The organism is Klebsiella sp. 141240 (assembly GCF_050600805.1).
GTDB lineage: Bacteria > Pseudomonadota > Gammaproteobacteria > Enterobacterales > Enterobacteriaceae > Klebsiella > Klebsiella aerogenes.
Window position 1 is genome coordinate 343,431 of record NZ_JAQIRK010000005.1, and the last position, 57,671, is coordinate 401,101.

A 57,671-nucleotide genomic window follows, 5' to 3' on the forward strand; every position below is an offset into this window, starting at 1 on the left:
AAAGCCAGTCGATAGGCGACTATGTACTGGCGCATGCCTATTTACGTGACGACCACGTGCTGGATGCGGTGCTACCGCCGGATATTCCCATCCCGAGTATCGCCGAAGTGCAGCGTGCGCTGTATGACGCCACTAAACAGGTTAGCGGCATGCCGGGCGAAGAGGTCAAACAGCGTCTGCGTACCGGTACGGTGGTGACCACCGATGACCGCAACTGGGAATTGCGTTATTCCGCCTCGGCGTTGCGCTTTAACCTAAGCCGTGCGGTGGCCATCGATATGGAAAGCGCCACTATTGCCGCACAGGGCTATCGTTTCCGCGTACCTTACGGCACGCTGCTGTGCGTCTCCGATAAACCGCTGCACGGTGAAATCAAGCTGCCGGGACAAGCGAACCGCTTCTATGAAGGGGCGATTTCCGAGCATCTGCAGATAGGGATCCGCGCCATCGATCTGCTGCGCGCCGAGGGCGACCACATGCACTCCCGCAAGCTGCGTACCTTCAACGAACCACCGTTCCGTTAATCCCGGGCAAGCCCTGCGCGCTATTTGCGTAGGGCAAAATTGTACGGATACAGAAAAGCAAAAAGCCTGCTCGAAAGCAGGCTTTTTAAATTTGGCTCCTCTGACTGGACTCGAACCAGTGACATACGGATTAACAGTCCGCCGTTCTACCGACTGAACTACAGAGGAATCGTGTGAACGGGGCGAATACTAACGACCACGCTCAGCCATGTCAAAGATGTTTTTAATAATAACGACCGTTTGCCGATTTATTCTTCACTTCGACTAAAAAGTAACACTTTTTCAGGGTATTCATGACTTTTCTTCCAGCCGAGCCTTTAATCGCGGGTACTTCCACAGCCAACGCCCGGTGATCATTCGGCGATAGAACAACAGGCCGCGCACCGCCCAGTCAAGCACCATACCCAGCCAGACGCCGATGACGCCCATGCCCAGCATGATCCCCAGCGTATAGCCAGCAACCACCCGGCAGCCCCACATACCCAGCATCGAAACCCACATGGTGTAACGCACGTCGCGTGCGCCTTTAAAGGCACAGGGCAAGGTCCAGGAAAGCGACCAAATTGGCATAAACAGGGCATTGAGCCACAATAACTCTTTAACCACCACTTTTACGTCTTCTTCGCTGGTGTAGAACGAAGCGATCAAGCCGGCGAACGGTGCGGTGCCCCAGGCAATAAGCGTCAGGATAATAGTCGACAGCCAGAACACAAACCAGGCCTGACGTTCCGCCTGGCCGACCTGCCCTTTCCCCAGTCGTTTTCCGGTAATAATAGTTGAGGCCGAACCCAACGCGTTACCCGGCAGGTTAATTAACGAAGCCACCGAGAAGGCAATAAAGTTCCCGGCGATGACGTTGGTCCCCATCCCGGCAACAAACATCTGCGTCAGCAGCTTGCCGCCATTAAACAGTACCGATTCGATGCTCGCCGGGATGCCAATGCCCATCACCTCCCAGATAATGGCAAAGTTAAACGGCTTAAAGTAGCTCTTCAGCGAAATGCGCAGCGCCGGGTTAAAGCCTGTCATCAGGACCCAGATGGTTGCCAATGCGCCAATATAGCGGGCAATAGTCAGCCCCAGCCCGGCGCCGACAAAGCCAAGCCCCGGCCAGGAGAAGAGGCCGTAAATCAGGATACTGCTGATAATAATATTGAGAATATTCATCCCACCGTTAATTAACAGCGGGATTTTGGTGGTCCCCGCGCCGCGAAGCGCGCCGCTACCAATTAAGGCAATCGCCGCCGCCGGATAGCTCAGCACTGTCAGCTCAAGATAGGTTAGGGCCAGTGCCTTAACCTGAACCGTGGCGTCGCCGGCAACGATATCGATAATCTGCTCACCAAAGGCGTGAATAATTGCCGCCAGCACGATCGAGAACAAGGTCATGATCGCCAGCGATTGACGCGCGGCCGCCCTCGCCCGCTTTCTATCGCGTTTACCGAGGCTGAAGGCCACCACCACGGTGGTGCCCAGGTCAATCGCGGCAAAAAACGACATAATGACCATATTAAAGCTATCGGCTAAGCCCACCCCGGCCATCGCTTCTTTACCGAGCCAGCTAACAAGGAAAGTACTCAGAACCCCCATCAACAACACGCAGGCATTTTCCAACAGGATCGGTACGGCAAGGGGACTAATTTCACGCCAGTAGAGCACCCGATAGCTCTTGCGTTTTTTAAACCAGGACGTGCGCGCTACGGCCTGGCGTACTGCTGAAGTGACGTTCAAGGGAGACCTTAGTGAGAAGAGTTGAAACAACATTTCAAATGATGATTGAGAACTGCTAATCCTGCAAAGTATTTTTCCTGGTAATTTGTTGGCAATTACGACAAATTGTCGATAGATGCAGCAAGCGGCTCGCCACAACTGAATTGATATTTGACAAAAATTTTTTCGCCGCTAAGATACCACTCCACACGATTCCTCTGTAGTTCAGTCGGTAGAACGGCGGACTGTTAATCCGTATGTCACTGGTTCGAGTCCAGTCAGAGGAGCCAGATTTAGAAAAGCCTGCTTACGAGCAGGCTTTTTGCTTTTCTATTATGACAAACTGGGTACCGGCGTCGCTCTAAACGCATTGATCGCTTTATCAAGCACAACCTGATCGTCGCTTCCGGAATCAAGTATGGTATTACGTTGAGATGCTGCGTCGACCTGTACGGTCGTCACGTCGAGAACTTCCAACCCCTCTAATGCCAGCAGCGCTCTAACTTGTGCAGAGAAACAAGATTCTGCATGACCTTTTAACAATGATGTATCGGTGGTAGCAACAATATGATTGTCAGAAATATAGTTACTATCTCCTGATGCCAACCGTATTATGACAGGTGTCGCGCCAGCAGGAACGATATACTGTTTATCAATCGATTCAGAAATATGGTTAGCAATAATCGAATTATTCTCACCTTCTATATATAGCAACCCATACAAGTCATCTAAACCATTACTATACGACTGCATAGGTTCCCAAGGTTCATGTTCACGGAAAAAGTGGTTTGCCGTCACCAGGTTTTCTGAACAGCTATTCTCAAAAACCAGCATCCCTGGATAGAATGAATGAAATCTGTTACTGCTAACTGCAGAACGAAGGACACCAGAAAAGTGAATACTGCTTTTACCGCGGGGAAAAATGTTGTTTGCTGTAACCAGAAGGCCACCAAAGTTCTCTGCATAAATGGAATATCCTCTATAACCGGCACCTATCAAATTATCGGTTATTTTTGAAGCCTGTCCCGACCCACGGAGTTCTATACAATTACCGCACTCAGCAATAAAGTTATTATGTATCGCCAATGCATCGGCATTATATATAGTGATGCCGTGTTCAAGATATACGAATCCCATTCCACTAATGCGGAATGAGTCCTGCGCACTGGCAATATAAATACCCGTTTTACCATTGAGATAGGTGTTTTCAGGATCGTTACTTCCCGAACCGTCATCCACAAAATGTAACCCATCAATGCAAAAATCCGCGAACTCAACTGAGCTTATTCTTGGGTCACCGCTACGCTCAATATAAAAAGCCGCCCCTTCCGCTTCCGGAGTCGTAGATGATGGTGTTATATCAACAAGTATACGACTACCGCCTGGCCACAATTCATGCCAGCTTGCCCAATCACTTTCCGGAGTATTAAAACGGATACTTGAAGAGGTAAACCCATGTCCGTCTCCTTTAACTTTCAAGTAACTGATGTCTATTACTACCTGAGTGAGCAAATGATAGTCTCCAGGCGGGATATAGATAACAGCCCCCGGTTTTCCACCATCATTTACATCTGTGTCTGTTTGCCGATTTTTAATATCGGCAATAATACTATTAATCACTAAACCGATATCTTCAAAAGGATTACCTTCACTCCACTCTGTTACATCATAATAATTTTCACTCGACATGCGTTATTTTCCTCTACATTATTAGGATAGGTAGATATTACGGTTCTATTGACCTCTGAATATTATAATAATTAATAATACCCCTAATTTCTTTCAGGATAATTTTAACTAATGATTAACCACTGCGGTCCTATCTCGCTCGATGTCATGATGCGGTGAAGAACCGTTATTGAGTTCACGCTTAGCGAGTTCCACTTTAATTTGTTCAAGAAAGTGGTTATTCAATTTAAAGTATCTAACTACGAATGCGCTAATAAAATAGGTAATCATTGGCAGTAAAGAAAACATAATAATGATACCTTCGATAGTCTCTGTGTTTTGTTGAGGTTTATTAGCGATGTAACCCGTCAATGATAATATCCACGCAACAATCGCACCAGCAACTGCCAAACCCATTTTTAACATAAACAAATTACCAGCAAATGAAATACCGGTAAGGCGTTTACCGTATTTCCAGTCTCCGTAGTCATCAACGTCGGACATCATGGCCCATAATATTGGCCCTGATTGAATCAAATGCAGGATGTTAATGATGATAAAAAGTGTAAGTAGTGGTAGCAAAGACCTGGGATCGACAAACCATAGAGCTAAAGAAAGGAAGCCAAGAACGATATTAATCGAACGGAACAGCTTAATTTTATCAAAACGATCGGTGAGTGGTTTCGCTATAACACTACCTAGCATGTTACATGCAACGCCAAGAGCCAAAAAAAACGTAGTAAATCCGACGGAGGCTTGCATAACATAGGTAGCATAATAAATAGTCACTGCACCACGAATAAATGCCGGAAAAACATTAAGGAAAGTAATAAAAATCATCAATAACCATTGATCGTTTTTGATGATATCTTTTAGATCATTTATTAAAGAGTCATTAACTTTAATTGCAGTAACACGTTCTTTGATACTGGCAAAACAAAAGAAGAACATTAGTGTCGCAGCACCTCCCATGATTACCATAGTCAACTGAAAACCAGCCGCTCTGTTACCGTTACCTAACCAGTCTGTTAAGGGTAAAATTGAAGAGGAGACTATTAGCGTCGCCAATCCATTGAGGAAAAATCGCCATGACAAACAGCCTAAACGCTCTTTCTGATTTAGCGTGATCACACCGGCTACTGAGCAATATGGAATATTGATAGCAGTATAGATTAATGACATAACCAGATATGTCACCCAGGCATAAACAATTTTTCCATTCATGCTTAAATCGGGCGTTGTGAACATTAGTACTGCTCCCAAACCAAATGGCAATGCCATCCATAATAACCATGGTCGGAATTTACCCCATCGGCTACGAGTACGATCGCAAATCGCCCCCATAACCGGGTCACTAAAGGCATCAAAAATACGAATGACCAGAAACAAGGTACCGACAACACCGGGAGCTAAACCATAAACATCCGTGTAGAACCATGTTAGATATAACGCCAGTACACTCCAAATCATACAAGAACCAGCATCTCCCATTCCATAACCAATTTTTTCTTTTAAACGCAGTTTGCCGTAAACACCTTGCCTTTCGATTGAGTTTGCAGACATAGAAGACCTCTAGAGTATACAGTCATAAGTGTTCAACAGAGGTTAGTAAACCAATGTTAATTTATATTTATAAGTTGATAATGGCGTATGTAGATTAAAGCAAAGTAATATTAATACTCACGCTACTCTCCCGTATAATTAAACGAGAGACAATTTCGTGCATTTCAATACTTTCTTGTTTTGTTTCGTTGTTAATCATTTGAAATGCCAGATGGGCGATTTCACTTATCGGTTGCGCCACACTAGTAATTTTTTTAGTTTGTGCCAGTAAAGTATTATCAAAACTAGCGATGGCAATATCTTTAGGCACAGATATTCCTTTTTCTTTCAAGCCATCAATAATATAACTAGCAGCCACATCGTTATAGACCCAGAGAGATGAACAATGATTTATTCTCTCGGCTAGCCTGACAATAATATCATCGAGTATACTAATATGCCCTGATGTTTTCTCACCCTCGCCTTTCGCTATCCAAAACAGATTCTCTTTATCTATAGTCAATCCCTGAGCGGTAATTCGTTTTGCCCATGAAAAAACCTTTCGGTTATCCGCGCCTTCCTGCGCTACAAATCCAAACGTGGTATGACCGGTCTGAATAAAATGCTCGGCTATAACTTCCGCCCCTTTACTTTGATCGATAGAAACAGAATTGAAAAATCGCGATACCAGCGTAACCACTGCAACGGGGATATTAGTCGCGATGAGCCATTCTGCAAGTTCGCTTTCGGCTTCTGTTGGCACCCATAGCAAACTGTCAATACCCATACTAATAAGCGTATATATTATTTGCTTATCTAGCTGCGGTTGATTCTGATGAGTTTTGACGATAACCGTTTTACCGATGTATCTTGCCTCTTCTTCAAATGTCGCCAGCAGTTCACAAAAATGTGGGTTGACAAGGTTTGGCAGAACAACTGCAATCAGCCCAGAACATTTCCCACTCAATTGAAACGCACTCTTGCTAGGCACATAGCATAAGAAATCCATTGCCTCACGAACTGCTTTGCGAGTTTCTGGCGCCACGCTGGGATGATTATTCAGCACGCGTGAGACCGTAGCGGTAGATACTCCAGCTTTTATTGCTACGTCTTTAATGGATGCCATAGTAAATAACTGCGTCGACCAAGAATGACGTAACTATAAAGTGTGATGGAAGTCAAAAATGTAAGCCACTTCACATGTTGCCGCGTTACATAAATCCCCGCTTTTTCTCTCAATTCTGCTGTCACTAAAATAACTAAGCGTTCACGACTAATATTTAATGGATTCACTGACAAACAGAGGATAACGGGCACCACGCCAGAACCAAAGTCGTCGTGGTGTTACGCTTGCGTAGATGATAGGTAGGATTTGCTATGGTAAATAATGGGCCGATTTACGACATTTCCTGCTGCCTAATTTTCACCAGCACCGCTCCCAGCAATGCCAGATCTACCAAGACCGCCAGTGCGTAGACAAAACCTCCCTTTCCCGAATCCGCATAGTGATTGGTTAGCAGAGTCGCCAGGATAATAATAACGATACCTGCTGTCATCGGGATGTTCGCCATCATGCCCGACGAGTATCTTGCTGTAGCATTGTTTTTCCAGACAATACCCACACCTAATCCACCAAAGGCGATCCCCGGAATTTGAGATAGCCAACCGTGTCCGCTATTCCACAGCACCAGTAACATTAACCAGCCCATAGCGGACAGCACAAAGGCGTAGCACGATACCCTAACGCTATAATGCGCTGGCCACGGCTGCCAACGCGCGATTGCATAGCCAACAGCAAAAGCTCCCGTCAGCGTCAGCAGCGACGCCAGAGTACCGAGAGTGCCAATCATGGAGGAAACGCTCAATAGCAGCGCCCCCGCCGCGAATACGCCACTTAGCGCGATAGTTTGCGTGAGCGGGGCCTCGCAAGTGGTTGCCCCACCAGCTCGCTGATTACGGTAGATATTCATTATTCACTCCTGATAATCGCAAACACTGATGAATTTAATTCAGTGTCTATTTCACATATCAGTAGGCTATCCCCTGTATAATAAGTACGGCAAACGCATAAATTTCAGCAATAGATGAGAAAAACTCAGCCATGAGAAAAACCCGCCTCCCGCCGCTGGGCGCGCTACGCGCCTTTCATGCCGTTGCCCGCTGTCGCAGTTTTAAACGCGCCGCCGATATGCTTGGGGTGAGCGCTACCGCAGTGAGCCACCAGATAAAACTACTGGAATCTGTGCTGGAGTGCCGCGTCTGCGAACGCAATGCCTTGGGAGTCAGCCTTACCGACAGCGGTGAAATTCTCTATGCAGGGACTCAACGCGCCTTTAGCGCGCTGGAAGAAGCGACTATACAAATTGTTCGCTCACACCAGCCGCCGTCACTCACCGTCACCACCACCTCCAACTTTCTAACTCACTGGCTGGTACCACGGCTGGCAGCATTTAAAGCGGAATTCCCCGCTATTGACCTGCGGCTGCATACCAGCGTCGAGCGGGTGGATCTCAACCAGCGCAGCGTTGACGTCGCGATTCGCTATCGTGAAACGCCGGAGCGCGAACTGCACTGTACCTTGCTACATGAAGACCGCTTTATCGTCGTCGCTAGCCCAACGCTGGGTATTACACGGCTGGAGGATTTGCATCACGCAACCCTGTTCCACGTTGAACATCGTCACGTTCCGGCTGATTCTCCGGGCTGGGAAAACTGGCAGCGTCGCTACGGGCCACCGCAGCTGAATATCGATGCTGGGTTAACCTTCAGCGATGAGACGCATGCGCTACAGGCGGCGGTAGCAGGACAAGGCGTAGTGATTGCCAGCGAGCTGCTGGCGCGCGATCTGTTGCAACGCGGGGTATTAGCGGCACCATTTGAGATGTCCTTACCGGGAGCAAACTATTATCTGGTGGCGACACAAGAGTTAGCACAGCGCGACGATATCAGCGCGTTGCGGGACTGGCTACTGCAGCAGATAGCGATGAGTTGAAACCGGAGAAAGAGGCAGATATCGGACGATATCTGCCAGACGGTGTGTTACCAGCCGCAGACGTTAGTCTCTTCGTCAGATTCATAACCGCGCACAATATTGATGAGCTCTTTCACCGCGTCAGCGGCATGCAGTGGATCCTGAAGCGCCTCGATTGAGGCAAAATCTTTATCTACCGATACACCATTATTATTGTTAGTCACCATCAGGCTGAACCCTTTGCCCTGTGCGTTATCGGCAGAAAGATCCTGAAGCAATTCCGCTACTGCCTGAACCGCAATATCAGGGACATAAAGCGCCATCGGCTTCAGATAAATTTTCTCTTTTTTTTCATTATTGTTGTTATTGGTTATCGCTAATGAGTAACCTTTATTTTCACTGTTCATAGACTCAGCTTATCCCTCAATCAGAATTTTAGGGTCGACGTAAAAATCGACATTAAATACGGTATCGTCAGTTAATGCCTCAATGCAGTGCCATTTTTCCGCAGGGAAGACACCAAACTGCCCCGCTTCAATAGTCATCGTTTCAACAGGGTCTGGGCTCGTTTCATCGGCATAACCATAATAGCGTATTGCACCCTGCATCACCGATAAACGCGGATAGACGCCCTGTCGCGTACCGGCATCAAGATGGCGCTTCCAGATGGACGCGGGCGCGGTCTCCTTGGTCCACATGGGGGTGGAGCGGGTCTGAACATAATGGGTAGGTATAATGATTCGCTGCATGATTTGCCTCTCTTTCCGCGCCGTGAAATAGCGCCGCGAATGAAACGATATATTGCATATAATATACCCCTTTTAATTGCTAAGGGTATTATTTTTTTGATCCTATTTTATCTACCACTATTTATACCCATTACGGATTAGCTTTATTTAAAATATAAAAAAGCGCCTGTGATAGTTCACAGGCGACAGTTTAAAGACCGAAGATTATCTTTTTTCAGTTGTTATTTAAAAGCCCCGGCTTCCCGATTAAATATCCCTGAACGAGATCGCAACCTAATTGTTGCAGCGAAGTTAACTGTTCCTCAGTTTCAACACCTTCGGCGACAATGCGCATATGTAAACTTTTCCCCATACTGATGATCAGGCGCACGATATCGAGGTCATCTTTTTGCATAGGTATATTGACCACAAACGAGCGGTCAATTTTGATCTTATCAAAAGGGAAATAACTCAGCCGCGACAATGACGAATAGCCGGTACCAAAATCGTCAATTGAGATCTGAATCCCCTGCTCGCGCAACTGGCTGAGGATCTCCAGCGAGCGCGTATTCTCGTTAAATACATCAGATTCCGTAATCTCAAGATCAAGGCGCCGCGGGTCGAGACCGGTCTTCTTTAGCACCGCCGCCACCGTGTCTGTGAGTGAGGTATTGATAAGTTGAATCGGTGAGACGTTTACCGAAACCTTCAGCGGTTGCTCCCAGCGGGCCGCCTCCTCGCAGGCGGTCTTCAGCACCCACTCGCCAAGTGGGTTAATCAGGCCGGTTTTCTCCGCCACTGGGATAAATTCTGTAGGCGGCACCATGCCGCGCAGTGGATGAAACCAGCGCACCAACGCTTCGTAACCGTAGATTTCACGCGACACCGTGTCGGCGATCGGCTGGTAGTAAACCTTGAACTGGTCGTTTTCGAGTGCATGTAGCAGATCGTCCTCAAAGGATTTGTTTTCCTGTAAACGTTGTAACATTCCGGGACGAAAAATCTCCACGTTGCCCGCGCCCGACTTTTTCGCTTCATACAACGCTAAATCGGCACATTTGTATAAGTAATCAGTACGACTTTCACCATCGGAGATAACGATGCCGATGCAAGCGCCAATGTTAATTAACGAATCGTAGATATAGTACGGTTGGCTGATTTTTTCGCGGATCACATCCGCCCGCTCCAGCGCCATTTCTTCGCTCAGATCCTGCGATACCAGAGCAAACTCATCGCCACCAAGGCGGTACAGCGTCTCTGATGTTTTACGAAAGAACGACAGACGGCTGGCGAGCTCCTGAAGCAACTTATCGCCGGCATCATGTCCTAAGGTATCATTAACATCTTTAAAATTATCGAGGTCAAACAACATAACCACTGCGCAACCATTATAAGGCTTCACGTGATTAACCACTTCCTGTAGCCTCTGCCAGAAAGAGAGGCGATTAGGCATACCTGTTAACGAATCGTGATAAGCGTCATATTGCAAACGACGGTTCTGTACCTGAAGTTTCTCTTTCGACAGCTGTAAATCATTAGCTAACAGCTTCATGCGTACATGAGCGCGACGCAAGTTGTTATTTTGTCGAAGCATCAATAGGCCAAGAGTGATACACATCGTAATCAGCAAGATTGAAATCACCGAATAGATGTAATAGAGATGCTGAATCTTATCATGCGTAAGATTAACGACATCAAAGTCCTGCGCCAGGGTCATGGAGGCCAGTGAGGTCATTGGGCCATCCAACTTACTCATCGTGTATAGCAGAGTCATCATCTGCTCAGGCGTCATGGAATCCAGTTGCCTGTCGAGTTGATCGAGGATCTGAATCAGACTGGTGACCGTCGCCTGCCGCTGCTCGCTTTTTCTGATGAACTGACCAAGATCGCCCTGCTGCAGCAATTCAATCTGGCTCATCATTATTTCCAGGCGCAGGCGTACCTCATCGCGGTCGGTCCCCTTCACGTTCAGCGCCAGGGCGCTTAAACGAGCCTCCAGACGCATGTATTCAGAGACCATCTGGGACACAGACCACGAGTCGGTATAACGTGTTAATTTTTGCAGCTCACTCTGCCGCTCATGCACCAGATAGGTAATGTATCCGGTGACGATAAAAAGCGACAAAATAATGGCAGTGAGTATTCGATTCAAGATCAGAGCCTTACTCAATTATAATCTTTGAAACCTGCCATGCCGAGCGGGAATAATAGATTTGGTTCTGTAACTCCGCGCTACTATCGTAGGGATAAACAATAAAAAGGGGCCCTTTGTCACGAATGCGCATATATTCACCATTCATCTTCAGCGCGAGGATCACCGGGAATTTATGAAAATCATCCACCGGCACCTCGGTCGTATAATCGTTAAGGGCCATCACCTTCGCCGTCTTACCTTGCGCACCCACTAAGTCCATAAGTTTGCTAAGTGAAATACCATCAAAGCGCACTTTTCCTGAATACCAGGGAGTGGTTGTGATCACTGTCTCATTGCCCAACTTTTCTAACGCGGCGACGTCAAATACGGCAGTATCGCCTTCGTTTGTATTGGTAATCTTTCCTGAAATGGTTAAAACGGGTTTGCCCGTTGGCGCAGGCAGTTTTTCTGCGAAAGCATTAGGTAAAACTAAAACATAAAATAAAACTGCAAAAATTAGACGCATATCACCCACCATATCCAGCGTTGGAGATAGTAATTGTAAACCATTTACGTGAATTCTTAAAAGCCGTCCCAATGGGGCAACAAAAATAAAATAGCAGTAATGGTCAACAGTTAACCCACGCCAGTGGTGAAAATTAAATGTTCGATTTAGACATTTTTTACTTTATTGTCTTTCCGGCAGGTAAAAAACTTTTCAGTTGCGCTTATGCGCGGTAATCTCCCTAACGGCGCGTAGATAAGAAAGCGTCTCATTCAAATAATAACAAGTTAGCAACAAACAGGACAGGCATGGACTCAACGCTTATTTCTCCCGACTCCGGCAACGGGGTCGCCTCTCTTCATCGCGCTCGTCGTGCGGCATGGGGCAGCTTTGCCGGCGCCGTCGTCGACTGGTACGATTTTCTGCTGTACGGCATTACCGCCGCACTGGTGTTCAACCGCGAATTTTTCCCACAAATTGGCCCGGCAATGGGCACGCTGGCAGCCTTCGCGACCTTCGGCGTCGGCTTCCTCTTCCGCCCGCTCGGCGGCGTGATCTTCGGCCATTTCGGCGACCGCTTAGGTCGTAAGCGCATGCTGATGATGACCGTGTGGATGATGGGGATCGCCACCGCCTGTATCGGGCTCCTGCCTTCCTTTAACCAGATTGGCTGGTGGGCGCCGGTTTTGCTGGTGATTTTGCGCGCAGTACAGGGCTTCGCCGTCGGCGGCGAATGGGGCGGCGCGGCGTTGCTGTCGGTTGAAAGCGCGCCGAAAAACAAAAAAGCGTTCTATAGCAGCGGCGTGCAGGTGGGTTACGGCGTCGGGCTGCTACTCTCTACTGGGCTGGTATCGCTTATCAGCAGTTTCACCACCGATGAGCAGTTCCTTAGCTGGGGCTGGCGCCTGCCGTTCCTGTTTAGCGTAGTGCTGGTACTGGCGGCATTGTGGATCCGCAACGGCATGGCCGAGTCGGCAGAGTTTGAGCAGCAGGTGCAGAAAACACCCGCCGCGGTGAAAAAACGCCTGCCGGTACTGGAAGCGTTGGTACGCCATCCGGGTGCCTTCTTATTAATCATCGCCCTGCGCCTGTGTGAACTGTTAACGATGTATATCGTGACCGCATTCGCCCTCAACTACTCGACACAAAACCTCGGCCTGCCGCGTGAACTGTTCCTCAATATTGGGTTGCTGGTGGGCGGCATTAGCTGTTTTACCATTCCCTGCTTTGCGTGGCTGGCGGATAGGTTTGGCCGCCGACGTATCTATATTACCGGGGCGCTGATCGGAACATTAAGCGGCTTCCCCTTCTTTATGGCGCTGGAGCAGCACTCGCTGTTCTGGATCCTATTTTTTGCCCTGATGCTGGCCAACATCGCCCATGATATGGTGGTTTGCGTGCAGCAACCGATGTTTACCGAAATGTTTGGCGCCAGCTATCGCTACAGCGGCGCAGGCGTCGGATACCAGGTGGCCAGCGTGGTCGGCGGCGGTTTTACGCCATTTATCGCCGCCGCGCTGGTCACCTTCTCTGGCGGCTCGTGGCACAGCGTGGCGATTTATCTGACTGTCGGCTGCTTGATCTCTGCCGTCACGGCGATGTTGATGAAAAACCGCCATCCGACATAACAAGGGAGGCTTCGTGATAACACAACAGAACACAGACTGCTGGCCTGCCGGGTTCAACGCCGACGAATTACCGATTGTCCGCTGCGATGATCCCACGCTTGCCGAACTGCCTCTGTTCGAGCGCGCGCGCCGAGGTGAAGCCGTCGCTCAGCTCTGGCAGGCGCCGCAAGGGTTCGTGGTGCCCGGCAGTTACCGGAAATTCGCCAATCTGGCCGCCGTCAGTAAATCCTTTGCCGCCCGCGGCTGGCCGGTGTGGATGCGTCGCTCCGGCGGTGGGCTGGTGCCGCAGGGGCCGGGGATCCTCAACCTGAGTCTTGCCTGGCCGGTAACCCAGCCGTTAGGCGAAGCCGCCGAACCTATCTATCTGTTGTTGTGTGGAATATTGCAACGCACGCTGGCGACCCTTGGCGTCGAAAGCCATTTTCAGGCCGTCAGCGGTTCTTTCTGCGACGGGCGCTATAACCTCGCCTGCGGCGAGGGGGAAGACGCCCGCAAGATTGCCGGTACCGCTCAATACTGGCGGCCCATAGCCGACAGCCAGGGGCACATAGTCCTGGCTCACGCCGTGATATTACTGGATGCCGATCTGCAGGCCGCACATCAGGCGGCCAATGATATTGAGGCGCTGCTCGGCAGCGGTAAGGTCTACCGCGCGGACAAAACGATTACGCTCGCCGAATTATTGCCCGGTGAACCCGACCTCATCGAGCGATTCAGGCTGGCGCTAGCTAAGGCATTGCAACGGGTGCCTTAATAGCATCACTGGCGCGCTTTTTGACCGACGGCGAGACGCAGCCGGGCCTGCTGTTCAATATTCTCCAGTAGTTCCTGCACATCGTCCTCGCCGATATCAAGGAACTGCCCTTCCATCAGCGCGGCGTGAATATCTTCGCGAGTGACTGCAATCCCCATCGGCACTACATTCGGCTTCACCTCTTCCGCCGCCAGCGGATGCGGATAGCGGCGCCCGACCAGATTGTTGAAGACAATCGCCAGCAGCGCCAGCATCATGGAGTTCAATAATACCGGCGTCAGCACAAACTGGTAGCCTTCACTGTGTACGCCGGCGCCGCCAAGAATGGCCGTGAGCGCCACCGCGCCGCCAGGTGGATGCAGACAACGCAAAAAGTACATCCCGGCAATCGCCAGTGCCGCCGCCAGGCCGCAGGCGATTGCCGTATCCGGCACCAACAGTCCGACAGTGACGCCGATCAGCGCCGAAAGCACGTTGCCGCCAACGATAGACCAGGGTTGAGCAAGCGGGCTGCTGGGCACGCCGAATAGCAATACCGCCGAGGCCCCCATCGGCGCAATAAACCACAGATTCACCTCGCCCAGCAGCCAGTGGCTGAACATACTGGTCACCGCAAGTCCCGTTCCGGCGCCGATTGAGCCCAATAAAATATGCTTTTTAGCAACGGGTAAGGCATGAGGTTTTAAACGGCCGAGAAAAATACGCGCGCGGGAAAATAGCGGGCGCTGTAAAACGCGTAACATCGAACGAATCGCTCACATCATAGGAATAAATGATGTTTCATTGTCTTTATTTAACCATTCATTAACAACCATGTATTTATGATGCCTATTATTTGCAACTTTACCGGGCAGTGTGGGTTATGTGATTTTTACGCGCTGCGTTAGAATCATCTTCCCCACTGGGGTTAAACCCACTCTACGGATTAAAGGTCACAATACGGTGAATAATAAGACAAATTTAACGAAAGAAGTGGCATGGGCCAGCCAGAATATGCCGCGTACCCTGCGTCAGGTGGCGGCCCTTCCCGACCTCAGCGAAGTGCGCTTGGCCTGCTGTATGCATCTCGATATGAAAATGATCCCGCTGGTGCAGGGGCTCCTTGAGAAAGGGGCGAAAGTATTTTTGACCACCTGTAATCCAACCACCGTGCAGGATGAGGTTGTCTCCTGGCTGGTGGAGCGCGGCGCGGAAGCCTGCGCCTGGCGCAATATGAGTGACGCCGACTGGCAACAATCATGGGAAAAAGCCATCGCCTGGCAACCAACCCATCTGTGCGAGATGGGCGCGGATATTACCACCCTGCTCCACCAGCGCGGCGAGTTCGGCAATGTCGTCGCCGGCCTTGAAGCCACCGGCTCCGGCGTCAATCGCCTCGGTGATATTCGCCCCGGCTACCCTATCTTTAACTGGGATGATCTGCCGGTCAAAGAAGGGCTACATAACCGCCATATGGTCGGCCTGACGGCCTGGCACACTTTCTTCCAGACCACTCACCTTACCCTACATGAGAAAAAAGTACTGGTGATCGGCTACGGTCTGGTCGGGCAAGGCGTTGCCGCGGCGGCAAAAGCCTTCGGCGGCCAGGTTATGGTGGCGGAAATCGATCCGGCGCGCCGTTTACAGGCCGCTTATGACGGCTGGCATGTCGTAGATTTACAGGATGCAATCGCATCAGCCGATGTCGTCGCCACCGCCACCGGCGGCAAGAAAGTGGTCAACAGCCTGGCGCTGGATAGCGCTAAAGATCGCGTGTTTATTCTCAACGTCGGACACGTGGCGGAAGAGATTGATTGCGAACACCTGCGCCAGTTCCCGCATGAAGAGGTTATGCCCTATATCAACGCTTATCGGATGCCGGGGAAAACAATCTATCTGATGGCCGATGGCTCAATGCTCAACCTTACCGCCGGTTTTGGCGATAGCCTGAATGCGTTTGATGTCACCCTTGCGGTGATGGCCAGCGGCATTCGTCATATCGTTACCGACGGTATGCAGGCTAAAGCGGATGTTTATCTGCTGCCGCAAAGCGTGTGGCAGCAGGCGCTGTAAGCACTCTTTCGGGGGGCCGGTCGGCGCCCCGAAGCCGGTTAACGGTTTTCCGGCAGCACGATATTGCTCTCAGCCAGCGTCCCCATGTCGTTGAACATCGCTCCTGCCGCCTCCACCAGATGCATGGCTAATGCCGCGCCGCTGCCCTCGCCTAAGCGCATGCCCATCTCCAGATAAGGTTGCAACTGCAGGTGCTCCAGCGCAATACGTGCCCCCTTCTCCGCCGACAGATGCGACGGAATCAGGTACGGATGCAACTGTGGCGCGATCCGGCAGGCCGCCAGTGCCGACGCGTACGATAAAAAGCCATCGAGTATTACCGGCAATCCGCAGGAAGCGGCGCCCAGCATGACCCCGGCCATCCCGAGCAAGTCAAAACCGCCCACTTTTGCCAGCACGTCGAGGCCATCTTCGGGTGAAGGCTGGTTGACCGCTATCGCCCGGCGTACCACTTCCGCCTTGTGCGCCAGCTGCGATATTGGAAGGTTCGCGCCGATGCCCACAACATCACCGGCATCATGATCGGTCAGCACGCTGACTACTGCCGCAGCGGGGGTCGTGTTAGCCATTCCTAATTCGCCTACGCCGAACAGACGCACGCCCTGCTCCGCAAGCTGGCGGGTGTAGCGCATGCTCGCCAGCAGCAGCGTTTCAGCCTGCTCCCGGCTCATCGCCGCGGTACAGGCAATATTACCGCTACCGCGCGCCACTTTCATATTCACCAGACCAGGGATTGGTTCGGCGTCAATCCCGACGTCAATCACCTGAACATCAGCCCCCGCCTGCGCTGCCAGCACGCAAACGCCGGTATTCTTACGGGTCATATTGACCGCCTGAATCGCGGTCACCGCCTGTGGCGAGACGGTAACACCTTCATGCCAGACGCCGTGGTCGGCGCACATGACCACGATAGTTTTGCGTGGAAAACGTAATGCGCCCTGTAGCCCCGGCATACCGGCTAACTGAATCGCCAGCGATTCCAGACGCCCCAGGCTGCCGGGCGGTTTCAACAAGCCGTCAATATGCTGACGAGCCCGCGACATCGCGCTTTCGTCCGGCCGCGGGATGGCCGCTAACCATTCACTTATTGTATCCATATGCTTCCTGTCAGCGCGGTGTGTGCTCTATAGCAACGCCAGTAAAAAGATAACTTCGCCCAGTTCAATGGCCGCTCCCAGCGTATCGCCGGTTTGCCCGCCCAGCGTGCGCTTCAGCGCCTGACCAAGCGCCGATACCACCAGCAGCGTTATAACCGAAGCCAGCAGGCCCTGCACGCCCAGCAGCAGCGTTGCCAGCGCCAAGGATAGCGCCAGGGTAATGACGGTCTGCCGGAAAGTCACCTTGCCAATAAATACGTTACCAAGCCCCTGCTCCCGGGCATAACGCTGGCGGTACATTAGCAGCACCGACATCCCACGCGCCACAGCGCAGGCGGCAGCCAGCGCCGCCAGCATCGAGGTACCGCGCAGCGCCAGTTCGCTAATGACCAATACCTTTGCCACCAGCACAAAGATCAGCGCCAGCCCGCCGTGCGTCCCCAGCCGACTATCACGCATGATCTCCAGCATCCGCTCGCGGCGACGGGCTGAGAAGATCCCATCGCAGGTATCCGCCAGGCCATCAAGATGAAAACCCCCGGTCAGCAGCGCCAGCGCCAGTACGGCGAACAGCGCGGCCAACGGCAGGCCGCACCAGGCATGAAGCGCCAGCATCACCAGCCCGGCAATCGCGCCAAGTAGTAACCCCACCAGTGGGAAAGTCACGATCCCGCGCTCATATTGATCGATTTCCAGCCCCTGCGACCAGCGGGCCGGAACCGGTATGCGGCTCATAAAGGAAAGCGTGGCAAAGAACGATTTAATCATTTGATTTTGACTCCTATCCCTGAAACAACCAGCCACACCTCATCGGCAGCCGCGGCCAGCATCTGATTCACACGCCCGGCAATATCGCGAAAATGCCGCGCCAGCCGGTTGTCCGGCACGATTCCCAACCCCACCTCATTGGTGACCAGCAGCACCGGCGACGGGCAGGCACGGCAGGCAGCAATCAGCTGAGTGATTTCTTGCGTGACTATCCTTTCCAACGCAGCGTAATCCCATTCATCAGGATCCGTTTCCCCACCTTCAGCGAACAGAATATTGGTGACCAGTGTAGTGACGCACTCAAGCAAAATAGCTTCATCGGGTGCGTTATCGGGGGTAATGAGTGGCGTCAGGTCACGGCTGCGCTCCGCTGTACGCCAGTGCGGCGGTCGGCTATTGCGGTGATGTTGAATGCGTGCGGCCATTTCATCGTCAATAACGGCTGAAGTGGCGATATAGAGCACCGACGTGCAGGATTGGAGTAAAGATTCGGCGTGACGGCTTTTGCCGCTACGCGCGCCGCCGGTAATCAGTATCATCGCGGCGGTACCTGAATCTGGGACAGCATGTGATAAACCCTTCCGGTATCAATAAGTTCACGGCGGCAGTATAACAAACTGTCGGCTTAAAGGGCGATGCTTATACGGAGGTTTAAGGCAGGAAGACGGAAAAGCCCGGCGGCCAGCAATGCCGCCGGAACTAATGAGTGGTTTATTCGCCGACTTTGGCTTCACCCATCACTTTGAGTTTTTTAGAGATGTCGCGACGCTCTTTCGACAGCTCGGCGTTTTTGATGATGTAATCGTCAACGCGGTCTTCATAATCGGTTTTCATGCTGGCGATGATACCCTGAATGGCTTCAACGCTCATACCCGGCTTGATGTAGTCGCTGAGGTTGTCCAGCAGCAGGACACGCTTCTGGTTATCACGGATCTTTTTCTCAACGTCCTGAATTTCACGCTGCAGCTTGTTCTTACGACGGAACAGACGAACAAACTCCAGAACGTCCTGGAAAGAAGGCTTAGTTGTTTCCATTTTTACACCCCTAATATTTGAGATTCGGATTCGCTAAAGCGACTGCCCTATAGGGCTAACATAACTGCTAGCAGTCGCTGATGACAATGTTTTTTCCTTTGCGTTTATCATAACCCTAAATGCTGCTGAATCGAAGCAACCTGTTCACTTCGCGCACGTATCTGTCTTTTATTTGCGCAGCGCGCGGCAAATAAGGTGCGACAGCAGCTCAAGCTGGCGCGCCAGCTCAATGGTCAGCCAAACATAGCCGTGAATCGGCGTTTCCGACAGATTATCGCCCTGATGCTCTTTGATAAGCTGTCGCAACTCGACCACAATCTCGTTGAGCTTCTCGGTGTTGGCGCGTACCGGCTGCGGGTTTCCCTCATACAGGGCATGGGCGATAGTCAGCAACGTTTGCTGGGTCATCCGTTGGGTTTCGCGCAAAGTCTGGGCGTTGAGCATCACAAAATGGCCCTGACGAGAGGCCCAATAAGCGTTGATTTGCAGTTCCAGCATGCATACCAGATTACGGCTGACGGTCTGAATGGCTTCGAAGATTGCTTTCTGAATATGCGTTTCTTTGCTGGCCGGGGTTATCAACCCACGCATTTTCACCACGTCATTGAGCGCTTTCTGAAGATGTTTTTCCAGCCGCGGGCGCTCAACCAGATTCGGCGAAAAACCGGCCTGATACAGCCGATTAAACGTTGTGACGTAATTCGCCATCTGGATGCGCCAGTGCAAAAACGCCCGCTGCGGCCAGATACCGGTAAACAGCATCGCCAACAGTGAGCCGAAGATGACATCGCCGCTTCGCCACAGCGCGGTGTTCATATCACCCGGCGGCGCGCCCACCACCACCGCCAGCGTAATACCGATCAGCAGCGCCTGGTAGGGCCGCTTGCCGAGCGCCAACCAGCCGCAAAGGAACATAGCCACCGCGCACCACAGCACCATGATTGGCAGTGAGATAAGTTCGAGTTTGAGCGCCACCAGCCCCAGTACCGAACCGAGGATAGTGCCGCCAATACGTTCGAAGGCCCGCGGCACCACATTGCCCCAGAAAGAGATAGGCCCCATCACCACCACCAGGGTGATCAGAGGCCAGGTGCCCTCCGGCACGTTCAACAGACGCACCAGCAGGAAGGTCAGGACAAAAGCCAGCGCGATGCGGATACCGTGCACAATTCGGTAATGACGATACAGACGGATCTCAAATGGCTTAAGTGATTTATCAGCGCGCACGGCCTGCTCCGGCAAACAGAAAAGGCCAATTGTAGCCGCTTTTTTCACGAGCGCACTGCGCTAATGTAAAAAACCTTGTCAAGATAAGGGATAACGACTTACGAGCCGATACGGTTCACCGCCACATACATCTCAATATCCCAGTGACCATCCTGGTTGCCATCGTTAAGATAAATTTCAAAACAGGGCTTATCCGCGATTTCGAACTCGCTGCTCTGCAGCAGGCTGTCAAAAAACTGCAGCCAGGGCGTGGAGAAGTCATGGTTAATGACCCGCGCGCTGGCGCAGGCGTAGTCGCCGCCGGCAATTGCGGTGAGGATCACCCCTTCGCTATTAGGTGGGATGACGTAATCATCCGCCACGGTAACAACGGTGTCACAACGCAGTTTTTCCGCCGGTACCTGCTGCGGGTTATCGTAATAAACCGCGACCCACTCCTGCGCCGGCACCTGGTGGTGACTGACCCACGCCGCCAGTTGTTCAAACCCCTGTTTTACGGTCTGCTCCCAGGGGCCAACCATATGAAACCCGGCAATCTTGCGGGGAGAGAGAGATTGAATGCTGTAGTTCATAGCGCCTCCAGTGTTGATAAAATACTGTATAAATATACACTAAATTTAGCAGCCGGCTGAACAACAGTATGTGCGCGGATTCACAGAGTCGCCACAAGCGCGAAATGAATGAAGCCCGCCGCGGAGTGCGGCGGGCCAGAGGGTAACGAGATTAAATGCCGTGATGCAGATAATCGCTCAGGCGGGAAAACATCCCGCCCTTGCCGACGCTTTCCAGGGTCACCAGCGGCCAATGCCCGACCACTTTGTCGCCATCGTAAAGCGAGATTTCGCCCACGCGTTGGTTAGCGGCGAGCGGCGCTTCCAGATCCTTAGTATCCAGTACATATTTTGCTTTGATACGCGGAACTTCTGATTTCGGGATCGCGAGCCAGAAGTCCCGATCGGTGCCGAGCTTGATCTGCTCTTTGTCGCCATACCAGATATGTTCGACGCCGACCTGCTTACCTTTTTGCAGCACCTGCACGGTGTCAAAGTTCTGTTGACCCCAGTGCAGCAGCTTAGCCGCCTGCTCTTCTCGCCCTTTTGGACTATCGGCCCCCATCACCACGGCAATCAAACGACGCTGGCCATCGACCGCCGAGGCAATAAGATTGAAGCCCGCTCCTGAGGTATGGCCGGTTTTCAGGCCATCGACATTCATGGTTTTGTCCCACAGCAAACCGTTACGGTTCTGTTGGGTGATACCGTTCCACGTCAGGCTTTTTTCGCTATACATGTGATAGACATCCGGCTCGCCGTGAATAATCGCCCGCGACAACACCGCTAAATCATAGGCGGAGCTATGCTGGCCAGGCGCGTCGAGTCCGTGGACGGTTTCAAAATGGGTGTCTTTCAAATGCAATTTTTCAACGTAGCTATTCATCAACGCGACAAATTGCGGTTGGCCGCCGGCGACATAGTCAGCGAGCGCGACGCAGGCGTCATTACCGGAATCGACGATCAGCCCGCGGCTAAGATCGCGAACGCTAACCCGATCGCCCGCTTTAAGGAACATCAGCGAAGAACCGTTAAACACCGGATTGCCCTTGGCCCAGGCATCCTTACCGACGGTGACCATATCATCAAAGGTAATGCGATGGCTGTCTATGGCCCGGTCGACGACGTAACCGGTCATCAGTTTGGTTAGGCTGGCGGGGTTACGCTGTTGGTGTTCGTTACCGGCGGTCAGGATTTGACCGGTAGTGTAGTCCATCAGCACCCAGGAACCGGCCTGGATCGAAGGCGGCGTCACGGTGACGGGCAAATCAGCGGCAGCAAATGCGCAGGAAACGCTCGAAGCGAGCAAAGTTACAGCAAATAAAAAACGGCCTTTCAACGGCATATCCTCAAGATTTACAGATTCGCCGTCCTTTTTACGGAAGTTCGCCTGAGAGATCAGGGTTAAATTGCAAGAAAATATGACATGAGAGTAGATGCATCTGACCGTTACCCTTCTGATGGTTCTACAAATCGTTTACCATACGGAATGCCTTACACCACGGATAACGAATCGATTATGCAAGACAGCGCCAATCAGCCTGGATTTTTATTCCACGACTACGAAACCTTCGGTACCAGTCCTTCGCTCGACCGGCCGGCGCAGTTCGCCGCCATCCGCACCGATAGCGATCTGAATGTCATTGGCGAACCGGAAGTCTTCTACTGCAAGCCTGCCGACGACTATCTGCCGCAACCGCAGGCAGTGATGATTACCGGAATTACGCCACAGGAAGCGCTGGCCAAAGGTGACAACGAGGCCGCTTTCGCCCGCCGCATCAACGATCTGTTCACGGTGCCGAAAACCTGTATCGTCGGCTACAACAATGTCCGCTTTGATGATGAAGTCAGCCGTAATATTTTTTACCGCAACTTTTACGATCCTTACGCCTGGAGCTGGCAGCATGATAATTCGCGCTGGGACCTGCTGGATGTGATGCGCGCCTGCTATGCCCTGCGCCCGGAAGGTATCAACTGGCCGGAAAATGAAGAGGGTCTGCCAAGCTTCCGCCTTGAGCATCTGACCGTCGCGAATGGCATTGAGCATAGCAATGCCCACGATGCAATGGCCGATGTGTACGCCACTATCGCGATGGCGAAACTGGTGAAGGCCCGTCAGCCGCGCCTGTTTGAATATCTGTACAGTCATCGTAATAAACGCAAGCTGGCGACGTTGATTGACGTGCCGCAGTTGAAACCACTGGTCCACGTTTCCGGGATGTTCGGCGCCGCCCGCGGCAACACCAGTCTGGTCGCGCCGCTGGCCTGGCATCCGGATAACCGCAATGCGATGATAATGGTTGATCTGGCGGGGGATATGTCACCGCTACTGGAGCTTGAGGCTGATACTCTGCGCGAGCGTTTGTACACCCCGAAAGACGAACTCGGCGATTTACCGGCAGTGCCGATTAAGCTCGTTCATTTAAATAAATGCCCGGTGCTGGCGCAAGCCAATACGTTACGCCCGCAGGATGCCGACCGTTTAGGTATCAATATTCAGCGCTGCCTGGAGAACGCCCAACTGCTGCGCGCAAATCCGCAGGTTCGTGAGAAAGTGGTGGCCCTGTATGCCGAAGCCGAGCCGTTCGTGCCATCGGATAATGTTGACGCCCAACTGTACAACGGATTCTTTAGCGATGCCGATCGTGCGGCGATGAAGATTGTGCTGGAAACCGAACCCCGTAATCTGCCGGCGCTGGATATTACCTTTGCTGATAAACGCATTGAACGCCTGCTATTTAACTACCGCGCGCGTAACTTCCCCGGTACGCTTGATGAAAACGAACAGCAGCGCTGGTTAGAGCACCGCCGTAACGTCTTTACGCCGGAATTTTTGCAGGCCTACGCCGATGAACTGCAGGTGATGTATCAACAGTATGCAGACGATAGTGAAAAACAGGCCCTGTTGAAGGCGCTGTGGCAATATGCGCAGGAAATCGTTTAACCCGGGCCAGGCCTTCACCGTAGCCCGGGAGTACTGACTTAACTTTTCGCGCGGCTGGCGATGATGTCGTCGGCCACGTTACGCGGCGCTTCCGCGTAATGATGGAACTCCATGCTATAGGTCGCGCGGCCCTGCGACATCGAGCGCAGCGTGGTGGAATAACCGAACATTTCGGCCAGCGGCACATCGGCACGAATAATCTGGCTACCGAAACGCTCCTCCATCCCCTGCACCATTCCGCGACGGGAAGAGAGATCGCCCATAATATTGCCGGCGTAATCTTCCGGCGTCTCCACTTCGACGTGCATCACCGGCTCCAGGATCACCGGGTCCGCTTTTCGCGCCCCTTCCTTAAAGCCAAAAATCGCCGCCATACGGAAGGCCATCTCGGATGAATCGACGTCATGATACGAACCAAACGTCAGAGTCGCTTTGACGTCGACAACCGGATAGCCCGCCAGCACGCCGGCGCCCATCGCTTCACGCAGCCCTTTTTCCACAGAAGGGATGTATTCACGCGGTACCACCCCGCCTTTGGTGGCATCTTCAAACACAAAGCCGCTACCCGCAGCCAGTGGCTCCAGGGTCAGCACGACGTGCCCATACTGCCCCTTACCGCCGGACTGCCGCACAAATTTCCCTTCCACATCCTTCACCGTTTTACGGATGGTTTCCCGATAGGTAACCTGCGGACGGCCAATATTTGCCTCAACGCCAAACTCGCGTTTCATACGGTCGACGATAATCTCCAGATGCAACTCCCCCATCCCGGAGATAATCGTCTGCCCGGACTCTTCATCGGTATGCAGGCGGAAGGACGGATCCTCGGAAGCCAACCGCTGTAGCGCAATGCCCATTTTCTCCTGATCGGCCTTGGTCTTCGGTTCAATCGCCAGCGAAATAACCGGTTCTGGGAACTCCATACGCTCGAGAGTGATGACCGCATCCGGATCGCACAGCGTATCACCCGTCGTGACATCTTTTAAACCCACGCAGGCGGCAATATCACCGGCATGCAGCTCGTCGACTTCGTGGCGATCGTTGGCATGCATCAGCACGATGCGCCCGATACGCTCTTTCTTGCCCTTCACCGGGTTAAAGACCGCATCGCCTTTTTTCAACGTTCCGGAATAGACGCGAATAAAGGTCAACTGGCCGACGTAGGGATCGGTCATGAGTTTAAATGCCAGCGCCGACAGCGGCTCATCGTCGCTCGGGTGACGTTCCGCCGGTTGCCCCTTCTCATCAATGCCCTGAATCGCCGGAATATCCAGCGGCGACGGCATTAACTCAACGACCGCATCGAGCATCCGCTGCACGCCTTTATTTTTAAAGGCGCTGCCGCAGAGCACCGGCTGGATTTCGCCGTCGACCGTGCGTTTACGTAGCCCGGCCACAATTTCCGCTTCGCTCAGTTCGCCGCTTTCGAGATACTTATCCATCAGCTCATCACTGGCTTCCGCCGCGGCCGAAACCATTTTTTCCCGCCACTGCCGGGCCTGTGCCACCAGGTCATCCGGCACAGGCGCATAGCTGAACGTCATCCCCTGCGTGGCATCATCCCACAGAATGGCCCGCATCTTTATCAGGTCAACGACGCCGGTGAAATGCTCTTCGGCGCCAATAGGGATCACAATGGGGACCGGGTTGGCCTTCAGGCGATCGATCATCATTTGCACCACGCGGAAGAAATCGGCGCCCGGGCGGTCCATTTTGTTAACGAACGCCAGTCGCGGAACGTGATACTTGTTGGCCTGCCGCCAGACGGTCTCTGACTGCGGCTGTACGCCGCCGACCGAGTCATAGACCATCACCGCGCCGTCCAGCACGCGCATCGAGCGTTCTACTTCGATGGTAAAGTCCACGTGCCCCGGGGTATCAATGATATTGATACGATGGGGTTCAAAGCTGCGGTCCATCCCGGGCCAGAAGCAGCTTACCGCTGCGGAAGTAATGGTAATCCCACGCTCCTGCTCCTGCGCCATCCAGTCGGTAGTTGCCGCGCCATCGTGTACTTCACCCAGCTTATGGCTCATCCCGGTGTAAAACAGAATGCGCTCGGTGGTGGTGGTTTTGCCGGCATCGATATGCGCGGAGATACCGATGTTGCGATAACGTTCGAGGGGGATGGGTCGGGGCATGATGCGTCCTTAGTCATTTTGACTGTCAATGAGCGGCTAAATCTGCCGCGGTTAGGTTTACGGCATCTATAATAGTACAATTGTACGAGTATATTCGAACTATTTTCACTATCACTGCTATCGGTCAGCTTGCGACGGCGCGCGTGGCGCAAGAAAAGGAGTTTGGGTATAGTAGCCGCCAGCCGCCGATACGGGTTGCTGTTCGCGTGAACAGCACAACCGCCGACACAGGAATATTATGATCGCCAATCACCCCGAACGTGAACAAATTCGCCTCGAAAATGTCCTTTTTGCCCTCGGCAACCCCTTGCGGCTGGAAATCATTCGCACGCTCTCCGACGGCAGCGAGCAGAGTTGTAACGCATTGCGCAAAGAAGATATCGCTAAATCCACCATGACTCACCACTGGCGGGTGCTGCGCGACAGCGGCGTGATCTGGCAGCGGCCACAGGGGCGGGAAAATCTCATTTCGCTCCGCCGCGACGATTTGGATGCCCGCTTTCCTGGGCTGCTGGATACGCTGCTTAATGTGATGCGACAGGAGAAGTAAGCCATCCCTGTGCCCCCGGTAAAGCGACAGCCACCAGCGGGGAAAACCAGCGGACGCCAGAAACAAAAAAGCCGGAGGTTTCCCTCCGGCTTTTCATATCATAAAGCGTAATTACGCAACGTCTTCGTACTGCGGTACCGGGTTGCGGAAGCTTTTGGTTACGCACGCCAGGTAAATCAGACCGATACCGGCCCAGATCAGACCCAGGATCATCGAGCTTTCTTCCAGGTTAACCCACAGCGCGCCAACGGTCAGGGCGCCGCACATCGGCAGGAACAGATACTGGAAGTGGTCTTTCAGCGTCTTGTTGCGTTTCTCGCGGATCCAGAACTGCGAGATAACCGACAGGTTAACGAAGGTGAACGCTACCAGCGCACCAAAGTTAATCAGCGCAGTCGCCATCACCAGATCAAAGTTAATCGCCAGCAGCGCGATCGCGCCAACCAGGATGATGTTCATCGCCGGGGTGCGCCAGGTCGGGTGAACGTAGCCGAAGAAGCTTTTCGGGAATACGCCATCACGGCCCATCACGTACATCAGACGCGCAACGCCAGCATGCGCCGCCATACCGGAAGCCAGCACGGTGATGGTGGAGAAGATCAGCGCGCCTACCTGGAAGGCTTTACCTGCCACATACAGCATAATTTCAGGCTGTGAGGCATCCGGATCCTTAAAGCGCGAGATATCCGGGAAGTACAGCTGCAGGAAGTAGGTGGCAAAAATGAAGATCAGGCCGCCAATCAGCGCAGTCAGGAAGATAGCGCGCGGAATAACGCGTTCAGCATCCTTGGTCTCTTCAGACAGATTGCTGATGCCGTCAAAGCCGGTAAATGAGAAGCAGAGTATCGTCGCCCCGGTAATCATCGGGATAACGTGCGCATCGCCGGACCAGAACGGACGGCTGCTGGCCAGCGTACCGGCGCCCTCGCCTTCAAATACACCATACACCACCATGCCGAGGATCACGGCAATCAGCACCACCTGCAACACCACGATAACGGTATTGAAGTTGGCGACGGACTTGATGCTACGCAGGTTAAAGGCGGTCATGAACGCGACCAGCGCGATAACAAACACCCACGATGGAATCGAAGGCACCAGCGCTTCAAAGTAGATTTTCGCCAGCAGGATGTTGATCATCGGCGCGAACAGGTAGTCGAGCAGAGAGGACCAACCCACCATGAAGCCTACGGTCGGGCTAATGGATTTCTGGGCGTAGGTATACGCGGAACCCGCGGAAGGATAACGGCGTACCAGCTTCCCGTAGCTCAGCGCAGTAAAAAGAATAGCGATTAACGCAAAGGCGTAGGCCGTCGGCACGTGACCGTCGGTCATACCAGAGACGATACCAAACGTATCGAACAGCGTCATCGGCTGCATATAGGCCAGGCCCATCATTACAACCGGAACTAACGTAAGCGTTTTACGTAATTCCACGCGAGAGGTATTTGGAGTAGCGTTATGCGACATAGTTATCCCCTTTTACGGTGAAGGCCAGCGCGTAAGCAAAAAATTGCCCCATTTCTTTCTATTCCTCAGCGACAACGACTGTCGGTTTTTAGTAAATATCTATCCGGTACGAAGCCCGGCCTCTTGGTATTGAATGATGTGTCTTTCGACCAAAAAAATAACCGACACTTTAAAAAAAGCGTCGGCTAGTCTCTGGTTTTCAGGCTGCGTATTTTGCAACAACTTCTGGCTTAATGACAAGATGTTGTAGGGTTTATTAATAGGCTAAGAATTCTAACCGACTAATATTCATACTATTTTAGTATTGTAGATCTGACGAATAGCACTATTTGCTAATATCGCTTGTAACCACCATTGCGCGGCAAGGCCAAAAACGTCTTCATTCCAGCCAATCCATGCCCGATGCAACCGCGCGGGTGTGGTAATGCGTTTCTCGACCAATTTTCCCTTCTCAAGCCAGGGCTCAGCCAGATAACGCGGCAGGTAGGCCCAGCCCATGCCGGCGCATACCAGCTCCAACAGGCCGTTCATATCAAAAACCGTCACCGTCTCCTGCTTTTCGCCCGGCGGTAAAGCGGCAGCGCAAATAATCGTCCGGTATCGCTGTAACACTCGCAAACTCAACGGTTCCTTAGCCTGCGCCAACGGATGATTAACCTCGACTACAAAACACAGATCCAGTTCGCCAAGCAGACGAAAACCATAACCCACCAGCGTTGGCGGCTCGTTAAGCGCGCCCAGCACCATGTCGACCTCGCCTGCCGCCAGAGCATCCCAACCGCCAGCAGCGGTGAACTGCAAACGGGTCACGTTGTGCTGTTGATAAAACTGTTCCATCAAGGAAGATAAAAGCGAGAAAGGGAAAGTCATATCGACACTGATGGTCAGAGTATTTTCCCAGCCCTGATGTAGCCTGATGGCCTGCAGCTCAAGTTCGCGCGCGGTATGGAGTAGTTCACGCCCCTTCTCCAGCAGCATCTGCCCGGTGCAAGTAAAGCGCGCCCGATGACCACTGCGATCCAGCAGTTGGATATTCAGATCGCTTTCTAATTTATGGATGGTATAGCTTAGCGCCGAGGGGGTTTTATAGAGCTTTGCCGAGGCCGCGGCAAAGCTCCCCTCTTTATCTAAGGCATCAAGAATAACGAGAACATCCAGCAGTGGTTTCATCGCCCCCCCTTACGGTACGCGATCGTCTGCTGGCGGTTACTCCATCGGCATCACCAGCGGATCGGGGTACTGGTATTCAAAGCCAAGCTCATAGCATATCCGGTTGCCATCAATGATTTTGCCTTTACCCCCCTCCGGGTTATCGGTAAATACCGGTAACGGCAGCCCAAGTTCACGGGCCATCTGCGGATAAAAGACGCCGCGCGCCGGATGCTGCGGCGCACATATATTATAGATGTGTCCGCCTTTCGGAGCCTGAAGCAATAACTCAATCGCGGCAATAACGTCCTGCAGATGCACCAGATTGACACCGTGCTGGCCATCCGGGGCCGATTTACCGGCAAAGAAACGGCCGGGATGGCGCGATGGTCCAACCAATCCGGCAAGACGCAGAATATCCACCGAGGTCCCCGGCAACGCATGCAGCCAGTCCTCCAGCTCTTTCAGAACCCTGCCGCTGGCGGTTTGTGGATTGCGTGGCGAATTTTCCTTCATCGTCCCTTCGGTATTGCCATAAACCGAAGTCGAACTGGTAAAAATAATGCGTGGAATATGCCGCGAAAGCGCGGTATCGACAATCTCCTGCACCGCCTGTAGATAAAAATCTTCCCCGGGCCCCGTGCGCCGCGCAGGTAACGTGATGACCAGCGCATCGACGTTCATCATCGCGTCCAGATCCTCTGCATCACAGATCAACTGGGGTTCAAGGCGCAGCGGATACCCTTCAATTCCGCACATCCGCGCCGCCTCTACGCCGTCCTGCGTCGTTTTACTGCCGGTGACATGCCAACCGCGCGCCCGCAATGACAACGCAAGCGGCATGCCCAGCCATCCTAACCCGACAATCGCGACCTTTTTCATACCCTGGCTCCTGACTCATTCGCTGTGCTGATACTAGGCTACGCTAGCCTGCGAGACCTGACAATTTGTTCGGCGAATATGAAATGAATTAATGATGGAAAAAAGGGCTTGCTTTATGCGCCGCAACTGGTTTAGGTTAAAAGACATTAAATGCATAGTCATTCAAAGAGAATTTTATGAACAGCGTTCAATTTAAAAACCACCACCATCACCATCATCCTGACTAGTCTTTCAGGCGATGTGTGCTGGAAGACGTTTGGATCTTCCAGTGGTGCATGAACGCAAAGAGAGCCCCCGGAAGATTCACTTCCGGGGGCTTTTTTTTGGACCGAATTCGGACAGATTCAGACAGGTATTCAGAGGAAAACAACAATGTTAGACAACACCCGTTTACGCATAGCTATTCAGAAATCCGGCCGTTTGAGTGAGGATTCACGCGAACTGCTCGGCCGCTGCGGCATTAAAGTCAACCTGCACACCCAGCGTCTGATCGCCCTTGCGGAAAACATGCCGATCGATATTCTGCGCGTTCGCGATGACGATATTCCGGGGCTGGTGATGGACGGCGTTGTCGACCTTGGCATTATCGGCGAGAACGTGCTGGAAGAAGAGCTGCTGAGCCGCCGCGCGCAGGGCGAAGACCCGCGCTATTTCACCCTGCGCCGTCTCGATTTTGGCGGATGCCGCCTGTCACTGGCGACACCGGTGGATGAAAACTGGAATGGCCCGGCGGCGCTGGACGGCAAACGCATCGCCACCTCTTACCCGCACCTGTTAAAACGCTATCTCGATCAGAAAGGTATCTCCTTTAAATCCTGTCTGCTGAACGGTTCTGTCGAAGTCGCGCCGCGCGCTGGCCTTGCCGATGCCATCTGCGATCTCGTTTCTACCGGCGCAACCCTTGAAGCCAACGGTCTGCGCGAAGTTGAAGTTATTTATCGTTCCAAAGCCTGCCTGATCCAGCGCGACGGTGAGATGGACGATGCGAAACAGCAGCTGATCGACCGTCTGCTGACCCGTATTCAGGGGGTTATCCAGGCCCGCGAATCGAAATACATCATGATGCACGCGCCGACCGAACGGCTGGAAGAAGTGGTGGCACTGCTGCCGGGCGCCGAGCGGCCAACTATTCTGCCGCTGGCGGGCGACAAACAGCGGGTAGCGATGCACATGGTCAGCAGCGAAACCCTGTTTTGGGAAACCATGGAAAAACTGAAAGCGCTGGGCGCCAGCTCCATCCTGGTGCTGCCGATCGAGAAGATGATGGAGTAATCCAGCAATCCGCATACGGGACAAACAGGGGAAATGACCATGAGCTTCAATACCATTATCGACTGGAATAGCTGCAGCGCCGCACAACAGCAACAACTATTAATGCGCCCGGCGATTTCAGCTTCCGAGAGCATCAGCAAAACGGTAGCCGGGATCCTCGGCAACGTTAAAGAGAATGGCGATGCCGCTTTACGCGAATATAGCGCCAAATTCGATAAAACCACCGTCACGGCGCTGAAAGTGTCTGACGAAGAAATTGCCGCTGCCGGCGCGCGCCTCAGCGACGAACTCAAACAAGCGATGGCGGTAGCGGTCAACAATATCGAGACCTTTCATAACGCGCAGCAGTTGCAGGTTGTCGATGTTGAAACCCAGCCCGGCGTACGCTGCCAGCAGCTTACCCGCCCTATCGCCTCTGTCGGCTTATATATTCCGGGCGGCTCGGCGCCGCTGTTTTCAACGGTGCTGATGCTGGCAACGCCAGCGCGCATTGCCGGCTGTCAGGAAGTGGTACTGTGTTCGCCGCCGCCGATTGCCGATGAAATCCTTTATGCGGCGCAGCTGTGCGGCGTGCGTAATATCTTTAACGTCGGCGGCGCGCAGGCTATCGCGGCAATGGCCTTCGGTACCGAATCGGTGGCAAAAGTCGCTAAAATCTTTGGCCCCGGCAACGCCTTCGTCACCGAGGCCAAACGCCAGGTCAGCCAGCGCCTCGACGGCGCGGCTATCGATATGCCTGCCGGCCCGTCGGAAGTTCTGGTGATCGCCGACGGCGGCGCGACGCCGGATTTCGTCGCCTCCGATTTACTCTCCCAGGCGGAACATGGCCCGGATTCCCAGGTTATCTTGCTAACCCCTGACGCCGACATGGGCTCCCGGGTCGCCGCAGCGGTTGAACGTCAGCTAGCTGCCCTGCCGCGTGCCGAAACCGCACGTGAAGCGCTTTCCGCCAGCCGTATCATTGTCGCCCGCGATCTCGCGCAATGTGTAGAGATCTCAAATCAGTACGGGCCGGAGCACCTGATTATCCAGACCCGCAACGCCCGTGAACTGGTTGACGGTATCACCAGCGCCGGTTCGGTATTCCTCGGCGACTGGTCGCCAGAATCGGCAGGTGATTACGCCTCCGGCACCAACCACGTGCTGCCAACTTATGGGTACACCGCGACCTGTTCCAGCCTCGGTCTGGCGGATTTCCAGAAACGAATGACCGTACAGGAACTGACGCGTGAAGGCTTTGCCGCCCTCGCCCCGACTATCGAGATCCTGGCTGCAGCCGAACTGCTGACCGCCCACAAAAACGCCGTGACGCTACGCGTGGCCGCCCTTAAGGAGCAAGCATGAGCATTGAAGACTTAGCCCGCGCCAATATTCGCGCGCTGACGCCGTATCAATCCGCCCGCCGTCTTGGGGGAAAAGGCGACGTGTGGCTGAACGCCAACGAATTCCCCACCGCTGTGGAATTCCAGTTGACCGAACAGACGTTAAACCGCTACCCGGAACCACAGCCGAAAGCGGTTATCGAAAACTACGCACACTATGCTGGCGTAACACCAGAGCAGGTACTGGTGAGCCGCGGGGCTGACGAAGGTATCGAGTTATTGATCCGCGCTTTTTGCGAACCCGGCGAGGACGCGGTCCTTTATTGCCCGCCTACCTACGGTATGTATAGCGTCAGCGCCGAAACTATCGGCGTTGAGTGTCGCACGGTGCCGACGCTCGCCGACTGGCAGCTCGATTTGCCTGCTATCGAAGCGAATCTCACCGGCGTGAAAGTGGTGTTTGTCTGCAGCCCAAATAATCCAACCGGGCAGATAATCAATCCACAAGATTTCCGCGCCCTGTTGGAAATGACGCGCGGTAAAGCGATCGTGGTAGCGGATGAAGCCTATATTGAGTTCTGTCCGCAGGCGTCGCTCGCCGGTTGGCTAAATGAATACCCGAACCTGGTTATCCTGCGCACCTTATCGAAGGCTTTTGCGCTGGCCGGGCTGCGCTGCGGTTTTACGCTGGCGAATGCAGAGGTGATTAATGTCCTGCTGAAAGTCATCGCGCCTTATCCGCTTTCGACGCCGGTCGCCGATATCGCCGCCCAGGCGTTGAGCCCGGCAGGAATTGCCGCCATGCGCGCGCGCGTGGCGCAGATCCTTAATGAGCGCGCTTACCTGGTCAATGCGCTGCGTGGCATCGCCTGCATCGAGCAGGTGTTCGATTCCGAGACCAACTACCTGCTGGCGCGGATAACCGCCTCCAGCGCGGTGTTTAAATCTTTGTGGGATCAGGGCATTATCTTACGTGACCAAAATAAACAACCCTCATTAAGCGGCTGTTTGCGTATCACTATCGGTACCCGTGCAGAGAGCCAGCGCGTGATTGACGCTTTGACTGCGGAGAATGTATGACCCAGAAGTTTCTCTTTATTGACCGTGACGGTACGCTTATCTCCGAACCGCCGGTTGATTTTCAGGTAGACCGGTTTGAAAAACTGGCCTTCGAGCCGCAGGTGCTCCCGGCGCTGCTTAAGCTGCAGCAGGAAGGCTACAAGCTGGTGATGATCACCAACCAGGACGGGCTTGGTACCGATAGCCTGCCACAAAATGAGTTCGACGGCCCGCACAACCTGATGATGCAGGTCTTCTCCTCGCAGGGCGTTAATTTTGAATCCGTCCTGATCTGCCCGCACATGCCTGGCGATAACTGCGACTGCCGCAAGCCGAAGACCCAGCTGGTATTGCCTTGGCTGGAAGACGGCGTGATGGATAAAGCCCACAGTTACGTCATCGGCGACCGCGCCACCGATATCGAGTTGGCGGATAACATGGGCATCACCGGCCTGCGCTATAACAGTGAAACGCTAAACTGGCCGACCATCTGCGAACAGCTGACCCGTCGCGATCGCTACGCTCACGTTGAACGTATCACCAAAGAGACCCAGGTTGACGTTAAAGTCTGGCTGGACCGTGAAGGCGGCAGCAAGATCCACACCGGCGTTGGTTTCTTCGACCACATGCTCGATCAGATTGCCACCCACGGCGGCTTTCGCCTGGAGATTAACGTCGGCGGCGATCTTTACATCGACGATCACCACACCGTAGAAGATACCGGCCTGGCGTTAGGCGAAGCGCTGAAGCTGGCACTGGGTGATAAGCGCGGTATCAACCGCTTTGGCTTCGTGTTGCCGATGGATGAGTGTCTGGCGCGCTGCGCGCTGGATATCTCTGGCCGTCCGCACCTCGAATATAAAGCTGACTTCACCTATCAGCGCGTCGGCGACCTGAGCACCGAGATGGTCGAACACTTCTTCCGCTCGCTCTCCTATACCATGGCGGTGACGCTGCACCTGAAAACCAAAGGTAAAAACGACCATCACCGCGTTGAGAGCCTGTTCAAAGCCTTCGGTCGTACGCTGCGCCAGGCCATTCGGGTCCAGGGCGACACCTTGCCATCTTCAAAAGGGGTATTGTGATGAACGTGGTGATCCTCGATACCGGGTGCGCCAACCTCAACTCAGTGAAATCTGCGGTGAGCCGCCACGGCTATGAGCCAGTGGTCAGCCGCGAGCCGGATGTTGTTCTGCGCGCCGATAAACTTTTTCTGCCCGGCGTCGGCACCGCGCAGGCTGCGATGGATCAGCTGCGCGAACGCGAGCTCATTGACTTGATTAAAGCCTGTACCCAGCCGGTGCTGGGGATCTGTCTCGGCATGCAGTTACTCGGTGCGCGCAGCGAAGAGAATAACGGCGTTGAGTTACTGGGCATTATTGATGAAGACGTGCCGAAAATGACCGACCACGGATTGCCGCTGCCGCATATGGGATGGAACCGGGTGTATGCCAAAGCCGGCGATCGTCTGTTCCGCGGCATTGAAGAAGGCGCCTATTTCTATTTCGTCCATAGCTACGCCATGCCGGTCAATCCGTACACTATCGCCCAATGCAACTACGGCGAGGCCTTCACCGCGGCGGTACAGAAAGATAACTTCTTTGGCGTACAGTTCCACCCTGAGCGCTCAGGTAGCGCCGGTGCGCAGCTGCTGAAAAATTTCCTGGAGATGTAATGATCATTCCAGCTTTAGATTTAATTGACGGTACCGTGGTGCGCCTGCATCAGGGCGACTACGGCCAGCAGCGCGACTATGGCAACGATCCGTTACCACGCCTGCAATCCTATGCAGACCAGGGCGCGGAAGTATTGCACCTGGTTGATCTGACCGGGGCAAAAGACCCGGCAAAACGTCAGATTCCGCTGCTTAAGACCCTGGTCGCCGGCGTTACGGTACCGGTGCAGGTCGGCGGCGGCGTACGTACGGAAGAAGACGTTGCCGCACTGCTTGACGCCGGCGTGGCGCGCGTGGTGGTCGGTTCAACGGCGGTAAAATCGCCGGAAGTGGTCAAAACCTGGTTTAAACGCTTTGGCCCCGAACATCTGGTGCTGGCGCTGGACGTACGCATTGATGCCGATGGCAATAAACAGGTGGCGGTGAGCGGCTGGCAGGAAAACTCTGGCGTCACTCTGGAAGAGCTGGTGGAAAGCTATCTGCCGGTCGGCTTGCAACATGTGCTGTGTACCGATATCTCCCGCGATGGCACTCTCGCGGGTTCCAACGTCTCACTGTATGAAGAAGTCTGCGCGCGTTATCCGCAGGTGGCGTTCCAGTCTTCCGGCGGGATCGGCGGTCTCAACGATATTGCCGCGCTGCGCGGAACCGGCGTTCGCGGCGTGATCGTCGGCCGCGCGCTGCTGGAAGGTAAATTCAACGTAACGGAGGCTATCCAATGCTGGCAAAACGGATAATCCCCTGCCTCGACGTCCGCGACGGCCAGGTAGTGAAAGGCGTACAGTTCCGCAATCACGAAATTATCGGTGATATTGTGCCGCTGGCAAAACGCTATGCCGATGAAGGCGCGGATGAACTGGTGTTCTACGATATTACCGCCTCCAGCGATGGCCGGGTAGTCGATAAAAGTTGGGTTTCGCGCGTGGCGGAAGTCATTGATATTCCATTCTGCGTCGCTGGCGGGATTAAGTCGCTGGAAGACGCGGCGCAGATCCTCTCCTTTGGCGCCGACAAAATTTCAATTAACTCGCCTGCGCTTGCGGATCCAACGTTAATCACCCGCCTCGCCGATCGCTTTGGCGTGCAGTGCATCGTGGTAGGTATCGATACCTGGTTTGATGAACAAACCGGTAAATATCACGTTAATCAGTACACCGGCGATGAGAGCCGAACTCGCGTCACCCAATGGGAGACGCTGGATTGGGTGCAGGAAGTACAAAAGCGCGGAGCAGGAGAAATCGTCCTCAACATGATGAATCAGGACGGCGTGCGCAACGGTTACGATCTGGATCAGCTCAGAAAGGTCCGTGAAGTATGTAACGTTCCGTTAATTGCCTCCGGCGGCGCCGGAACCATGGAGCACTTCCTTGAGGCCTTCCGCGACGCCAACGTCGATGGCGCCCTCGCCGCTTCCGTGTTCCATAAACAGATTATTAATATTGGCGAATTAAAAACGTTCCTGGCAGCCCAGGGCGTGGAGATCAGGGTATGTTGAGTGAACAGCTCGATTGGCAAAAAACCGACGGCATGATGCCGGCCATCATACAGCACGCTGAATCTGGCGAAGTGTTAATGCTGGGATATATGAATGAAGACGCGCTGGCGAAAACGCAAGAAAGCGGCAAAGTGACCTTCTACTCGCGCACCAAACAGCGCCTGTGGACAAAGGGTGAAACCTCCGGCAACTTTCTTAATGTGGTCAGCATCACCCCCGATTGCGATAACGATACCCTGTTAGTGTTGGTCAACCCGATAGGCCCGACCTGCCACAAAGGGACTTCAAGCTGCTTTGGGGAAACCGGACACCAATGGCTGTTCCTCTATCAACTGGAACAACTGCTGGCCGAACGCAAACATGCTGACCCGGAGAGCTCATACACCGCGAAACTGTATGCCAGCGGCACCAAACGTATTGCGCAAAAAGTAGGTGAAGAAGGCGTGGAGACCGCGCTTGCAGCAACGGTGCATGACACGTTTGAGCTGAAGAATGAGGCTTCTGACCTGATGTATCACCTGCTGGTGCTGCTGCAGGATCAGGGGCTGAATTTAGGGGAAGTGATCGATAATCTTAAGTCTCGACATTAGTAAAACATTACCTGCATAAAAGAGACTCTGGTTTAATGTGATGACCATTTAAACCAGAGTCAATGTTTTAACCGTCTATTAAGGATGTTGCGGTAAGGGCACATCCCTTAATTCAGAGAAACGAATAGCGTCTTCTTTTTCATTCAGCACGAAATCAGAATTTTTTACCGCGTCTTTCATATGCTCATCAGAAACAGCATAGCCCATCATTTCTAACACCAGAAATTTGGTTAAATCAGATGAGAAGTAGTGGTTGTTGCTGCGCAATTTTTCAGCCTTCGCACACCAGGAGGTATCATTCATTAACAATGGAATTTTATACATCTCATTATCGCTGGATGGGAAACCATGCCCCTGACCAACAACTTCCCCATGGTCTGATACATAAACCAACTTGTAATCTTTAAGATAGGTATCAGCAAGGGTAAAAATACTCTTTAAGGTATCATCGACGCTATAAATAGACGCATCATAGTCATCAACCATTGGGTTGTCCGCTTCCCCCCTACGGTCAGAATAAGGCAAATGGTTACCCATCAAATGAATGACGTAAAAATTTCTCTCTTGCGATTGCTTAAAATAATGCTTGATTGCCGGTAATAACTTTTCATCCTGTCCCTCGTTAACTGGGAAACGGGTATTATTATCTTCCGGAGTTTGCAGTACTTCAGCATATTTTGCCAGATAACCGAAAGGCTTGTTCCACATGTTGTTTTGCATCTGAGAGTCGAACCAGTACGTGTGGTAGCCCTGCAATTGTGCCATCTCGATAAGATTCTTAAATTTAAACAAGTTGCCGCGCTGCAAGGGAGTTTCAAAAGAAACCAGCATCGGTACTGCAAGTCGTGTTTGCGCAGCCGGTGAGTGAACGTTATTAACGACACATATTTGTCCATCTCTATCCATCTGCGATAAGTTTGGCGTAGTATCTTTTCCATAGCCATAAATGCCATAGCGTCCAGGGTTCGATGATTCGCCGATGACATAAATAATGTTCTTGCTACCTTCAGTCTCTGTTTTAATATAAGAAGGATATTCTTTATGTTCTATTTTTTTGTATTTAACATCATCAACTATATTTTCAGCGATAATCGACACTGAGGAAACAAGAGGTCCAAAAAAAATCTTGTACTGATCGATGTATGGCTGCGAAATAAAAGTTGGTGAATATTCGAGATTGTTAATAAAGAATTTTGTACCCCAAAAACTAACACCATCGATCACGGGTTTCGAAAGTATAAGAATAAGACTAATAGTCAAAACAACGCGCTCTTTAACAGAGTAGCGTGCCTTCGGTATTTTAATCGATAACAGTGAGAGCGCAAAAAGTATGAAAAGGAAACCCACAAGGAATTTGAGACCAAACGTTTGCACTGTACCTAATGAAACGGATAGGCCTACCCCGAAGGTTGACATAACCATACTGGTAGATAGTCCACCATATTTTTGATAGATAAAATAAGTCAGGAATGTGATCAATGAAACAAAAACAACCAGACTATTTCTAATTATTTTATTACGAATACAAAAAATCAAACGCAAGAAAATAAAGACAGAGAAAAAAGTGGTAAAAAATATGTTTGTAGGTTCAAACCAACACAATACAAGGGACAGAAAAAACAGTATAAAATATAAAAAACGTCTGGTTTTTATATACTCTAAACATCTAAGAAAAACGCTCATGCAAACTCCGAAATAAAGCAACTTATTATTGTGCATTGTAATGTTGCTATTTTAACACACTGAATCTCACTGACAAATATCACTCCATTGATCCTGGATAATGAAAGCGTTTAAAAATAATTTATCCGGCATGACGGGAGCTGCACTCCGGGCTTAATTTCACATACTTAAGCAAATTTAATGTTAAATCCAAAATCGTGAAACCGATCACAACAACAAAAAAATAACTATCAGTTAACATCAGTGTGGTAATATAAACAAATACCGTCAGGTTCTCCTACTTGACGCGTTGATTATGGAATCACAACAAAAATAAAGCCAAACAGGCTACGGGGTCTCACTTGCAACATTATAAACATCTCGACGGACTCCGCGGAGTCGCGTCGCTTGTCGTCGTGCTTTACCATATGGATGTATTTATGGGGGTGCTGGTATCGCCAAATGGATTATATTCGCAAAACTCAGTATGGTGGCAGATATATCGAAGAATATTGGATGGGAACTTCTCAGTTTGTCTATTTTTCGTGATGAGTGGCTATGTGTTGCTCATTGGCTTTTATAAGCGGCAAAACGACATTTCTTATCTTAAAGAAAGTTTTATAAAAAGATACTTTAGACTTACCCCACTGGTACTCGCTTCAGTCATTCTGGCTGTTGTTTTACAAAATACGATTGGCTTCCATAATGTCGACATGGCGGCGATCGTAGGTGGACACGAGTGGTTAAAATCTAACTATCAATCAGAACTCACACTAACTGGCGCTATATACAATGGACTGTATTCTGCTTACATAGGTGATACATCCTATAATGGCCCCCTCTGGACGATTAAAATAGAGTTAATGGGATCACTCTTTTTGTATCTCTATGCCGCATTATTTTTTGTCAAAAAAAAAGGTGCCCACATCATTATATCAGCAATACTTATCTATCTGATTGAACCGACACTTGGCTGCTATTTGATACTATTTATCATTGGCGGTACTATTTTGGTATATAACATAAAGCTTGAACCTAAGTTTTTTCTTCCAGCCAGTATATTGACAATTGTTCTTGCAACAGAAAATCCGTGGACAATTGAAATTAACTTCTTAAATGAACTCACTGGTTTTAGTAAAGAAGGTTTAGCCACATTCTGTCATTCAATCGCAGCAGTAGTTTTATTATTAATAGCAAATACATCATCAATACTTTCAAATTATCTGTCCAGACCTGTATTTACTTTTCTGGGTAAGATATCATTTTCCTTATATGTGTTTCATATCCCTATTATCATGAGTATTGGAACGGCATTATTTGTTTATTTACATGATGCAGGTATTACTAACCAATTTGCCAGTATAATAAGCACATTAGTCAGTTTATTATGTTGCGTGCTTATCTCATGGCTGGGCTATACATTTGTTGATAAACCTTCAACCAAAATCGCATCCTTAGTTGGCGACAAGTTGAATATGAGAGCCAGCGAATTGTAAAAAAAAAGCCGCGAAAGAAATCTTTCGCGGCTTTTAGTAAAACAGAAAAGTTAAAATGTTTTAGCTTTTAGTAGCTTTAAATAAAACATAAACCTTTCTCTTCCTTTATTTTTGGCTATTACCAGCATATCAAATTTTGACAGAATCTTTTTGGATACAAAAATTTGTGCCAGGACCTGTTTAAAATACTCATCCTTGAATTTGGCTTCAATCACACTCCACGCCCAGAAATGGACATCGAGTTCTAACTCAAATAATTTACGTTCTTCATCATAGTTGAACGTATCTGAGTTACGACTGTAGATCCAATCAAAAATAGGGAAATGAACATAAAGTCGGTCATCCCGCACAGAAATATCCTGACCTAAGCGCCCTTGACGATAATAGTAATAATCAAAAGGTATATTAGCAATAATCTTAGCGTTTAAAAAAGTCTCGAACTGGAAAGGTAAATCATCAAACCGGCGAATATGCTCAGGGAAAGAAATGCCTTTGTTTTTCAGCATGTCGGCAGAGTAAATACGACGCCACATCGTTGGGCGTTCGCGTAACAAATCCAGGCGAGTGAGATTGATGTCCAGTGGGAACTTGACTATTTCACCAGTCTCGTAAGCTTCTTTATAGCCACACTGGGAAATATCAGCATTTTTCATCACCGCTGCACGGAACAAATCTTCATACATCTGAAGATCGCACCAATCATCGCCGTCAACAAAACCAATATATTGGCCTTTGGCCTGGCTAACGCCGGCATTTCGCGCTGTCGCGCAACCACCGTTTACTTTATGGATGACTTTCACTCTACCTGGGTATTTCGCCGCCCAGGCGTCAGCTTTCTCACCGGAATCATCCGGCGTACCGTCATCGACGACTAAAATCTCAATATTCTCAATGGACTGATTAGCCAGTGACTCTATGCACTGGTCTATATAGGCGCTGATATTATATGCAGGTACGACGACTGAAACTTCATACTCATACTTCTGGCGGCTACCCGTAAGAGGCTGGTGTTGATCCTGGATACGCCAGTAAAAAGTATCCGCCGCACGCGCGCATTGGCGATAAACAATCAATGGATCAATATCATATTGGTTAAATTCACCACAAATATGGTCAAGTTTCCACTGCGCAGTGACATATTCCAAAGCTGCCCGACTAAAGGCCGGAAGAGAAATACGTACACTAACGTGCCGCTCTCCAATCAATTCATTAATTTCGGGGTTCGAGAAATTATCAAACAGGTAGACACGATCTTTCAGTTCAGGGTTTTTGTTTAATAGTTCCTGAATACGCTTAAATTTGCTTGCATTAGATTCAACAACAATAATCGCGCGCGGCTTGCTGTTATAGAATGCGACCAGAATTTCAAGACCGGTATAAGTCCCCACAAAAGCCAAAACATCACTTTCGCAAGAAAACAAATCTACGCCAAAAAAACTGCGCTCGATAATATGCTTATGTTGTGCTAGCTCATCATGGCTAATTGCTGAAGGTAGTTTATTTAGATATGCATTCAATTGTGTTCTATTGATCATTTTGTTAACCCACTACCCGTTTTCCGAACTTGTTTTTTGCAAAACGCAAAGCTTTTTTGAAGATCAATTTATTGACATCAATGTTTGCAGTTGAAATAGCCTTCAACAATTTAAATTTTGTTGACAGCGTTTGCTTACCAGTACTGTACTCAGTGAGGAAATCCGTAGCACCATTGAAAAACGCCAACATGAGAATGAACTCTCTGTTACGTTCCGCAAAGCCTAAGGATGTTTTTAAACGCGAACGCACAACCGGATTCGATGCCGAAAATAGATCCACACCTTGCTGGAAGTAACGCCGTCTGTCGCTCAGAGTTGTATATCGTCCACACCAGAAAATCATTTTGAATATTAGCGACATCACACAATATTGCTGATAAGCATTGAGGCCCGTAACTTCAGGCTTTTGCAATAACTCTTTCGCTGTCTTAATGATATCAAATCGCTTTTCGCTTTTTTGATCTGTAATCTTCCCTTCGCGATTAACTCGGTAAAAATAGCCGACAGTATCTATCATACCAATTTTTGTTGCGTTAACCAGACTTACAATATGCGGGGTAACATCTTCAAAATGAATACCCACTGGGAAGATAGTTATATACTTGTCAAAAAACTCTTTCTTAAGGATACGGTTGTTCGTATTTGGTTCAAGGCTGAGAATTTGCGGATATGCTGCAATATTAACAGTCTTCTTAAGTTCACCGCCTAAAATATAATCCCACGTCGCCGCATCATAGAATGGGTAGGAGTCTTTAGTTTGGTTGTCATACACGTATGAACGATATAATACAATATCAAGATCGTCAGACTCAGCAAACTTCAGCGAATCCAGAACAGCTTTTTCATTTAACCAATCATCGCTATCGCAGAAAGAAATATATTGGCCATTCGCATAGCGTAAGGCCGTGTTTCTGGCCTCTGATAGTCCTTTATTTTCCTGGGATATGAAAACTGCATTACCTTTATAGGTATCAAGCCACTGCTGAACAACTTCGACACTATTGTCAGTACTACCATCATTTACAATGATAATTTCTATTTGATCATTACCATTTTTATCAAATGAAGATAAAGTCTTCTCCACAAAACCAGAGGTATTATAGACTGGTACAATAATAGACAATTTTGGTATAACCTTCGATTGTCGAGTATCACAAACTATCATGTCGCTCATTACTGTCTCTTGTATGAATATATTTAACTTCAGGCTAGATTTTATAACCTAACCAAATCAAAATGTATATCTTTCGTATAAATATAACTCTAATTCTTACCCGTAAGAAGAAATAATTAACTGTAACAACATTATCATTAAGAATAAAGACCAAAGCAGTCAATATTTAAATAAAGTATTTTTTCCAAAAAGTCTCAGATGTAAAGTATGAAATCTTATTTCCATACTCTTCTGCAACAGCATTATAATTAAAGTACCCTTTGCTAATGACCCATAGTGTTTTAATTATCAATCTAGCACAGCGTAATTTATTTTGTTTCAGTACAATAAAACTACCGTCAGTAGTTTCATAGTAAACTTCAGTATTCAAAAAAACCTGTTTTGTCGGATGAATTTCCGTGTTCGGTATTCGTACACTATTTCCAGACGTGATAAACTTAGGAACCAAATGACCATTGAGAAGAAACAGCCTGAGTATCTTAGCCCATTTAGGCTCAGGTCCATTACGGTCCGTTTTTTTCACGGCCTTGCCATCCGCTACTTCTCCAGGGCGTTCATCTTTCGACAACTCACTAATCCGTCTACGAGCTTTTTCAGCATCAGGATCGTCAATCCAAAAATCACCACCTTTCATCACATCTAAATAAGCTTCGATGATAGCCTCGGCCGAAGAATATCGGTAGGAAAAGCATAGTAAAAGCACTTTTGCTAATATCCAAAAAGCTATCTGTCTTCTTTTCTTTGGCGACGGGTATACAAACGCCGGGACCAGCAACCCTCTGACGCTTAAATATTCAACTAATGCACTATATTTTTGATTAAAATTCATCTGCCACGATGCAATGCCATTGAGAGTCACGATCGGGTAGGCGTGCATTACTCCGAATAAAATGTCATCGCCACGGACAAAGAACGGAAAAGCATAGTGTTTTGCCGCTGATACTTTAAAAGCGCAGAACCACCATGCGGCATAATTGGCCTGTCGGTCCTCTTGATTAAACACATCAAGCCCGCCTGGTGTTGAAACATCAACACCGTTTTTTAAGGGTCGCATTCGTATCTGCTTGTAAGGATAAATAGCGCCGGCCTCGTATACTGTCTGAGGTTTATCCTCATATAGCATACTGCCTGCAATCATCTGTTCATCGTTTTTTGAAAAACACATGAACCAATATGCTCTTTTGATACTTTCAATTTCACAGGATGCGTCATCATCCATAAAGATACAATAAGTTTCTTTATTGTTCTTTTTCACCTCAAATAAACCGCGGGTGAAACCACCGGCCCCCCCCATGTTTTTATTTTTTATATAGGTAACATTAGGTCCTGGCTCTAAATCTAAATTGCACCCATTATCTATAACATATACATTAAATTTTGACTGACCGACACTATCGGCAAATAAGTTCTCCTCAAATCTCGACAATGTCGATAATAATGCTGCCTGTCGATTATAAGTAGTGATGACAATCGCTAACTTACCAAAATCCTCTACTGCCCCATATGTAGTAAAAGAAAAACTCCTGATTTCACTATCATCAATTGACGACCAGTAAAAATAAAGCCTACCGTCAAGACATTCACTTAATTCTAGATTATCTATTGTGACTGCCCCTTCAACTTCGCGCTGAAAGACTTTCTTTAATACATCATGGTTTTTGAAGAAAATAGTGGCAATACCTCTACCAACAACATCAATTTTAAAACCAAGCTGATTAACCGTTGTGTATTTAGACCATTTTTGGAGATCAAATGAATTATAAAAAGTATCAAAACAAACTTCTTGATTCTTAAATACCCTAACGTACCCTGCATCATTAACGCATGTAGATACATTATCAGATAAAAAATACAGAGCGCTAATTTCACGGTGGTGTATATCAGGGAATACTGATGACTGTAACGAAATACTATTATTCATAGACCTAACCGTATCATTATTTTTCAGCGCTGGAACAGTTCTTCATATACTTGTAATGTTTTATCAATAACAATTTCTGATGTATAATGATTGACAATATTTTCCCTGGCATTGATACCCATTTTCTGTCTGTCATCATCTTCATTTATCAATGCTTTAATTCTCGCGGCCAGTTCTTTGACATTTTTGCGTTCAACTATATAACCATTATAGCCGTCTTTAATTAGTGAGTTACACCCACCATTATCATAGACAACACAAGCTCTACCCACGGCACCAGCCTCAAGCAGAATTCGTGGTACACCTTCGGGATATACAGAAGGAAGAGCAACAATATTTGCCCCAGCAATCAATTCTCTAATATCATCTCGAGTACCTAACCAGACAATATCTCCCGCTGCGTGCCATTTTTCTATTTGCCCCAAGGTAATTCCATCGTCGTCATTCTCAACGATAATACCTGCTACGTGGATGGTACAATCTATCCCTTCTAACTTTAGGATTCTTTTCGCCTTAATGAGGTCAAGTAATCCTTTACTGTGTAGCATGCGGCTGGCAAAAAGTATTGTTCCATGTGTCAATTTCGGCTCTTGCTGGTAAGAAAAATAACTGGTATTAACACCAGCGCCGTCAATGACCTTTGCCTTCTCTTCTTTGATTCCTAGCAGAGAAAGTATTTTCCTTTTATCTTCTCGGTGTTCAAATATGATTTTACAATCGACATTTGAGAACAAGTATCGATACAATCTAAGCACCAACCAACGTAATATTTTAAAAATGAGTTGCTCACTTTCAAATACCCGCCCTAAACCTACAAAACTATAAACAAGTTTAGTTTTATGATATTTTGCCCACAGGCAACTTATAATACCGGGTTTAATCGTAATACAATGAAGGATGTCAGGATTAATCGTTTTCAATATCTTCGAGGCATTTAAAAAGCCTTTGATAAAAGCAAATGGATTGATGCTTTTCTCATTAATTTGACTATTGATACAGTGAAATCCTAATGCAGAAAGTCTATCTGAAATTGCATCATCTAAAAAATTAGCAACAACATAGACATCATATCCATTATCTAAAGCAGCAATTCCTCTTTCTAGCCAATGAAGCTCAAAATACCAGGCAGAGTTTACAAAATAGCATAACTTCTTCTTCATAGCGGATTATGCACCTCTACCTTTTGGCTTCCAGAAACCATCCTTGATTCCATTATAGACATTAATCATACATTCTTTCCGCTTGTCATGTTTCAATGCTGTAAATATATATTTCAATAATCTTAATGAAACATCAAACAAGGTGAAAGGCGAATCATCCTGGAATATTTTACGGGACAAGATAAGGTTTCTGCTTAAATAATATAATTTCCATGGCGCAATTAATTTATTCGTAGTATCAATATCATGGACAATACATAATTCAGGAAGGTATATAATAGGTGTATGCAGTAGAACCAGATGATGACCAAAGTAAACATCGTCATAATAGATAAAAAGCTCATCATATATAAACGATATAGATTTCTTTAGTGTTTCCTGACTAATCAACATCCCTACAAATGAAACACTCACCACGGTCTCTTGTTTATGGCCGTCAGGAATAAAACGTGCAGGATTAGTTCTGTAAGCTATATTACCCAAAATGCCATTAGGAATTTTCTTCCAGGGTATATTCATTTTACAGTAATTGCCTGAAGTATCCACCACCGTGCAGACATAAACATTTTCAATTGATAGGTCAAGGGTCTGAAACGCAACGCCAAAATTATGATTCGGATATGCATCGTCATCGTAAAACAGAACCCAATCAGTGTTCAAATTTTGCGTTATCCATTGCGCTCCGTATTTAAAACCGCCAGCCCCACCATCATTCACCTCTCGATGTAAAACTTTAACTCGCTCATCGCAAACAGAATCAAGATAGGCTTGAGTATCATCGGTTGATGCATTGTTAACCACAACTATATACTGAAAAGGCAACGCCAGCGTTGCCTCAATTGTTGTTTTTAACTTTTCTAACCGATTATAAGTGACGATTAGAGCAGCTACATTCATCTGACTTTAACCGTAAATACAGGCATCACTGAATTCTGTTCTAATGACTTAAGATAAGTTCTTCCCGTTTCCAGAGCTTCAGCAATAGTTACGTCCATATCAAGATAGCGGTATGTCCCCAGACGACCAACAAAGGTAATATTTGCTTCTTTTTCAGCGCGATCGAGGTAATTTTGCAGCATGGCCATCTCACCTACCTGTCGAATTGGGTAGTATGGAATATCCTCAGGCTCACATGCTCGACTAAATTCGCGGTAGCAGATTGATTTCTCGTGACTCTCCCATGGAGCAAAGTATTTATGCTCAGTAATACGGGTGTAAGGCACTTTTTGCTCACCATAATTCATTACCGCACATCCCTGATAATCACCTTCGGTTCGGAAAGCATCGAAATCCAGGGTACGATAGCCCAGGCGCCCCATATCGTATTTATAAAAACCATCCAGCGCGCCACTATAAAATACATGATCATATTCGCCACGAGTGGTCTCATCATACTGGGTGTTTAAAGCCACAGTAATATTTTTGTGATCTAATATCTTATCAACGATTACCGTATAGCCGTCTTTTGGCATTCCCTGATATTTATGATTAAAGTAGTTATCATCATAATTGAATCGTACAGGCAGACGCTTAAGAATTGAAGCCGGGAGCTCCGACGGAGACATTCCCCACTGTTTGATGGTGTAACCTTTAAAAAAGGCTTCATATAGTTCTTTGCCGACAAAACGCAGTGCCTGCTCTTCAAATGTTGCAGGTTCTTCTATCGTTTTATCACTCTTCTCATCAATTAATTTACGCGCTTCGGTTGGGGAGCACGTTGTATGGAAGAACTGATTAATTGTGTGTAAGTTGATTGGTAAGGAAAAGACTTGCCCATTGACCGTCGTCTTCACCCGGTTCACATAAGGCATCATCTCCGTATATTGATTGATGTACTCCCAAACTTCAGCATTGTCAGTATGGAAAATATGAGGGCCATAAGTATGAACCATAACATTGGTTTCACTATCCCGCTCACTATAGCAGTTACCAGCAACATGCGGCCGGCTGTCAATAATCGTCACCTGATGACCAGCTTCAGCCAATAAGCGACCAATAACCGCGCCTGAAAATCCTGCGCCGACAATAAGTACATTCTTCTGCATTAGTTTTTCCATCAAGCCATTGAGGCTACATATTCATCAACAATTGAGCTTGCCTCACCGATCGCTTTCAACCGATGATTTTCAACCCACACAACTTTATCGCAAATCTGCATGACATCTTTCATGCTGTGGCTAACAAACAGGATTGTTACCCCACGTTTTCTGAACTCATTGATTGTTTCAATGCATTTGCGTTGAAATGCGATATCACCAACCGCAAGGACTTCGTCGATAATCAATACATCTGGATCAACCTGACTAATTACTGAAAAGCCTAGTTTCGCCAGCATGCCACTAGAGTATACGCGAATAGGCTCATCAATAAACTCGCCTAGCTCTGAGAACTCGATAATTTTATCAAGCCGCTTGTTTACTTCTGCTCTGCGTAACCCCAGTAAGGTGGCATTAAGTTTGATATTTTCGCGCCCGGTCAGTTCCGGATGAAAACCGCCTCCCAACTCCAGCATCGAAGCCACGCGTCCGACAACTTTAACCTCGCCCTTACTTGGCTTTAGCACACCAGCAACGAGACCAAGGGTAGTACTTTTGCCTGCGCCATTGCGACCAATCAATGCAACTGATTCACCCTTATTAACGGTGAATGACACATTTTCGATCGCCAGATATTTGCGACCTTTTAGCAAATTAAAGGCCCGACGCGGATGAAAAAACAGATCTTTAATGCCAGAGCCAATATGATGATATAGAGGATACTCTTTTGTTACATTGCAAAATTCAATAACAGCTGTCATCACAAAATCTCTGCAAATCGATATTTTAATTTATTAAAGACCCACACCCCTAGCAGCAATACAACCATGCCTGATGAGTATAGATAAGTGATATGCACATAATCCAGGTTGCCATTCATAAGCAGATCTCGCCAGGCCATAATCATGCTAGCCAGTGGATTATAATCAATGATCCAGGTAAATTGTTGCGGGATCATATCGGAATTATAGAGTATCGGGGTACAGTAGAACATCAACATGATACCTAAAGCGACAAATCGCTCCAGGTCACGGAAAAACAAATTTAGCGTTGAGAAAATTAGAGCAAATCCAAATGTAAAAATAATTTGACCGATCGCCAGTAACGGAATGCCCCAGAACCAACTAAGCGATGGCGACATACCATAAATATAAAGAAATACTGCAATTACAGGAATTGTACACAAGAAATGTAACCCTTCCATCATTACATTGCTCAAAGGGATAACCGAGCGTGGAAATACTGTTTTCTTAATAATCTGCGCGTTGGAGATAAATGAATACAATGAATTGGTTGCTGAACTTGCAAACCATTGCCATGGGAACAATCCAGTGATTAGAAAAACGGTATAATTTGGAATTTGTACTCTCATTACCATTTTAAAAATAAAATAGTAAATCATCGCAAATAATAAAGGGTTTGCAATAGACCATAAATATCCAAAGATGCTACTTTTATAGCGAACTTTTAAATCTTTATTAGTTATCACAACAAGTAGATCAAATAAATATCCTAATTTAAACTTCATTATTTGCACTCATTTTTTTGAAATCGACCACGCAACCATACTCACCATTATTACCTCGGAGGAAATAGTGCATAGCTATAATATCAACATAATTATTATATAGTTACCAAAAGCGGCCGTTGCCTTTTAACCCACTGTATGGATAAACCCTTCTCAGCAACCATACGCAGTTCCACATAATAGCGTACTATACACCATCATTTAGAGTATGTTACGGGGGGAACTATACGGCCACAAATGATTAGCTTTCTCATTTTGACCTGCTTCAGCCATCTATCTCACCAATCAGAGACACGCTACCGCCATTGGCTATCGCAACCAAAGCGCGCAGAACAAGTCTAGAATTTTATAAATCTTCATAAACTTCAATGCATTACAATCTAAATACTACCGCAAGAGCCTATGAACTCGCTCTATCTCAAGCATCATTCTTGAGCTCAATCTGAGAGCGGTCACTCTCTCTGCTTTAGAGGCAACTTGCCATCAGGTTAGTCTCATTTCAGACAACGGACCTGGCAACGGAGATGCTTAACTTTAAGTGAGTTGCCCCATTCGGCAGCATCATTAATGTTAGTGGTATACTTGTCTATTATGGTAATAAAATCAGAAAGTTGCAATGTGAGCTTCTCAAGCGAATACCATATGAATGAAACAGCAGCATAGTATACTCCCGGCCTATAAGATTAAAAGCGAAAAAGCAGGATTGACTGGCAAAGAAGATACATACACCAGGTAAGTACAATGCCATTTAAACGTTTGTTACAACTTAGAAAACTTGCTCACCAATGAGAATAATTTTCACTCTCATAATTGGACATGGCGTGCGCTTTACCGGGCGGTTTAGCTTTAAATGTTATTCTCCCCGTCCTTTCCAAGCCAACCAGTAAACAAGATGATCGTTACCTCCCCCCTGTGTAAAATAGGCGCCTATAAGTAGTGGGACATCATGATCCTGGAGGATATAAATGAAATTTTTAGTCACTGGCGCTGCTGGCTTCATCGGCTTCCATGTATGTAAACACCTGCTGGAAGCTGGTCATGAGGTTGTCGGGATCGACAACATGAATGACTACTACGATGTGAGCCTCAAACAAGCCCGCCTGGATCTTCTGAAAACGCCTTTGTTCAGTTTTCACAAAATTGATCTCGCCGATCGGGTTAACATGGAGCAGCTTTTTTCTAGAGAGGAATTTAATCGCGTAATCCACCTTGCCGCGCAAGCCGGCGTACGCTACTCACTGGAAAACCCGCACGCTTATGCTGACGCCAACCTGATGGGGTTCCTGAATATCCTTGAGGGGTGTCGCCATACTAAAATCGAGCATCTGGTCTACGCGTCATCCAGTTCCGTTTATGGTTTAAATCGTAAGATGCCGTTCTCAACCGATGATTCGGTAGATCACCCAGTATCGCTTTACGCGGCAACCAAAAAAGCTAATGAATTGATGGCGCATACTTATGCGCATCTCTATGGGATTCCAACAACCGGTCTGCGGTTTTTTACCGTCTATGGCCCATGGGGACGTCCGGATATGGCATTATTCAAGTTCACAAAAGCCATGCTCGAAGGTCAAAGCATCGACGTATACAACTACGGAAAAATGAAAAGAGACTTCACCTATATTGACGATATAGTTGAAGCTGTTGTTCGTGTTCAGGATGTCATTCCGCAGCCAAATCCGGACTGGACGGTAGAAACCGGGTCTCCGGCAACCAGTTCTGCCCCCTATCGGGTCTATAACATTGGCAATAGCTCGCCGGTTGAACTAATGGACTACATCACCGCGCTTGAAGAAGCTATGGGTATGGAAGCTAAGAAAAACATGATGCCGATGCAGCCAGGCGATGTTCTGGAAACAAGCGCTGAAACTCAACCGCTGTATGATCTGGTTGGTTTCAGGCCGCAAACTACGGTCAAGCAAGGCGTGAAAAACTTCGTGGAGTGGTATAAAGACTACTACGCAATTTGATAATTTCTTATCTTCTGTTTTTACCGCAATCCACCGATTGCGGTATATTAACAGCCCATAGTGTAATCAGAGTAGTAGTTTCCTCAACGTTATATACTTCTAATTCGACAGGGATATCTTTCGATGTAGAATACAGAGATAGTCTCGTAAATGCCACGGTAGCATTAGTATTTTATTTCAGCACATAATGATGCTGCGTTTTTCTCATCATAAAAATTAAGGCAGGTAATTTTGCAAACCACCTGCCGTTATTAGAATTTAATCGTTACCAAATAGGTCTCGCGTATACACTTTATCTTTCACATCCGCCAATTCTTCTGCCATGCGGTTAGAAATAATTACATCCGACTCCTGCTTAAAAACATCAAGGTCGCGAATAACACGCGAGTTAAAAAATTCATCTTCCTTCATCACTGGCTCGTAAATAATTACAGGTATACCTTTCGCTTTTATTCTTTTCATTATACCTTGAATAGAGGAAGCACGGAAATTATCAGAGCCGCTCTTCATAATTAACCGATACACACCAACAACCTTCGGATTTTTCGCCAGAATGGAGTCTGCAATAAAATCTTTCCGCGTGCGATTTGCATCAACAATTGCCGAAATAATATTATTGGGTACCGACTCATAATTCGCCAGCAACTGTTTGGTATCTTTCGGTAAGCAGTACCCACCATAGCCAAAAGAGGGATTGTTGTAATGATTACCAATTCGCGGATCCAGACATACACCCTCAATAATTTGTTTACTGTTTAGCCCCTGGCTTTCAGCGTAGCTGTCTAACTCATTAAAATAGGCAACACGTAGTGCTAAGTAAGTATTAGCAAAGAGCTTAATAGCTTCAGCTTCAGTTGAATCAGTAAAAAGGGTCGGAATGTCTTTCTTAATCGCACCTTCTTTCAATAGGTCTGCGAATCGCTCAGCACGAGCAGAACGCTCACCAATGACAATTCGCGATGGATATAAATTATCGTACAAAGCCCGTCCCTCGCGGAGAAACTCCGGCGAGAAAATGATATTTTCAATTCCAAGGCGCTCTTTTATGCCGCGAGTGAAACCAACTGGGACCGTTGATTTTATAACCATAACAGCTTTCGGATTGATAGCAGTCACATCACGGATGACAGCCTCAACAGAAGACGTATTGAAGTAATTTGTCTTGGGATCATAATCTGTCGGCGTAGCTATAATAACGTAATCAGCGTCATGATACGCATCGAGTTTGTCTGTTGTTGCACGAAAATTAAGCTTTTTTTCCGTTAAATATTGTTGGATCTCATTATCTGCTATAGGTGAAATTTTCTGGTTAAGCAAATCTACTTTGGCCTGAATGATATCCAAAGCGACCACTTCATGGTTCTGGGCAATCAGAACACCATTCGATAAACCAACATAGCCTGTACCGGAAATAGTAATTTTCATAGAGCAACACTTCTACAGTTAACGGGTGATGGCAAATCGCCACAGTAATGATGGATACTGCTGGCGTTTTACTCTTTGCGAATAGTGAAGTCAAGACGGGGACGGGTCTTAAAAGTCCCCTTCATGTGAGCATACAGATTGAAGCGTAGTATCGATACGGGTTTCGGAGATGCAAAAAACAAACTATTTTACACTCTTTCTGTTTCGAACTTCACAGTTTCACTCAAGAACGATGGAAGTACCCCGCAACTTGCATAATATCTTTTTCGCTCAGCGTACCTGAATCTCCAAGCAACGTAATCCAGGCCTTAATATAAGTGTATTTAGCTTCTGCTAAATCTCGCTGTGCAGCATAGAGTTGCTGCTCCGCATTAAGCACATCAACGTTCACCCTCTGCCCGGCGAGCACACTTTGCCGTGTAGCCTCTACCTGCGTCGTCGCCGATTTTACAGCCAATTCATAGGCCCTGAGCTTAGCCTGGCTACTAATACACTGATTAAACTGTTTACGAAGGTCGTTCATAATCGAACCGACCTGGGCGTCCAGTTCATACTTAGCCTGCCCATAACGCGCCGCAGCCTGCCTCGTCGAGGCTGCAACTCCCCCGCCAGAATAAATTGGCATTGATACCTGAACCCCAACACTGTCGGTTCGATATTTCTGATTTACCGTATTGTCGCTGCTTGAATCATTTTCCGAGTGTGATGCATATAGCTGAACTTGTGGCATAAAACCAGCCCGGTTGCGTTCAACATCATAACGCGCGGCATCCACGCCATGACGTGATGAAGCTAGTTGTGGATTTCGTTCCATGGCTAGCTTTTGCCAATCATCGAATGCTGTAAAACGTAGCGGTGAGACCTGGAATTTACCCTGCCGTAACGTCTGCAATGCATCTAACTGATCGAGAGGAATTCCGATGATGACTTCAAGCTCCCGCTGAGCTGAGTCTAAGACATCTCGAGCCTCGATGACCTGAGCTTCAGCAAGACTATACCGTGCCTGAGTCTCAGCAACGTCCGTCACAGTGCCCTCACCAGCGGACATCAGGCGATCATTCAACGCAAGTTGTTCTTTATAGGCTGCCTTTTGCGCCTCAGCTAGTGCAATTTGATCTTTGGCGTATGCAACACTGACGTAAGCCGAAATGACCCGGACTGCAAGATCGAGGTATTTACTGCGATATTTTTCGTCAGCCATCAAACTTTGTGCGACTCCGGTTTTATATTTCGCATAAGCCTCATAATCAAATAGAGGTTGCGTTAGGGTCACGGAACCCGCATAACTGCGGTACTGCTGTCGTTTAGTCACATCGCTAACATTGCCAAAAATATCACTCGTCTGATATTTTTGAGTCTGCCAATTACGTGGCGCATTCTGATAATTGAGAGAGATTTTTGGTAATAACCCTGCTCGTCCAATATTTTTTGCTTCATCCCCGGCTTCCTTTTCTTTAATCGCCGCCTGAAATGTCGGGTCTTTTTCCAGCGCTAGCGAATAGGCGTCCAGAATGCCCAATGCATACACCGGTGAGGATACCACCCACACTATCGAACTAAGGGTGAGATTAATCATCTTCCTTTTCATGAAAATCACGATTATTCCTCGGTCAATGAAGTACGCGCACGATCCAAAATTGGTTTAAACAGATAACTTAACAGCGAACGGGACCCCGTCCTTACGAACACCTCAACTGGCATCCCTGGTTTGATTTCCTCACCCTGGAGCATTTTGATTCCTTCCGGAGTGACCGTTACCTGCATCTGATAATAAGCTTCCCCATTTGCTTTATCGATTAAACGGTCGGCAGAAACAAGCGTCACCGTACCAGGTATTTTAGGCGTCCTGTTTTGGTTAAAAGCAGTAAACATAAGCTCAACGGGGAGCCCGGTATATACTTTATCGATTAGTTGTACTTTCAATTGAGCATCAACAACCAACGCAGCTTCACTGGGAACCACATCCATAAGGTGATCTCCAGCCCCCACCACGCCGCCTTGGGTAAATATATTCAGTCCAACAACGGTACCATCAACTGGCGAAATAATTTCGGTATTCCCTAGCTCAAAATTAGCCATATCCAGTTTGTTTTTATAATCATTTACATCCATTTGCGTTTGCGCTAACTGTGTTCTCACTTCACGCTGATAGTCCGCATACCGCTGGTCGATACGCTGCTGCGACTCCAACAGTTGCTTTTGTAGCTGTCCGATCCTGCCTATCGTCTCATCGATGCTGCTACTGATCTCTGCAAACTGACGTTGAGCCTCCAGATAACGGTTGCGCGGCAAATACCCTTCCGCAGAAAGCTGTTTCATACTTGTCATCTGCTCACGGATGCTGTTTAGTTGAATCTGTTTGTTCGCCCGGGAATCCTGTAATCCCTTGAGCTGGAAACGGATACCGTCAATTGACTGCCTAAAACCATCGACTTCACTACGTAATGCCTGTCGGCGAGAAATAAAAAGCTGTTGCTGCAAGGCAATTATTTCCGCTGCACGAGGCTTATCTTTGATAGCATTGAAAACGTCAGAGAATTTAATTGCATCCAGATTATCTCTTTCAGCTAACAAACGCCCCTCTGTTGCCAGTGTTGTGTAATATTGGATCTTCAGGGAGTCCACCTGCGCCTGTGCCTGCACCTGGCTCATTTGAACCAGTACCTGCCCGGCCTTGACCTTATCCCCTTCTTTAACCGCGATATTGCTGATAATACCACTGGTTGGAGATTGAATAGTTTTACGGTTTCCTGAAACAGTTACCGACCCTTGAGAGGCAACGCCTTTATCCAGAGGAGCGAAAGCTGCCCATAACAGGAAACCGCATAAACCAATCGCGATCACCAACCAACCAAAACGCGTATATTTCCGCTCATCAGTAGAATCTGATGGCACATCGCCACTAAAAGACTGATTCATTTGAGAAGACATATTCCCCCCTTTAACAACAGATAGTTGCAGCTTTTATCTGGCAAGCCGTTATTTAGTTTATTTGTGTTTTAGGGGTAACCCCGTTGCCGTCATGCGATTCACTATTAACTGCATGCATTGCCTGTTGCTGTGCTGCCTGAGTCCTCTGAGCATTATTCAAAGCCTGAAGTACCTGTTGGGTGGTACCAAACGCGTTAACCTTACCATTGACCAATAGTAACAACTTACTGGTCATTGAAAGCAAATTAGTTCGATGCGTAATCAGTACCACCGTTTTTTGCCGCTCCCGAAGAAAGGCAATAGCCTTATTAAGGGCCAATTCGCCAGCGTCATCCAGATTAGAATTCGGTTCATCAAGAACAATCAACGAGGGATCGCCATACAAGGCCCTTGCAAGCCCAATACGTTGCTTTTGACCTCCAGAAAGTCCGCTCCCGCCGTTGCCAATCACTGAGTCATAGCCATGTGGGAAACGTAAAATCAGTTCGTGTACCCCTGCCAGTTTCGCGGCAGCAATCACTTTCTCAGCATCGACGTCATTAAATCTCGCTATGTTCTCCGCTATGGTTCCAGCGAACAATTCAATGTCTTGAGGTAAATAGCCAATATGCGGCCCCAGTTCATCTTTATTCCACTGATAAATATCAGCGCCATCCAACCGAACAATTCCTTCACTTACCGGCCAAATCCCAACTAATAATCGTGCCAGGGTCGATTTTCCGGATGCACTAGGGCCAATAATGCCAAGCACATCACCCGCCTGTAAATTAAATGACACTGCGTGTAGTACCGGCTCACCCTGCGCGCCAGGCGGTTTCGCCGATACATTTTCTACGCTCAGTACCCCTTCAGGTTTAGGCAGAGACATCCCGGTGCCACGGGGTGGATTACTATCCAGTAACTTCACCAGCCGGCCATAAGATAGTTTTGCCGAGCTCCAGCTTTTCCAGACGTTAATCACTTGTTCTATCGGAGCAAGCGTTCTCCCCATCAAAATAGAACCTGCGATCATCATTCCCGGGGTAATATGACCATCAATAGCCAACCAGCCCCCCAGCCCGAGCACCAAAGATTGCAAGGATAGACGAACAAATTTCGTAATAGAATTGATACGAGAAGCTCGTTCGCTCGCGACTCGCTGACTGTTCAGAAACCGTTGATGTAAACTAAACCATCGTCCCTTGATATTTGGCAACATTCCTAACGCTTCTATAACTTCCGCATTGCGCAAGTTGGTGCTGGCAAGACTTCCTGATTGCAGCGCAAGCTTACTCGCTTCAGCCAATGGTTCTTTTGATACTATTTCATTCACCACGGCCAGCGCTATCAATATTAATGAGCCAATTAATGCAAACAACCCTAACCAGGGATTAAACAGAAAAATGACCAA

54 protein-coding genes, 2 tRNA genes and 1 other annotated feature (2 of these 57 cut by a window edge) are annotated in these 57,671 nt (G+C 48.9%); of the genes, 19 read left to right on the forward strand and 37 right to left on the reverse strand.

The features are described from left to right. Positions 1-524 carry the 3' end of an AMP nucleosidase gene (locus PGQ95_RS12530; RefSeq protein WP_015365878.1) on the forward strand. The gene continues 931 nt to the left of window position 1, outside the view, so 524 of the gene's 1,455 nt are visible here — the last part of the coding sequence; its start codon lies beyond the left edge, outside the window; its stop codon occupies positions 522-524. Positions 525-616: 92 nt separating this feature from the next. Here the strand turns inward: PGQ95_RS12530 and PGQ95_RS12535 are convergent. The 3 genes from PGQ95_RS12535 to PGQ95_RS12545 all read right to left on the reverse strand — a co-directional run bounded on the left by PGQ95_RS12535 (position 617) and on the right by PGQ95_RS12545 (position 2,443). Next, positions 617-692: transfer RNA gene (locus PGQ95_RS12535), tRNA-Asn, on the reverse strand. A 123-nt stretch (positions 693-815) separates the two neighbouring features. Then, positions 816-2,255 carry an EmmdR/YeeO family multidrug/toxin efflux MATE transporter gene (locus PGQ95_RS12540; RefSeq protein ID WP_183269053.1) on the reverse strand — a complete coding sequence of 480 codons (1,440 nt, stop codon included), beginning with the start codon at positions 2,253-2,255 and terminating at the stop codon, positions 816-818. Positions 2,256-2,350: 95 nt separating this feature from the next. Then, positions 2,351-2,443, reverse strand: coding sequence for a DUF5951 family protein (locus PGQ95_RS12545; protein ID WP_373431808.1), 93 nt, complete (start codon positions 2,441-2,443; stop codon positions 2,351-2,353). A gap of 5 nt (positions 2,444-2,448) precedes the next feature. On the opposite strand from PGQ95_RS12545, the gene PGQ95_RS12550 reads away from it, so the two are divergent. Further along, positions 2,449-2,524, forward strand: a tRNA-Asn gene (locus tag PGQ95_RS12550). 43 nt (positions 2,525-2,567) lie between these two features. Here PGQ95_RS12550 and PGQ95_RS12555 read toward each other — a convergent pair. The 4 genes from PGQ95_RS12555 to PGQ95_RS12570 form a co-directional block, all read right to left on the reverse strand. After that, on the reverse strand, positions 2,568-3,923 hold the full coding sequence (locus PGQ95_RS12555; protein ID WP_430918270.1) for a right-handed parallel beta-helix repeat-containing protein: 1,356 nt from the start codon (positions 3,921-3,923) through the stop codon (positions 2,568-2,570). A 108-nt stretch (positions 3,924-4,031) separates the two neighbouring features. Further along, a complete protein-coding gene (locus PGQ95_RS12560) occupies positions 4,032-5,465 on the reverse strand; it encodes a glycoside-pentoside-hexuronide (GPH):cation symporter (protein ID WP_113373529.1) in 1,434 nt (477 codons plus the stop codon). 94 nt (positions 5,466-5,559) lie between these two features. Then, positions 5,560-6,570 carry a LacI family DNA-binding transcriptional regulator gene (locus PGQ95_RS12565; RefSeq protein WP_430918273.1) on the reverse strand — a complete coding sequence of 337 codons (1,011 nt, stop codon included), beginning with the start codon at positions 6,568-6,570 and terminating at the stop codon, positions 5,560-5,562. Positions 6,571-6,841: 271 nt separating this feature from the next. After that, positions 6,842-7,414, reverse strand: a complete 573-nt coding sequence (locus PGQ95_RS12570) for a hypothetical protein (RefSeq protein WP_395226382.1) — start codon at positions 7,412-7,414, stop codon at positions 6,842-6,844. 131 nt (positions 7,415-7,545) lie between these two features. Between PGQ95_RS12570 and PGQ95_RS12575 the strand changes: the two genes are divergently transcribed. Continuing rightward, positions 7,546-8,436: a LysR substrate-binding domain-containing protein gene (locus PGQ95_RS12575; RefSeq protein ID WP_430918275.1), complete on the forward strand. Its 891-nt coding sequence runs from the start codon at positions 7,546-7,548 to the stop codon at positions 8,434-8,436. A 47-nt stretch (positions 8,437-8,483) separates the two neighbouring features. Here PGQ95_RS12575 and PGQ95_RS12580 read toward each other — a convergent pair whose 3' ends face one another. The 4 genes from PGQ95_RS12580 to PGQ95_RS12595 all read right to left on the reverse strand — a co-directional run bounded on the left by PGQ95_RS12580 (position 8,484) and on the right by PGQ95_RS12595 (position 11,803). Continuing rightward, the gene (locus PGQ95_RS12580) at positions 8,484-8,822 is read right to left on the reverse strand and encodes a DUF1869 domain-containing protein (protein ID WP_113373526.1); all 339 of its coding nucleotides are present in this window, start codon (positions 8,820-8,822) and stop codon (positions 8,484-8,486) included. 9 nt (positions 8,823-8,831) lie between these two features. Further along, positions 8,832-9,164 carry a DUF1971 domain-containing protein gene (locus PGQ95_RS12585; protein WP_087860660.1) on the reverse strand — a complete coding sequence of 111 codons (333 nt, stop codon included), beginning with the start codon at positions 9,162-9,164 and terminating at the stop codon, positions 8,832-8,834. A gap of 214 nt (positions 9,165-9,378) precedes the next feature. Further along, complete coding sequence (locus PGQ95_RS12590; protein ID WP_113373525.1) at positions 9,379-11,295, reverse strand: putative bifunctional diguanylate cyclase/phosphodiesterase; 1,917 nt, start codon at positions 11,293-11,295, stop codon at positions 9,379-9,381. Between the two features lie 10 nt (positions 11,296-11,305). Further along, entirely contained in the window at positions 11,306-11,803 is a 498-nt protein-coding gene (locus PGQ95_RS12595) for a molybdopterin-dependent oxidoreductase (protein WP_087860488.1), read from the reverse strand. Positions 11,804-12,090: 287 nt separating this feature from the next. Here PGQ95_RS12595 and shiA point away from each other — a divergent pair, with 287 nt between their 5' ends. After that, complete coding sequence (shiA, locus tag PGQ95_RS12600) at positions 12,091-13,410, forward strand: shikimate transporter (RefSeq protein WP_113373524.1); 1,320 nt, start codon at positions 12,091-12,093, stop codon at positions 13,408-13,410. 13 nt (positions 13,411-13,423) lie between these two features. Next, entirely contained in the window at positions 13,424-14,164 is a 741-nt protein-coding gene (locus tag PGQ95_RS12605) for a lipoyl protein ligase domain-containing protein (protein ID WP_430918278.1), read from the forward strand. A 5-nt stretch (positions 14,165-14,169) separates the two neighbouring features. On the opposite strand, the gene PGQ95_RS12610 is transcribed toward PGQ95_RS12605, so the two are convergent. Further along, positions 14,170-14,907 carry an HPP family protein gene (locus tag PGQ95_RS12610; RefSeq protein ID WP_213794502.1) on the reverse strand — a complete coding sequence of 246 codons (738 nt, stop codon included), beginning with the start codon at positions 14,905-14,907 and terminating at the stop codon, positions 14,170-14,172. 199 nt (positions 14,908-15,106) lie between these two features. On the opposite strand from PGQ95_RS12610, the gene PGQ95_RS12615 reads away from it, so the two are divergent. Next, positions 15,107-16,216 carry an adenosylhomocysteinase gene (locus PGQ95_RS12615; protein ID WP_430918281.1) on the forward strand — a complete coding sequence of 370 codons (1,110 nt, stop codon included), beginning with the start codon at positions 15,107-15,109 and terminating at the stop codon, positions 16,214-16,216. 38 nt (positions 16,217-16,254) lie between these two features. Here the strand turns inward: PGQ95_RS12615 and cobT are convergent, their stop codons facing one another. The 7 genes from cobT to dacD form a co-directional block, all read right to left on the reverse strand. Further along, positions 16,255-17,313 (reverse strand): nicotinate-nucleotide--dimethylbenzimidazole phosphoribosyltransferase, encoded by a 1,059-nt coding sequence (gene cobT, locus PGQ95_RS12620; RefSeq protein ID WP_430918283.1) that lies wholly within the window; start codon positions 17,311-17,313, stop codon positions 16,255-16,257. Positions 17,314-17,340: 27 nt separating this feature from the next. Continuing rightward, on the reverse strand, positions 17,341-18,081 hold the full coding sequence (cobS, locus tag PGQ95_RS12625) for an adenosylcobinamide-GDP ribazoletransferase (protein WP_430918285.1): 741 nt from the start codon (positions 18,079-18,081) through the stop codon (positions 17,341-17,343). Continuing rightward, the gene (gene cobU / locus PGQ95_RS12630) at positions 18,078-18,620 is read right to left on the reverse strand and encodes a bifunctional adenosylcobinamide kinase/adenosylcobinamide-phosphate guanylyltransferase (RefSeq protein ID WP_308958549.1); all 543 of its coding nucleotides are present in this window, start codon (positions 18,618-18,620) and stop codon (positions 18,078-18,080) included. The genes cobS and cobU overlap by 4 nt, the downstream gene beginning before the upstream one ends. A gap of 172 nt (positions 18,621-18,792) precedes the next feature. Then, positions 18,793-19,116, reverse strand: coding sequence for a DUF496 family protein (locus tag PGQ95_RS12635; protein ID WP_015365834.1), 324 nt, complete (start codon positions 19,114-19,116; stop codon positions 18,793-18,795). A gap of 168 nt (positions 19,117-19,284) precedes the next feature. Continuing rightward, on the reverse strand, positions 19,285-20,343 hold the full coding sequence (locus PGQ95_RS12640; protein ID WP_113373700.1) for an FUSC family protein: 1,059 nt from the start codon (positions 20,341-20,343) through the stop codon (positions 19,285-19,287). A gap of 98 nt (positions 20,344-20,441) precedes the next feature. Next, entirely contained in the window at positions 20,442-20,915 is a 474-nt protein-coding gene (gene sbmC, locus PGQ95_RS12645; protein WP_113373519.1) for a DNA gyrase inhibitor SbmC, read from the reverse strand. Positions 20,916-21,066: 151 nt separating this feature from the next. Then, positions 21,067-22,233 carry a serine-type D-Ala-D-Ala carboxypeptidase DacD gene (gene dacD, locus PGQ95_RS12650; protein ID WP_213316842.1) on the reverse strand — a complete coding sequence of 389 codons (1,167 nt, stop codon included), beginning with the start codon at positions 22,231-22,233 and terminating at the stop codon, positions 21,067-21,069. A gap of 180 nt (positions 22,234-22,413) precedes the next feature. On the opposite strand from dacD, the gene sbcB reads away from it, so the two are divergent. After that, positions 22,414-23,838 (forward strand): exodeoxyribonuclease I, encoded by a 1,425-nt coding sequence (gene sbcB, locus PGQ95_RS12655; protein ID WP_430918288.1) that lies wholly within the window; start codon positions 22,414-22,416, stop codon positions 23,836-23,838. Between the two features lie 38 nt (positions 23,839-23,876). Here the strand turns inward: sbcB and fusA are convergent, their stop codons facing one another. Next, positions 23,877-25,979, reverse strand: a complete 2,103-nt coding sequence (gene fusA / locus PGQ95_RS12660; protein WP_430918290.1) for an elongation factor G — start codon at positions 25,977-25,979, stop codon at positions 23,877-23,879. A 238-nt stretch (positions 25,980-26,217) separates the two neighbouring features. On the opposite strand from fusA, the gene PGQ95_RS12665 reads away from it, so the two are divergent. Continuing rightward, the gene (locus PGQ95_RS12665; protein WP_015365828.1) at positions 26,218-26,529 is read left to right on the forward strand and encodes an ArsR/SmtB family transcription factor; all 312 of its coding nucleotides are present in this window, start codon (positions 26,218-26,220) and stop codon (positions 26,527-26,529) included. A 111-nt stretch (positions 26,530-26,640) separates the two neighbouring features. On the opposite strand, the gene plaP is transcribed toward PGQ95_RS12665, so the two are convergent. The 4 genes from plaP to PGQ95_RS12685 all read right to left on the reverse strand — a co-directional run bounded on the left by plaP (position 26,641) and on the right by PGQ95_RS12685 (position 30,030). Beyond that, a complete protein-coding gene (plaP, locus tag PGQ95_RS12670) occupies positions 26,641-27,999 on the reverse strand; it encodes a putrescine/proton symporter PlaP (RefSeq protein ID WP_015365827.1) in 1,359 nt (452 codons plus the stop codon). Beyond that, positions 27,989-28,051, reverse strand: a complete 63-nt coding sequence (gene yoeI, locus PGQ95_RS12675) for a membrane protein YoeI (protein ID WP_096335043.1) — start codon at positions 28,049-28,051, stop codon at positions 27,989-27,991. Before yoeI ends, plaP begins: the two co-directional genes overlap by 11 nt. A 236-nt stretch (positions 28,052-28,287) precedes the next feature. Then, positions 28,288-29,169: a LysR family transcriptional regulator gene (locus PGQ95_RS12680; RefSeq protein WP_213794933.1), complete on the reverse strand. Its 882-nt coding sequence runs from the start codon at positions 29,167-29,169 to the stop codon at positions 28,288-28,290. A gap of 36 nt (positions 29,170-29,205) precedes the next feature. After that, positions 29,206-30,030, reverse strand: a complete 825-nt coding sequence (locus PGQ95_RS12685) for an SDR family oxidoreductase (protein ID WP_045379289.1) — start codon at positions 30,028-30,030, stop codon at positions 29,206-29,208. Between the two features lie 176 nt (positions 30,031-30,206). Between PGQ95_RS12685 and hisL the strand changes: the two genes are divergently transcribed. The 9 genes from hisL to hisIE all read left to right on the forward strand — a co-directional run bounded on the left by hisL (position 30,207) and on the right by hisIE (position 37,443). Further along, on the forward strand, positions 30,207-30,257 hold the full coding sequence (gene hisL, locus PGQ95_RS12690; protein WP_009654477.1) for a his operon leader peptide: 51 nt from the start codon (positions 30,207-30,209) through the stop codon (positions 30,255-30,257). Further along, positions 30,233-30,355, forward strand: a sequence feature (His leader region). (Overlaps the previous gene by 25 nt.) Before the next feature lie 47 nt (positions 30,356-30,402). After that, the gene (gene hisG / locus PGQ95_RS12695; RefSeq protein WP_045379285.1) at positions 30,403-31,302 is read left to right on the forward strand and encodes an ATP phosphoribosyltransferase; all 900 of its coding nucleotides are present in this window, start codon (positions 30,403-30,405) and stop codon (positions 31,300-31,302) included. Between the two features lie 39 nt (positions 31,303-31,341). Further along, complete coding sequence (gene hisD / locus PGQ95_RS12700; RefSeq protein WP_059305097.1) at positions 31,342-32,646, forward strand: histidinol dehydrogenase; 1,305 nt, start codon at positions 31,342-31,344, stop codon at positions 32,644-32,646. Then, positions 32,643-33,704, forward strand: a complete 1,062-nt coding sequence (gene hisC, locus PGQ95_RS12705) for a histidinol-phosphate transaminase (protein WP_430918292.1) — start codon at positions 32,643-32,645, stop codon at positions 33,702-33,704. The genes hisD and hisC overlap by 4 nt, the downstream gene beginning before the upstream one ends. After that, positions 33,701-34,768 (forward strand): bifunctional histidinol-phosphatase/imidazoleglycerol-phosphate dehydratase HisB, encoded by a 1,068-nt coding sequence (gene hisB / locus PGQ95_RS12710; protein ID WP_430918294.1) that lies wholly within the window; start codon positions 33,701-33,703, stop codon positions 34,766-34,768. The genes hisC and hisB overlap by 4 nt, the downstream gene beginning before the upstream one ends. Beyond that, the gene (hisH, locus tag PGQ95_RS12715; RefSeq protein WP_087860475.1) at positions 34,768-35,358 is read left to right on the forward strand and encodes an imidazole glycerol phosphate synthase subunit HisH; all 591 of its coding nucleotides are present in this window, start codon (positions 34,768-34,770) and stop codon (positions 35,356-35,358) included. The genes hisB and hisH overlap by 1 nt, the downstream gene beginning before the upstream one ends. After that, positions 35,358-36,095: a 1-(5-phosphoribosyl)-5-[(5-phosphoribosylamino)methylideneamino]imidazole-4-carboxamide isomerase gene (gene hisA / locus PGQ95_RS12720; RefSeq protein WP_213315679.1), complete on the forward strand. Its 738-nt coding sequence runs from the start codon at positions 35,358-35,360 to the stop codon at positions 36,093-36,095. The genes hisH and hisA overlap by 1 nt, the downstream gene beginning before the upstream one ends. Beyond that, the gene (gene hisF, locus PGQ95_RS12725) at positions 36,077-36,853 is read left to right on the forward strand and encodes an imidazole glycerol phosphate synthase subunit HisF (protein ID WP_015365818.1); all 777 of its coding nucleotides are present in this window, start codon (positions 36,077-36,079) and stop codon (positions 36,851-36,853) included. Before hisA ends, hisF begins: the two co-directional genes overlap by 19 nt. Next, the gene (hisIE, locus tag PGQ95_RS12730) at positions 36,847-37,443 is read left to right on the forward strand and encodes a bifunctional phosphoribosyl-AMP cyclohydrolase/phosphoribosyl-ATP diphosphatase HisIE (RefSeq protein ID WP_113373509.1); all 597 of its coding nucleotides are present in this window, start codon (positions 36,847-36,849) and stop codon (positions 37,441-37,443) included. Before hisF ends, hisIE begins: the two co-directional genes overlap by 7 nt. A 78-nt stretch (positions 37,444-37,521) precedes the next feature. Here hisIE and PGQ95_RS12735 read toward each other — a convergent pair whose 3' ends face one another. Further along, on the reverse strand, positions 37,522-38,865 hold the full coding sequence (locus PGQ95_RS12735) for a phosphoethanolamine transferase (RefSeq protein ID WP_430918297.1): 1,344 nt from the start codon (positions 38,863-38,865) through the stop codon (positions 37,522-37,524). 602 nt (positions 38,866-39,467) lie between these two features. On the opposite strand from PGQ95_RS12735, the gene PGQ95_RS12740 reads away from it, so the two are divergent. After that, complete coding sequence (locus PGQ95_RS12740; protein ID WP_113373507.1) at positions 39,468-40,601, forward strand: acyltransferase family protein; 1,134 nt, start codon at positions 39,468-39,470, stop codon at positions 40,599-40,601. 50 nt (positions 40,602-40,651) lie between these two features. Here PGQ95_RS12740 and PGQ95_RS12745 read toward each other — a convergent pair whose 3' ends face one another. The 8 genes from PGQ95_RS12745 to PGQ95_RS12780 all read right to left on the reverse strand — a co-directional run bounded on the left by PGQ95_RS12745 (position 40,652) and on the right by PGQ95_RS12780 (position 49,955). Next, complete coding sequence (locus PGQ95_RS12745; RefSeq protein WP_087860470.1) at positions 40,652-42,136, reverse strand: glycosyltransferase; 1,485 nt, start codon at positions 42,134-42,136, stop codon at positions 40,652-40,654. A gap of 4 nt (positions 42,137-42,140) precedes the next feature. Beyond that, on the reverse strand, positions 42,141-43,310 hold the full coding sequence (locus PGQ95_RS12750) for a glycosyltransferase family 2 protein (protein ID WP_087860469.1): 1,170 nt from the start codon (positions 43,308-43,310) through the stop codon (positions 42,141-42,143). Between the two features lie 166 nt (positions 43,311-43,476). After that, complete coding sequence (locus tag PGQ95_RS12755) at positions 43,477-45,231, reverse strand: glycosyltransferase family 2 protein (RefSeq protein WP_430918300.1); 1,755 nt, start codon at positions 45,229-45,231, stop codon at positions 43,477-43,479. Positions 45,232-45,254: 23 nt separating this feature from the next. Then, complete coding sequence (locus PGQ95_RS12760; protein ID WP_087860467.1) at positions 45,255-46,391, reverse strand: glycosyltransferase family 4 protein; 1,137 nt, start codon at positions 46,389-46,391, stop codon at positions 45,255-45,257. 6 nt (positions 46,392-46,397) lie between these two features. Beyond that, on the reverse strand, positions 46,398-47,288 hold the full coding sequence (locus PGQ95_RS12765; RefSeq protein WP_113373502.1) for a glycosyltransferase: 891 nt from the start codon (positions 47,286-47,288) through the stop codon (positions 46,398-46,400). Next, a complete protein-coding gene (gene glf, locus PGQ95_RS12770) occupies positions 47,285-48,436 on the reverse strand; it encodes a UDP-galactopyranose mutase (RefSeq protein ID WP_113373501.1) in 1,152 nt (383 codons plus the stop codon). The genes PGQ95_RS12765 and glf overlap by 4 nt, the downstream gene beginning before the upstream one ends. Positions 48,437-48,447: 11 nt before the next feature. Continuing rightward, the gene (locus PGQ95_RS12775) at positions 48,448-49,188 is read right to left on the reverse strand and encodes an ABC transporter ATP-binding protein (RefSeq protein WP_045391802.1); all 741 of its coding nucleotides are present in this window, start codon (positions 49,186-49,188) and stop codon (positions 48,448-48,450) included. Further along, complete coding sequence (locus PGQ95_RS12780; RefSeq protein WP_087860464.1) at positions 49,188-49,955, reverse strand: ABC transporter permease; 768 nt, start codon at positions 49,953-49,955, stop codon at positions 49,188-49,190. The genes PGQ95_RS12775 and PGQ95_RS12780 overlap by 1 nt, the downstream gene beginning before the upstream one ends. A gap of 965 nt (positions 49,956-50,920) precedes the next feature. Here PGQ95_RS12780 and PGQ95_RS12785 point away from each other — a divergent pair. Further along, positions 50,921-51,925: an NAD-dependent epimerase gene (locus PGQ95_RS12785; protein WP_430918303.1), complete on the forward strand. Its 1,005-nt coding sequence runs from the start codon at positions 50,921-50,923 to the stop codon at positions 51,923-51,925. 258 nt (positions 51,926-52,183) lie between these two features. On the opposite strand, the gene ugd is transcribed toward PGQ95_RS12785, so the two are convergent. The 4 genes from ugd to PGQ95_RS12805 form a co-directional block, all read right to left on the reverse strand. Next, positions 52,184-53,350, reverse strand: a complete 1,167-nt coding sequence (gene ugd / locus PGQ95_RS12790) for a UDP-glucose 6-dehydrogenase (RefSeq protein ID WP_113373500.1) — start codon at positions 53,348-53,350, stop codon at positions 52,184-52,186. A gap of 223 nt (positions 53,351-53,573) precedes the next feature. Beyond that, positions 53,574-54,926, reverse strand: a complete 1,353-nt coding sequence (locus PGQ95_RS12795; RefSeq protein ID WP_430918305.1) for a TolC family outer membrane protein — start codon at positions 54,924-54,926, stop codon at positions 53,574-53,576. Between the two features lie 23 nt (positions 54,927-54,949). Next, positions 54,950-56,281: an HlyD family type I secretion periplasmic adaptor subunit gene (locus PGQ95_RS12800; RefSeq protein ID WP_087860461.1), complete on the reverse strand. Its 1,332-nt coding sequence runs from the start codon at positions 56,279-56,281 to the stop codon at positions 54,950-54,952. Between the two features lie 52 nt (positions 56,282-56,333). Beyond that, positions 56,334-57,671, reverse strand: partial view of a type I secretion system permease/ATPase gene (locus tag PGQ95_RS12805; protein WP_430918316.1) — the 3' portion only. 438 nt of this gene lie beyond the right edge of the window; the window shows 1,338 of its 1,776 coding nt (coding positions 439-1,776); the start codon falls outside the window, past its right edge; its stop codon occupies positions 56,334-56,336.

Coding starts and splice junctions, on each gene's coding strand:
- PGQ95_RS12610 (WP_213794502.1), bottom strand. CDS start 14,907: ATGTTACGCGTTTTACAGCGCCCGCTATTTTCCCGCGCGCGTATTTTT.
- hisB (WP_430918294.1), top strand. CDS start 33,701: ATGACCCAGAAGTTTCTCTTTATTGACCGTGACGGTACGCTTATCTCC.
- PGQ95_RS12580 (WP_113373526.1), bottom strand. CDS start 8,822: ATGAACAGTGAAAATAAAGGTTACTCATTAGCGATAACCAATAACAAC.
- fusA (WP_430918290.1), bottom strand. CDS start 25,979: ATGCCCCGACCCATCCCCCTCGAACGTTATCGCAACATCGGTATCTCC.
- hisD (WP_059305097.1), top strand. CDS start 31,342: ATGAGCTTCAATACCATTATCGACTGGAATAGCTGCAGCGCCGCACAA.
- cobS (WP_430918285.1), bottom strand. CDS start 18,081: ATGATTAAATCGTTCTTTGCCACGCTTTCCTTTATGAGCCGCATACCG.
- cobU (WP_308958549.1), bottom strand. CDS start 18,620: ATGATACTGATTACCGGCGGCGCGCGTAGCGGCAAAAGCCGTCACGCC.
- PGQ95_RS12785 (WP_430918303.1), top strand. CDS start 50,921: ATGAAATTTTTAGTCACTGGCGCTGCTGGCTTCATCGGCTTCCATGTA.
- plaP (WP_015365827.1), bottom strand. CDS start 27,999: ATGTCGCATAACGCTACTCCAAATACCTCTCGCGTGGAATTACGTAAA.
- PGQ95_RS12575 (WP_430918275.1), top strand. CDS start 7,546: ATGAGAAAAACCCGCCTCCCGCCGCTGGGCGCGCTACGCGCCTTTCAT.
- PGQ95_RS12775 (WP_045391802.1), bottom strand. CDS start 49,188: ATGACAGCTGTTATTGAATTTTGCAATGTAACAAAAGAGTATCCTCTA.
- PGQ95_RS12635 (WP_015365834.1), bottom strand. CDS start 19,116: ATGGAAACAACTAAGCCTTCTTTCCAGGACGTTCTGGAGTTTGTTCGT.
- PGQ95_RS12795 (WP_430918305.1), bottom strand. CDS start 54,926: ATGATTAATCTCACCCTTAGTTCGATAGTGTGGGTGGTATCCTCACCG.
- PGQ95_RS12560 (WP_113373529.1), bottom strand. CDS start 5,465: ATGTCTGCAAACTCAATCGAAAGGCAAGGTGTTTACGGCAAACTGCGT.
- PGQ95_RS12745 (WP_087860470.1), bottom strand. CDS start 42,136: ATGATCAATAGAACACAATTGAATGCATATCTAAATAAACTACCTTCA.
- PGQ95_RS12680 (WP_213794933.1), bottom strand. CDS start 29,169: ATGAAACCACTGCTGGATGTTCTCGTTATTCTTGATGCCTTAGATAAA.
- PGQ95_RS12755 (WP_430918300.1), bottom strand. CDS start 45,231: ATGAATAATAGTATTTCGTTACAGTCATCAGTATTCCCTGATATACAC.
- PGQ95_RS12760 (WP_087860467.1), bottom strand. CDS start 46,391: ATGAAGAAGAAGTTATGCTATTTTGTAAACTCTGCCTGGTATTTTGAG.
- hisH (WP_087860475.1), top strand. CDS start 34,768: ATGAACGTGGTGATCCTCGATACCGGGTGCGCCAACCTCAACTCAGTG.
- PGQ95_RS12750 (WP_087860469.1), bottom strand. CDS start 43,310: ATGAGCGACATGATAGTTTGTGATACTCGACAATCGAAGGTTATACCA.
- shiA (WP_113373524.1), top strand. CDS start 12,091: ATGGACTCAACGCTTATTTCTCCCGACTCCGGCAACGGGGTCGCCTCT.
- PGQ95_RS12585 (WP_087860660.1), bottom strand. CDS start 9,164: ATGCAGCGAATCATTATACCTACCCATTATGTTCAGACCCGCTCCACC.
- PGQ95_RS12570 (WP_395226382.1), bottom strand. CDS start 7,414: ATGAATATCTACCGTAATCAGCGAGCTGGTGGGGCAACCACTTGCGAG.
- PGQ95_RS12765 (WP_113373502.1), bottom strand. CDS start 47,288: ATGAATGTAGCTGCTCTAATCGTCACTTATAATCGGTTAGAAAAGTTA.
- sbmC (WP_113373519.1), bottom strand. CDS start 20,915: ATGAACTACAGCATTCAATCTCTCTCTCCCCGCAAGATTGCCGGGTTT.
- glf (WP_113373501.1), bottom strand. CDS start 48,436: ATGCAGAAGAATGTACTTATTGTCGGCGCAGGATTTTCAGGCGCGGTT.
- PGQ95_RS12595 (WP_087860488.1), bottom strand. CDS start 11,803: ATGCGTCTAATTTTTGCAGTTTTATTTTATGTTTTAGTTTTACCTAAT.
- hisA (WP_213315679.1), top strand. CDS start 35,358: ATGATCATTCCAGCTTTAGATTTAATTGACGGTACCGTGGTGCGCCTG.
- hisC (WP_430918292.1), top strand. CDS start 32,643: ATGAGCATTGAAGACTTAGCCCGCGCCAATATTCGCGCGCTGACGCCG.
- hisIE (WP_113373509.1), top strand. CDS start 36,847: ATGTTGAGTGAACAGCTCGATTGGCAAAAAACCGACGGCATGATGCCG.
- sbcB (WP_430918288.1), top strand. CDS start 22,414: ATGCAAGACAGCGCCAATCAGCCTGGATTTTTATTCCACGACTACGAA.
- PGQ95_RS12685 (WP_045379289.1), bottom strand. CDS start 30,030: ATGAAAAAGGTCGCGATTGTCGGGTTAGGATGGCTGGGCATGCCGCTT.
- PGQ95_RS12735 (WP_430918297.1), bottom strand. CDS start 38,865: ATGGTTATGTCAACCTTCGGGGTAGGCCTATCCGTTTCATTAGGTACA.
- PGQ95_RS12565 (WP_430918273.1), bottom strand. CDS start 6,570: ATGGCATCCATTAAAGACGTAGCAATAAAAGCTGGAGTATCTACCGCT.
- PGQ95_RS12800 (WP_087860461.1), bottom strand. CDS start 56,281: ATGTCTTCTCAAATGAATCAGTCTTTTAGTGGCGATGTGCCATCAGAT.
- PGQ95_RS12665 (WP_015365828.1), top strand. CDS start 26,218: ATGATCGCCAATCACCCCGAACGTGAACAAATTCGCCTCGAAAATGTC.
- PGQ95_RS12780 (WP_087860464.1), bottom strand. CDS start 49,955: ATGAAGTTTAAATTAGGATATTTATTTGATCTACTTGTTGTGATAACT.
- hisG (WP_045379285.1), top strand. CDS start 30,403: ATGTTAGACAACACCCGTTTACGCATAGCTATTCAGAAATCCGGCCGT.
- hisF (WP_015365818.1), top strand. CDS start 36,077: ATGCTGGCAAAACGGATAATCCCCTGCCTCGACGTCCGCGACGGCCAG.
- ugd (WP_113373500.1), bottom strand. CDS start 53,350: ATGAAAATTACTATTTCCGGTACAGGCTATGTTGGTTTATCGAATGGT.
- PGQ95_RS12555 (WP_430918270.1), bottom strand. CDS start 3,923: ATGTCGAGTGAAAATTATTATGATGTAACAGAGTGGAGTGAAGGTAAT.
- cobT (WP_430918283.1), bottom strand. CDS start 17,313: ATGGATACAATAAGTGAATGGTTAGCGGCCATCCCGCGGCCGGACGAA.